The 57671-nt window shown below is 29.7% G+C and carries 59 protein-coding genes, 2 tRNA genes, 1 pseudogene and 1 CRISPR repeat array (1 of these 63 running past the window's edge); of the genes and pseudogenes, 23 read left to right on the top strand and 39 right to left on the bottom strand.

The window, feature by feature from the left end:
• The 3 genes in view from nadA to dxs are tightly spaced (at most 46 nt apart) and all read right to left on the bottom strand, a layout consistent with a single transcriptional unit that may run on beyond the window.
• Positions 1 to 607, bottom strand: the 5' portion of a protein-coding gene (gene nadA, locus QOR43_RS03120; protein WP_265133993.1) for a quinolinate synthase NadA. The gene continues 326 nt to the left of window position 1, outside the view; the window shows 607 of its 933 coding nt (coding positions 1–607); its start codon is at positions 605 to 607; its stop codon lies off the left edge, out of view.
• A gap of 46 nt (positions 608 to 653) precedes the next feature.
• Positions 654 to 947 carry a DUF4911 domain-containing protein gene (locus QOR43_RS03115; RefSeq protein WP_265133994.1) on the bottom strand — a complete coding sequence of 98 codons (294 nt, stop codon included), beginning with the start codon at positions 945 to 947 and terminating at the stop codon, positions 654 to 656.
• A gap of 1 nt (position 948) precedes the next feature.
• Entirely contained in the window at positions 949 to 2829 is a 1881-nt protein-coding gene (gene dxs, locus QOR43_RS03110) for a 1-deoxy-D-xylulose-5-phosphate synthase (protein ID WP_265133995.1), read from the bottom strand.
• 180 nt (positions 2830 to 3009) lie between these two features.
• Between dxs and fabG the strand changes: the two genes are divergently transcribed.
• The 4 genes from fabG to rnc are packed head-to-tail and all read left to right on the top strand — an operon-like array spanning position 3010 to position 5999.
• Positions 3010 to 3744 carry a 3-oxoacyl-[acyl-carrier-protein] reductase gene (gene fabG / locus QOR43_RS03105; RefSeq protein ID WP_265133996.1) on the top strand — a complete coding sequence of 245 codons (735 nt, stop codon included), beginning with the start codon at positions 3010 to 3012 and terminating at the stop codon, positions 3742 to 3744.
• 27 nt (positions 3745 to 3771) lie between these two features.
• The gene (acpP, locus tag QOR43_RS03100; protein WP_265133997.1) at positions 3772 to 4008 is read left to right on the top strand and encodes an acyl carrier protein; all 237 of its coding nucleotides are present in this window, start codon (positions 3772 to 3774) and stop codon (positions 4006 to 4008) included.
• A 6-nt stretch (positions 4009 to 4014) separates the two neighbouring features.
• Positions 4015 to 5256: a beta-ketoacyl-ACP synthase II gene (fabF, locus tag QOR43_RS03095; protein WP_265133998.1), complete on the top strand. Its 1242-nt coding sequence runs from the start codon at positions 4015 to 4017 to the stop codon at positions 5254 to 5256.
• A gap of 2 nt (positions 5257 to 5258) precedes the next feature.
• The gene (gene rnc, locus QOR43_RS03090) at positions 5259 to 5999 is read left to right on the top strand and encodes a ribonuclease III (RefSeq protein ID WP_265133999.1); all 741 of its coding nucleotides are present in this window, start codon (positions 5259 to 5261) and stop codon (positions 5997 to 5999) included.
• On the opposite strand, the gene QOR43_RS03085 is transcribed toward rnc, so the two are convergent.
• The gene (locus QOR43_RS03085; protein WP_283571421.1) at positions 5972 to 7459 is read right to left on the bottom strand and encodes an ArnT family glycosyltransferase; all 1488 of its coding nucleotides are present in this window, start codon (positions 7457 to 7459) and stop codon (positions 5972 to 5974) included. The two genes, rnc and QOR43_RS03085, sit on opposite strands and share 28 nt — an antisense overlap.
• A 96-nt stretch (positions 7460 to 7555) precedes the next feature.
• Here QOR43_RS03085 and aroC point away from each other — a divergent pair, with 96 nt between their 5' ends.
• From aroC to QOR43_RS03045, 8 genes are all read left to right on the top strand, one after another.
• Positions 7556 to 8731: a chorismate synthase gene (gene aroC, locus QOR43_RS03080; protein ID WP_265134000.1), complete on the top strand. Its 1176-nt coding sequence runs from the start codon at positions 7556 to 7558 to the stop codon at positions 8729 to 8731.
• 14 nt (positions 8732 to 8745) lie between these two features.
• On the top strand, positions 8746 to 9402 hold the full coding sequence (locus QOR43_RS03075) for a hypothetical protein (RefSeq protein WP_265134001.1): 657 nt from the start codon (positions 8746 to 8748) through the stop codon (positions 9400 to 9402).
• Positions 9395 to 10162: a tRNA (adenine-N1)-methyltransferase gene (locus QOR43_RS03070; RefSeq protein ID WP_265134002.1), complete on the top strand. Its 768-nt coding sequence runs from the start codon at positions 9395 to 9397 to the stop codon at positions 10160 to 10162. Before QOR43_RS03075 ends, QOR43_RS03070 begins: the two co-directional genes overlap by 8 nt.
• 51 nt (positions 10163 to 10213) lie before the next feature.
• Positions 10214 to 10286: transfer RNA gene (locus tag QOR43_RS03065), tRNA-His, on the top strand.
• Between the two features lie 25 nt (positions 10287 to 10311).
• Positions 10312 to 10722, top strand: coding sequence for a hypothetical protein (locus QOR43_RS03060; RefSeq protein ID WP_265134003.1), 411 nt, complete (start codon positions 10312 to 10314; stop codon positions 10720 to 10722).
• A 4-nt stretch (positions 10723 to 10726) separates the two neighbouring features.
• Positions 10727 to 10810 (top strand) — tRNA-Leu (locus tag QOR43_RS03055).
• Between the two features lie 142 nt (positions 10811 to 10952).
• On the top strand, positions 10953 to 11225 hold the full coding sequence (locus QOR43_RS03050; RefSeq protein WP_265134004.1) for a ribbon-helix-helix protein, CopG family: 273 nt from the start codon (positions 10953 to 10955) through the stop codon (positions 11223 to 11225).
• The gene (locus QOR43_RS03045) at positions 11215 to 11643 is read left to right on the top strand and encodes a type II toxin-antitoxin system VapC family toxin (RefSeq protein ID WP_265134005.1); all 429 of its coding nucleotides are present in this window, start codon (positions 11215 to 11217) and stop codon (positions 11641 to 11643) included. Before QOR43_RS03050 ends, QOR43_RS03045 begins: the two co-directional genes overlap by 11 nt.
• Before the next feature lie 123 nt (positions 11644 to 11766).
• On the opposite strand, the gene glnA is transcribed toward QOR43_RS03045, so the two are convergent.
• The 11 genes from glnA to QOR43_RS02990 form a co-directional block, all read right to left on the bottom strand.
• On the bottom strand, positions 11767 to 13191 hold the full coding sequence (glnA, locus tag QOR43_RS03040) for a type I glutamate--ammonia ligase (RefSeq protein ID WP_283571420.1): 1425 nt from the start codon (positions 13189 to 13191) through the stop codon (positions 11767 to 11769).
• Positions 13192 to 13215: 24 nt separating this feature from the next.
• Positions 13216 to 13554, bottom strand: a complete 339-nt coding sequence (locus QOR43_RS03035) for a P-II family nitrogen regulator (protein WP_265134006.1) — start codon at positions 13552 to 13554, stop codon at positions 13216 to 13218.
• A 145-nt stretch (positions 13555 to 13699) separates the two neighbouring features.
• The gene (locus QOR43_RS03030; protein ID WP_265134007.1) at positions 13700 to 15133 is read right to left on the bottom strand and encodes an aldehyde dehydrogenase family protein; all 1434 of its coding nucleotides are present in this window, start codon (positions 15131 to 15133) and stop codon (positions 13700 to 13702) included.
• Positions 15134 to 15259: 126 nt separating this feature from the next.
• Positions 15260 to 17110 carry a citrate/2-methylcitrate synthase gene (locus QOR43_RS03025; RefSeq protein ID WP_265134008.1) on the bottom strand — a complete coding sequence of 617 codons (1851 nt, stop codon included), beginning with the start codon at positions 17108 to 17110 and terminating at the stop codon, positions 15260 to 15262.
• Between the two features lie 16 nt (positions 17111 to 17126).
• Entirely contained in the window at positions 17127 to 18428 is a 1302-nt protein-coding gene (locus QOR43_RS03020) for an ATP citrate lyase citrate-binding domain-containing protein (protein WP_265134009.1), read from the bottom strand.
• Positions 18429 to 18483: 55 nt separating this feature from the next.
• Positions 18484 to 20709, bottom strand: coding sequence for an NADP-dependent isocitrate dehydrogenase (locus tag QOR43_RS03015; protein ID WP_265134010.1), 2226 nt, complete (start codon positions 20707 to 20709; stop codon positions 18484 to 18486).
• Positions 20710 to 20907: 198 nt separating this feature from the next.
• Positions 20908 to 21579, bottom strand: a complete 672-nt coding sequence (locus QOR43_RS03010; protein WP_265134011.1) for a Yip1 family protein — start codon at positions 21577 to 21579, stop codon at positions 20908 to 20910.
• Between the two features lie 7 nt (positions 21580 to 21586).
• Positions 21587 to 22660, bottom strand: coding sequence for a 3-isopropylmalate dehydrogenase (leuB, locus tag QOR43_RS03005; protein WP_265134012.1), 1074 nt, complete (start codon positions 22658 to 22660; stop codon positions 21587 to 21589).
• Positions 22661 to 22699: 39 nt separating this feature from the next.
• Positions 22700 to 23527 carry a carboxylating nicotinate-nucleotide diphosphorylase gene (nadC, locus tag QOR43_RS03000; RefSeq protein WP_265134013.1) on the bottom strand — a complete coding sequence of 276 codons (828 nt, stop codon included), beginning with the start codon at positions 23525 to 23527 and terminating at the stop codon, positions 22700 to 22702.
• 9 nt (positions 23528 to 23536) lie between these two features.
• Positions 23537 to 23968: a protoporphyrinogen oxidase HemJ gene (gene hemJ / locus QOR43_RS02995; protein WP_265134014.1), complete on the bottom strand. Its 432-nt coding sequence runs from the start codon at positions 23966 to 23968 to the stop codon at positions 23537 to 23539.
• 21 nt (positions 23969 to 23989) lie between these two features.
• Positions 23990 to 24523 carry a hypothetical protein gene (locus QOR43_RS02990; RefSeq protein WP_265134015.1) on the bottom strand — a complete coding sequence of 178 codons (534 nt, stop codon included), beginning with the start codon at positions 24521 to 24523 and terminating at the stop codon, positions 23990 to 23992.
• 258 nt (positions 24524 to 24781) lie between these two features.
• On the opposite strand from QOR43_RS02990, the gene QOR43_RS02985 reads away from it, so the two are divergent.
• Positions 24782 to 25429, top strand: a complete 648-nt coding sequence (locus tag QOR43_RS02985; protein ID WP_265134016.1) for a MarC family protein — start codon at positions 24782 to 24784, stop codon at positions 25427 to 25429.
• Positions 25430 to 25694: 265 nt separating this feature from the next.
• Here the strand turns inward: QOR43_RS02985 and QOR43_RS02980 are convergent, their stop codons facing one another.
• From QOR43_RS02980 to QOR43_RS02875, 22 genes and pseudogenes are all read right to left on the bottom strand, one after another.
• Positions 25695 to 25880, bottom strand: a complete 186-nt coding sequence (locus QOR43_RS02980) for a hypothetical protein (protein ID WP_265134017.1) — start codon at positions 25878 to 25880, stop codon at positions 25695 to 25697.
• Positions 25881 to 25894: 14 nt separating this feature from the next.
• A complete protein-coding gene (locus QOR43_RS02975; RefSeq protein ID WP_265134018.1) occupies positions 25895 to 26278 on the bottom strand; it encodes a carboxymuconolactone decarboxylase family protein in 384 nt (127 codons plus the stop codon).
• A gap of 1 nt (position 26279) precedes the next feature.
• On the bottom strand, positions 26280 to 27500 hold the full coding sequence (locus QOR43_RS02970) for an NAD(P)/FAD-dependent oxidoreductase (protein WP_265134019.1): 1221 nt from the start codon (positions 27498 to 27500) through the stop codon (positions 26280 to 26282).
• A gap of 2 nt (positions 27501 to 27502) precedes the next feature.
• Entirely contained in the window at positions 27503 to 30610 is a 3108-nt protein-coding gene (locus QOR43_RS02965; protein WP_265134020.1) for an efflux RND transporter permease subunit, read from the bottom strand.
• A complete protein-coding gene (locus QOR43_RS02960) occupies positions 30607 to 31803 on the bottom strand; it encodes an efflux RND transporter periplasmic adaptor subunit (RefSeq protein ID WP_265134021.1) in 1197 nt (398 codons plus the stop codon). Before QOR43_RS02960 ends, QOR43_RS02965 begins: the two co-directional genes overlap by 4 nt.
• A 13-nt stretch (positions 31804 to 31816) precedes the next feature.
• On the bottom strand, positions 31817 to 33079 hold the full coding sequence (locus tag QOR43_RS02955; protein WP_265134022.1) for a TolC family protein: 1263 nt from the start codon (positions 33077 to 33079) through the stop codon (positions 31817 to 31819).
• A gap of 346 nt (positions 33080 to 33425) precedes the next feature.
• Positions 33426 to 33878, bottom strand: a pseudogene (locus QOR43_RS02950) (EAL domain-containing protein); the annotation flags it as partial.
• A gap of 59 nt (positions 33879 to 33937) precedes the next feature.
• Positions 33938 to 35779, bottom strand: coding sequence for a sodium-extruding oxaloacetate decarboxylase subunit alpha (gene oadA / locus QOR43_RS02945; protein ID WP_265134024.1), 1842 nt, complete (start codon positions 35777 to 35779; stop codon positions 33938 to 33940).
• 72 nt (positions 35780 to 35851) lie between these two features.
• Positions 35852 to 37528: a DEAD/DEAH box helicase gene (locus tag QOR43_RS02940; protein ID WP_265134025.1), complete on the bottom strand. Its 1677-nt coding sequence runs from the start codon at positions 37526 to 37528 to the stop codon at positions 35852 to 35854.
• A complete protein-coding gene (locus QOR43_RS02935; RefSeq protein ID WP_265134026.1) occupies positions 37525 to 38037 on the bottom strand; it encodes a hypothetical protein in 513 nt (170 codons plus the stop codon). The genes QOR43_RS02940 and QOR43_RS02935 overlap by 4 nt, the downstream gene beginning before the upstream one ends.
• Positions 38038 to 38040: 3 nt before the next feature.
• Entirely contained in the window at positions 38041 to 39096 is a 1056-nt protein-coding gene (gene flhB, locus QOR43_RS02930) for a flagellar biosynthesis protein FlhB (RefSeq protein WP_265134027.1), read from the bottom strand.
• Between the two features lies 1 nt (position 39097).
• Positions 39098 to 39874, bottom strand: a complete 777-nt coding sequence (fliR, locus tag QOR43_RS02925) for a flagellar biosynthetic protein FliR (protein ID WP_265134028.1) — start codon at positions 39872 to 39874, stop codon at positions 39098 to 39100.
• Entirely contained in the window at positions 39871 to 40587 is a 717-nt protein-coding gene (mreC, locus tag QOR43_RS02920) for a rod shape-determining protein MreC (RefSeq protein WP_265134029.1), read from the bottom strand. Before mreC ends, fliR begins: the two co-directional genes overlap by 4 nt.
• Positions 40588 to 40666: 79 nt before the next feature.
• Positions 40667 to 41707 (bottom strand): rod shape-determining protein, encoded by a 1041-nt coding sequence (locus QOR43_RS02915; RefSeq protein WP_265134030.1) that lies wholly within the window; start codon positions 41705 to 41707, stop codon positions 40667 to 40669.
• Positions 41708 to 41880: 173 nt separating this feature from the next.
• Positions 41881 to 42228, bottom strand: coding sequence for a HesB/IscA family protein (locus QOR43_RS02910; protein ID WP_265134031.1), 348 nt, complete (start codon positions 42226 to 42228; stop codon positions 41881 to 41883).
• Positions 42229 to 42300: 72 nt separating this feature from the next.
• Positions 42301 to 43122, bottom strand: a complete 822-nt coding sequence (gene sppA, locus QOR43_RS02905) for a signal peptide peptidase SppA (protein WP_265134032.1) — start codon at positions 43120 to 43122, stop codon at positions 42301 to 42303.
• Entirely contained in the window at positions 43119 to 43412 is a 294-nt protein-coding gene (gene rbfA, locus QOR43_RS02900) for a 30S ribosome-binding factor RbfA (RefSeq protein ID WP_265134033.1), read from the bottom strand. The genes sppA and rbfA overlap by 4 nt, the downstream gene beginning before the upstream one ends.
• Before the next feature lie 18 nt (positions 43413 to 43430).
• Positions 43431 to 43712: a DUF503 domain-containing protein gene (locus QOR43_RS02895; RefSeq protein WP_265134034.1), complete on the bottom strand. Its 282-nt coding sequence runs from the start codon at positions 43710 to 43712 to the stop codon at positions 43431 to 43433.
• Between the two features lie 15 nt (positions 43713 to 43727).
• Positions 43728 to 44495 carry a 16S rRNA (adenine(1518)-N(6)/adenine(1519)-N(6))-dimethyltransferase RsmA gene (rsmA, locus tag QOR43_RS02890; RefSeq protein ID WP_345782848.1) on the bottom strand — a complete coding sequence of 256 codons (768 nt, stop codon included), beginning with the start codon at positions 44493 to 44495 and terminating at the stop codon, positions 43728 to 43730.
• Positions 44492 to 45358: a UTP--glucose-1-phosphate uridylyltransferase GalU gene (galU, locus tag QOR43_RS02885; protein WP_265134036.1), complete on the bottom strand. Its 867-nt coding sequence runs from the start codon at positions 45356 to 45358 to the stop codon at positions 44492 to 44494. Before galU ends, rsmA begins: the two co-directional genes overlap by 4 nt.
• 14 nt (positions 45359 to 45372) lie before the next feature.
• Complete coding sequence (gene purC / locus QOR43_RS02880; protein WP_265134037.1) at positions 45373 to 46080, bottom strand: phosphoribosylaminoimidazolesuccinocarboxamide synthase; 708 nt, start codon at positions 46078 to 46080, stop codon at positions 45373 to 45375.
• 13 nt (positions 46081 to 46093) lie between these two features.
• Entirely contained in the window at positions 46094 to 46726 is a 633-nt protein-coding gene (locus QOR43_RS02875; RefSeq protein ID WP_265134038.1) for a tetratricopeptide repeat protein, read from the bottom strand.
• A 151-nt stretch (positions 46727 to 46877) separates the two neighbouring features.
• A CRISPR array of direct repeats spans positions 46878 to 47311; the repeat unit is 30 nt; unit sequence GTTTCAACTCCTCATAGGCACGCTACAAAC.
• A gap of 421 nt (positions 47312 to 47732) precedes the next feature.
• On the opposite strand from QOR43_RS02875, the gene QOR43_RS02870 reads away from it, so the two are divergent.
• Entirely contained in the window at positions 47733 to 48026 is a 294-nt protein-coding gene (locus QOR43_RS02870; protein ID WP_265134039.1) for a nucleotidyltransferase family protein, read from the top strand.
• Positions 48019 to 48363 (top strand): HepT-like ribonuclease domain-containing protein, encoded by a 345-nt coding sequence (locus QOR43_RS02865; protein ID WP_265134040.1) that lies wholly within the window; start codon positions 48019 to 48021, stop codon positions 48361 to 48363. The genes QOR43_RS02870 and QOR43_RS02865 overlap by 8 nt, the downstream gene beginning before the upstream one ends.
• A gap of 57 nt (positions 48364 to 48420) precedes the next feature.
• On the opposite strand, the gene mtaB is transcribed toward QOR43_RS02865, so the two are convergent.
• Both mtaB and QOR43_RS02855 read right to left on the bottom strand, forming a co-directional pair.
• Positions 48421 to 49725, bottom strand: a complete 1305-nt coding sequence (gene mtaB, locus QOR43_RS02860; protein ID WP_265134041.1) for a tRNA (N(6)-L-threonylcarbamoyladenosine(37)-C(2))-methylthiotransferase MtaB — start codon at positions 49723 to 49725, stop codon at positions 48421 to 48423.
• Positions 49726 to 49741: 16 nt separating this feature from the next.
• Positions 49742 to 50758 carry an aldo/keto reductase gene (locus QOR43_RS02855; RefSeq protein ID WP_265134042.1) on the bottom strand — a complete coding sequence of 339 codons (1017 nt, stop codon included), beginning with the start codon at positions 50756 to 50758 and terminating at the stop codon, positions 49742 to 49744.
• A 107-nt stretch (positions 50759 to 50865) separates the two neighbouring features.
• Between QOR43_RS02855 and rfbA the strand changes: the two genes are divergently transcribed.
• From rfbA to QOR43_RS02815, 8 genes are all read left to right on the top strand, one after another.
• Positions 50866 to 51741 carry a glucose-1-phosphate thymidylyltransferase RfbA gene (gene rfbA / locus QOR43_RS02850; RefSeq protein WP_265134043.1) on the top strand — a complete coding sequence of 292 codons (876 nt, stop codon included), beginning with the start codon at positions 50866 to 50868 and terminating at the stop codon, positions 51739 to 51741.
• Between the two features lie 14 nt (positions 51742 to 51755).
• The gene (locus tag QOR43_RS02845; RefSeq protein ID WP_265134044.1) at positions 51756 to 51977 is read left to right on the top strand and encodes a DUF2281 domain-containing protein; all 222 of its coding nucleotides are present in this window, start codon (positions 51756 to 51758) and stop codon (positions 51975 to 51977) included.
• A complete protein-coding gene (locus tag QOR43_RS02840; RefSeq protein ID WP_265134045.1) occupies positions 51974 to 52378 on the top strand; it encodes a type II toxin-antitoxin system VapC family toxin in 405 nt (134 codons plus the stop codon). The genes QOR43_RS02845 and QOR43_RS02840 overlap by 4 nt, the downstream gene beginning before the upstream one ends.
• Positions 52378 to 52944, top strand: a complete 567-nt coding sequence (rfbC, locus tag QOR43_RS02835; protein WP_265134046.1) for a dTDP-4-dehydrorhamnose 3,5-epimerase — start codon at positions 52378 to 52380, stop codon at positions 52942 to 52944. The genes QOR43_RS02840 and rfbC overlap by 1 nt, the downstream gene beginning before the upstream one ends.
• A gap of 1 nt (position 52945) precedes the next feature.
• Positions 52946 to 53938 (top strand): dTDP-glucose 4,6-dehydratase, encoded by a 993-nt coding sequence (rfbB, locus tag QOR43_RS02830; protein WP_265134047.1) that lies wholly within the window; start codon positions 52946 to 52948, stop codon positions 53936 to 53938.
• Positions 53935 to 54780, top strand: a complete 846-nt coding sequence (gene rfbD / locus QOR43_RS02825; protein ID WP_265134048.1) for a dTDP-4-dehydrorhamnose reductase — start codon at positions 53935 to 53937, stop codon at positions 54778 to 54780. Before rfbB ends, rfbD begins: the two co-directional genes overlap by 4 nt.
• Before the next feature lie 100 nt (positions 54781 to 54880).
• Complete coding sequence (pyrG, locus tag QOR43_RS02820) at positions 54881 to 56485, top strand: CTP synthase (RefSeq protein ID WP_265134049.1); 1605 nt, start codon at positions 54881 to 54883, stop codon at positions 56483 to 56485.
• A 38-nt stretch (positions 56486 to 56523) separates the two neighbouring features.
• Positions 56524 to 57671 (top strand): AMP-binding protein (locus tag QOR43_RS02815; RefSeq protein ID WP_283571419.1); only part of this gene is annotated, 1148 nt, incomplete at its 3' end.

Raw genomic sequence — 57671 nt, 5'->3', positions numbered from 1 at the left:
ATTCCGGATGAACTGCTATTTTTGCATCCGGATATTTTTCTTTTAAAGCAAGAAGTTCTTTTGCAGATAGATTAAAATGAGGTGGGCAAAATCCTTTCCATAATATAAACTCTTTTTCCGGAATTTGTTTTGCTACAAAACTTCCCAGAAATTGGTCTGGAACAAATATTATCTTTTTGGCATGTAGGGATTTAACTACCTTAACTGCATTTCTTGAAGTTACTATAATATCTGATACTGCTTTAACATCTGCATTTGTATTTATATAAGATACTACCACTGCATCAGGATGTTCTTTTTTTAATCTTAATACTCCTTCTACGGTAGCCATATCTGCCATCGGACAACCGCTTTCCGGATTAGGATGTAAAACTTTTTTATCCGGATTTAATATTTTTGCAGTTTCTGCCATAAATCTAACACCGCAAAAAACTATAATATCAGCATCTGTTTGCTGGGCTTTTCTTGAAAGTTCTAAGGAATCTCCTATATAATCTGCAATATCCTGTATTTCAGGTCTTTGATAATAATGGGCAAGGATTACAGCATTTTTTTCTTTTTTTAATTTATTTATTTTTTCTGCTACCTGTTTTTCGGTTATTACCATATTACCTCCTTAAAATAAAACAGCGTTATAAAAATTTATTCTTTTTTCATTTAACTGCAACTATCCAGTTATCTCCAAGTTCTTCTATGATTTCAAGGGTAGGGTCATAATTTTTTTTCAAATCTTCCAATATAAGATATAAATCATCTATAAAATCCGGTGAAGCAATTAAATCCAAAATTCCTTCTTTTCCATTTCTTGTTCTTGGAAGAGCTATTCTATCGTAGCCGTTTATTACCATAGATACAAAATTCATTTTTTCCGGATTTAGTTTAATAACAAGGTTAATAGTTTTTCTTGGTGGATTGTTTAATTTTTGGATAAGTTCCGGTGATAGCATTTTACGCCTCTTTTTTAACTGTATTTATTAATCTATTTAATATCCTATCTGCCATTTGTTCCGGAAGTAATCCGAGGTCTTTTTCTAAGAGTTCTGTTTTTCCATGTTCTATAAATCTATCCGGTATTCCAAATCTGATTAAGATATTTGTATATCCATAATCAGCCATAAACTCGGCAACTGCAGAAGAAAAGCCACCATTTAAAACTCCATCTTCCATTGTAACTATATATTTATGATTATTTAAGGTAATTTTTAATAACTTTTCATCCATCGGCTTTATAAATCTTGCATTTATAATTGTTGGATTTATGCCTTTTAATTTTAATAATTTTCTTACTTCTAAGGCTCTTTGAACATATTTACCTACCGCTAAAATTGCTATCTCTTTTCCTTCTTCTAATAATTCCCAAGAGCCTATCTCTATCTTTTCAAAATCTTCAATATTTACTCCAACAGCATTCCCTCTTGGATATCTTATAGCAAATACTTTGTTGCTATTTATAGCAGTATAAAGCAGATTTCTTAATTCTTGCTCATCTTTTGGTGCTGATATTATTATATTCGGTATAGGTCTTAAATAAGCTATATCAAAAACACCATGATGGGTAGGTCCATCATCACCTACCAATCCTGCCCTATCTATTGCAAATATAACCGGTAATTCTTGAAGGGCTACATCGTGGATTACTTGGTCATAAGCCCTTTGCATAAATGTTGAGTAATACGCAACAACCGGCTTTAATCCTTCTTTTGCAAGTCCTGCTGCAAATGTTGATGCATGCTGTTCTGCTATTGCTACATCAAAAAATCTGTCAGGAAATCTTTTTGAAAACTCTACAAGTCCTGAGCCTTCTTTCATTGCCGGAGTAATTGCAACTATTTTTTCATCTTTTTCTGCAAGTTCTACAAGAGCATCTCCGAAAATTTTGCTATATGTTGGTAAAGATGATTTTTTTATAGATAAACCGGATATTTTATCAAAAGGAGAAACACCATGAAATGTTACCGGATTTTCCTCTGCAAATTTATATCCTTTTCCTTTTTGGGTAATAACATGCAAAAGAATTGGTCCCCTCATCTGTTTAATATTTTGTAGTGTTTTTTCAAGGTCAAATAGATTATGTCCGTCAATAGTTCCAACATAAGTAAATCCGAGTTCTTCAAAGATTATTCCCGGTGCAAATAATCCTTTTGTGTATTCTTCTATCTTTCTGAGCAATCTTACTGCTTTTTTTCCTAATAATTTTTCCGTGATTTCCTTTAATTTTTGTCTTGGCTTTTGAAAAACTTGATTTGTAATTATTTTATTAAAATATGTATATAAAGCTCCAACATTAGGAGATATAGACATCTGATTATCATTTAGTATTACTATGAATTTAGATGGGTCAAGCCATCCTGCATTATTTAATCCTTCAAAGGCTTCGCCTGCTGTCATTGCTCCATCGCCTATTACTGCTATGGTGTATCCTTCCTCTTTTTTCAAATCTTTTGCTACCCTCATACCAAGTGCAGCAGATATTGATGTGCTACTATGTCCTGTTCCAAAATGGTCGTATTTGCTTTCTTTTATTTTTGAAAATCCTGAAATACCTTTATACTGTCTTAATGTTTTAAATTGTTCTTTTCTACCGGTTAATATTTTATATGTATATGTTTGATGTCCAACATCCCATACTATTCTATCTATTTCAGGGTCAAAAGCCATAAGTAATGCAATGGTTAATTCTACTGTCCCAAGAGATGGTCCTATATGCCCGCCATTTTTTGAAGTAACATCTATTATATATTCTCTTATCTCTTCACAAAGCTGATTTATCTCTTCTTTTGTTAAATTTTTTAAATCTTTATAATCATTGATTTTATCAAGTATTTTCATAACTACACCTCTTGATTTTTTAAAATTAATAGTATATATCAAATTATTCCTAAAATTGTTTTTTTGTATTGTTATACATTAAGTTAATTTAGCATTTTTGGCGAATAAGGATAACTTCTTATGAAAATTTAACAATTTTATGATAAAATATAAAACAATTATCTGATTGAGAGGGTAATATTGATAGATTTTAAAGGAAAAACGGCTTTAATAACCGGTTCTACAAGAGGAATTGGTAAAGCAATAGCCGTAGAATTTGCAAAATATGGTGCAGATGTTATAATAACCGGTAGAGATAAAAACACAGCTCAGCTTGTAGCAGACAATATAAAAAATGAATTTAATGTAAATACATATGCAATAGCCCTTGATTTATCATCAGATATATCTTCAGCAATAGAAGAAATAAACAAAATCGGAAAAATAGATATATTAGTCAATAATGCCGGAATAACAAAAGATACCCTATTTATCAGAATGAAAGAAGAAGATTGGCTTGCTGTTATAAATACTAATTTAAATGGAACTTTCAAAATAACCCAAGCTATCGTAAAAAATATGATTAAACAAAGATACGGCAGAATAATAAATATAAGCTCAATAATAGGATTTATAGGAAATATAGGTCAGGTAAATTATGCTACTACAAAAGCAGGTTTAATCGGTTTTACAAAATCTCTTGCAAAAGAACTTGCATCAAGAAATATAACGGTAAATGCAGTAGCACCGGGATTTATTGAAACTGATATGACTGAAACACTTCCTGTTGATATAAAAGAGAATTATCTTAAACAGATACCTCTTGGCAGATTCGGAAAGCCGGAAGATGTTGCCAATGTAGTTTTATTTTTAGCTTCTGATTTAGCTTCTTATATTACCGGTGAAGTTATTCATGTAAATGGCGGAATGTATTAAAAAATTTTTATATAGGAGGTTTTGAAAATGTCTATTGAGCAAAGAGTAAAAGAAATTATAGCTGACCAGCTTGGTGTTGATATTGAGAGTATCAAGCCAGAATCTAAATTTGTAGAAGACCTTGGAGCAGATTCATTGGACGTAGTAGAGCTTATTATGGCTTTTGAAGAAGAATTTGGAATAGAAATTCCTGATGAAGATGCAGAAAAAATATCAACAGTAGGAGATGTTTTAAATTATATATCTTCTAAAAAAGGAGCTTAATATAAGATGAGAAGAGTCGTCATTACCGGTTTAGGAGCTGTAACACCGCTTGGAGAAAATGTAAAAGAATACTGGGAAGGTCTTATAAACGGCAAAAGTGGTATAGATATAATCAAAAGATTTGACCCTGTTGCTTATAACCTTCCTGTATTGATAGCCGGCGAAGTAAAAAATATAGATTATTCTAAATATCTTGACTCAAAAGAACTCAAAAGAATGAGTGATTTTGTTAAATTTGCAGTAATTGCTGCAAAAGAAGCTATCTTAGATAGCGGTTTAGATTTAGAAAAAATAGATAAAGAAAAAGCCGGTGTTATAGTCGGAACCGGTATTGGCGGACTCAGAGATATAGAAGAACAACAGATGGTTTTAATGGAGAAAGGAGCAAGAAGAGTATCTCCTTTCTTCATTCCATCTGGAATATCAAATATGGCTTCCGGATATATATCCATAGAGTTTGGATTTAAAGGACCAAATTCCTGTGTAGTTACAGCCTGTGCTACCGGAACCCATTCCATAGGAGATGCATTTAAAATAATACAAAGAGGCGATGCTGATATTATGATTGCCGGTGGAACAGAGTCAGCAATTACACCACTTGGAATAGCCGGTTTTGCCAATATGAAAGCCCTTTCTACAAGAAATGAAGAACCTACAAAAGCATCAAGACCATTTGATGCAGAAAGAGATGGCTTTGTAATGGGAGAAGGAGCAGGAATATTAGTACTTGAAGAGTTAGAACATGCTATAAAAAGAGGAGCAAAAATATATGCAGAAGTTGTTGGCTATGGAATGACAGGTGATGCATACCATATAACAGCTCCTTGTGCAGATGCAGATGGTGCAATCAGAGTTATGAAAATGGCTTTAAATGATGCAAGAATAAATCCAACAGAAGTAGATTATATTAATGCCCACGGAACATCTACACCTTTAAATGACAGAGTAGAAACTCATGCCATAAAAGAAGTATTTAAAGAACACGCATACAAATTAAAAATAAGCTCTGTAAAATCTATGATAGGACATTTACTTGGAGCAGCAGGAGCAGTAGAAGCAGTAGCAACTGCTTTAACTATAAAACATGGCATAATCCCACCAACAATTAATTATGAACATCCAGACCCTTATTGTGATTTAGATTATGTTCCTAATAAAGCAATAGAATATCCGGTAAAAGTTGCTATATCTAACTCATTTGGATTTGGCGGAACAAATGCTTGTCTTGTATTTAAAGCTTTTGAGTAAATATGGATGAAAAAGTTATAAAGCAGTTTGAAGACAGAATTAATAAAATAGAAGCTATACTTGGATATAATTTTAAAGATAAATCCAATATATTATCAGCAATAACCCATCGCTCATTTGTAGCCGAATACCCGGAAAAAATAAAAGATTATGAAGTTTTAGAATTTCTCGGAGATGCAGTTTTATCTTTAATAGTAAGTGAGATACTTATTAAACAATTTCCAAATGCAAGAGAAGGAGAGTTATCACAACTTCGCTCTTCAATTATTAGTGAAGCATATCTTTCAAGGCTCGGTAGAAAAATAAGCCTTACAGAGATAGCACTTGTCAGCAAAGGTGAATTAATGCAAAAAGGCACAGAAAGAGAATCCCTTCTTTGTGATGTATTTGAAGCTATTTTTGGAGCTATATATGTAGACTGCGGATATAATATCTCAAAACCAAGGGCAATATTCAAAAAATTATTTTACAAAGATTTAATAAATGATATAAAAACCGGAAATATACCAAGAGATTATAAATCCCTTCTTCAAATATACACACAAAAACATTTTGGCATAGCACCTAAATATAAATTAATTTCAGAAGAAGGTCCGGAGCATAGCAAAATATTTACAATAGAATGTAAAATAAGTGATAAATTAACAACAAGCGGAAAAGGAAAATCAAAAAAAGAAGCAGAAACAGAAGCAGCAAAAAAAGCATATATACAGCTTCATAAAACAAGCAATACAGAAACATGATTTTCAAATAAATCTTTCTTCTTTATAATTTTCTTAACAGTTATTCCTTTTTCTAAAATCTCTTGTAGATACTCTTCTCTTGTCAAGATATTTATATCTTTTAGATTATTAAAATCTTTTATCTCTTCTATCTTTTTCTTTAAATAAAAAGAAAATGCAGGATTAAATCTTTTATAATAAAAAACCGGTTTATCTTTTTCAATATACGGCAAAATATACAAAACAGAAGATTCTTTGTCAAATTTAGGAAAGATATAATAAAAGAATAAAAATATCATTAATACAGAAGAAAGAGATAAAGAAGCAAAAGAATATAAAAATCTATCTTTTAAATAAAAATAAAGCCCTATAATAGCTCCAATTGTTAAAATAATAAAATAAAAGGCATTGTAAGATAAATAGGATAGAGTTTTATCTTGGCTAATAAAATAGAATAATGCAAAAGTTAAAATTATTGTCAATAAAATATAAAAAATTATGGAAGCAGTGTTAAATCTATTTTTTTCAAAATTGGATAAATAATTTCCAATTATGATTGATAAAGCCGGATATATTGGTGTAGTGTAATTTGGAAGTTTTGTTCCGGAAAATGAAAAAAATATAATCCATAAAGCTACTGCTATAAAAAGATATATAAGGCTATCTTTTTTATCTTTAAATAAATGAAAGATAGATTGAATAGAAAAAATAGAGAAAGGAAGAATACCTATAAGAACAAATAAAACCGGTAAAAGAAAATTTCCACCATGTCCTTCAAAAGTTGTAGAATATCTTTCTATATTATGTTTAAATAAAAATTCCTTAATCCAAACGCCATCGGTTTTTATCCAAACAGCAATATACCAGGGAAGAGATATTGCTGATATTATTACAAATCCTTGAAATAATTTTAAATCTTTAATAAATTTAAGCTCTTTTTTATAAACCAAAAATAAAAATATAATTGTAGAAGGTAAAACAAAAGCAACTAATCCTTTTGTCAAAATGCCAAGTCCTATGGATATATAAAAGATATAAAGCCATATATCCTTTTTCTCTGCATAAAAAAGATAAAAACTAAATAAAGCAGAAGTTATAAAAAATATAAGATAAGGGTCAGGGACAGCTAAATGAAACTGAATGGCAGTATGCATAGAAGAAATTAAAATAATTGCCGATAAAAATCCTATCTTTTCATTAAAAACTTTTTTTCCAAATAAAAATGTTATTAATACTGTAAAAGCACCAAAAATTGAAGAAAAAAATCTTGCAGAAAACTCATTTACTCCAAAAATTTTGTATGCTATTATCATAAAGTAGTAATGCATTGGTGGTTTATCAGTTCTGAGTTCATAATTAAATGTAGGGACAATATAATCCCCTCTTTCCATCATCTCCCTTGCACAGGATGCATTTTTTGCTTCATCTAAGCTAATAATTGACAAACCACCTATATTTGCAGAAAATATAAAAAATGCTATGATAAATAAAAATATTGATTTGATTATTTTTAACTACCTCGCAGATTAAATTTAATGTAAAATATTATATCTTATCAAGATTTAAAAAGGAGAAATATGGGACATTTGAGATTTTTAAATGCGGGAGAATCCCACGGACCGGCATTGACAGCTATTATAGAAGGAATACCTTCTAATTTAAAAATATCTTCTGAATTTATAAATAATGAGCTTGTAAGAAGACAAAAAGGATATGGCCGTGGCGGTAGAATGAAAATAGAAAAAGATACCGCAGAAATATTATCCGGCGTAAGATTTGGATATACCCTTGGCTCACCTATAACATTGATGATAAAAAACAAAGATTGGGAAAACTGGACTGATATAATGTCAATAGAAGGCTCACCGGTAGAAAAAAAACAGATAATAGAGCCAAGACCTGGACATGCAGATTTAGTTGGTGGAATAAAATATGGTTTTTATGATTTAAGAAATGTTTTAGAGAGAGCAAGTGCAAGGGAAACAACAACAAGGGTTGCAGTAGGAGCTATTTGCAAACAATTTTTAAAAGAATTTGGAATAGAGATAGGAAGTTATGTTTTATCTATCGGTGAAAAATCAATAAAAGATAAGATAGAAGATATGCCTTTAAAAGAAAGATTTGAAAAGGCAGAGAGTTCAGAGATTAGAATACCTCTACCGGAGTTAGACCAAGAGTTTAAAGATTATATAGACAAAGCAAAAGAAGATGGTGAAAGTCTTGGTGGTATATTTGAGGTTTTTGCAATTGGAGTGCCTATCGGTTTAGGCTCTTATGTCCAGTGGGATAGAAAATTAGATGGAAAGATTGCCCAAGCATTTATGAGTATTCAAGCTATAAAATGTGTAGAAATAGGAGATGGATGTAGGCTATCTTATTTACCCGGCTCAATGGCTCATGATGAAATATTTTATGACAAAGAAAAAGGATTTTATCATAAAACAAACCATGCCGGCGGTATTGAAGGCGGTATCTCAAACGGAGAACCAATAATTGTAAGAGCGGCTATGAAACCTATCCCAACATTGATGAGACAAAAATCATTAAAATCTGTAAATGTGATAACAAAAGAGCCTTTTATGGCGGCAAAAGAACGCTCAGATATAACAGCAGTTCCGGCAGCAGCAGTTGTAGGAGAAGCAATGCTTGCAATAGTTTTAACAGATGCCATATTAGAACAATTTGGTAATGATAATATGAATAATATCAAAAAAAGATATCAAGATTATATTGAATATATAAAAATTTATTAAAAAGGAGGTCATTTATGACAAAAGTTGCATGGAGCATTACACACCAAGAATTTATAATATCAGACCATTACTATTTTTCTAAGCTTGAAAGATACACAAAAGAAAATAGCATTATAGTAGAAGAAGTTGATAAATTTGAAAAACTTGCAGATTATGATGTTATAGTTTTCAACTATCCGGAAATACCATTTACAAAAGAAGAAGCAGATTTCATAGAAGAACTTGTTAAAAAAGGGAAAAAAGTAGGTATATATGCATATTACAAAAATGAAGACTCCATAGCAGATAGATGTAATACTTTATCAGAAAGATTTGGGATAAAGTTTAACGGAGATATTGTAACAGACGATGTTAACAATTATGATAATGATAATCTATTAATAACCACAACAGATATATTTCCAAAGCTAAAAGAAAAAGGAATTCAAAAAGTTATGCTTGCATGCACAGATACATTAACAATAGCAGAAAATGTTAAACCTTTAATAAAAGCTGAAAATACAGCTATTTCAAAACTTGGAAAAGAAAAAATATTATTTGCAAAATATGATGACCCAAGTGGTGGCTGTTTTATAGCCGGTGGAACTTGTGTTTTCTGGGATAATTACTCAATAGATTTATATAATAATAAAGAATTTAGCCTTGCATTACTTATGAAAAAGAATGGATAAAATAAAAGAAAACGACACCGTAGAATTAACAAACGGAAAAGATAGATTCTTTATAAAGATAGAAAAAGGAAAGGTATATTCTACCCATCTTGGTAATATTAACCATGATGATATTATCGGAAAGGAATGGGGCGATACTATACAAACCCATTCCGGACATAATTTTATATTAATAAAGCCATCTTTATACGATATTATTATGTATGCCATAAAAAGACAAACACAGATAATATATCCAAAAGATTCCGGATATATAACTTTAAAGCTCGGATTAAGAAATGGTATGAAAGTTTTAGAATCCGGTATAGGAAGCGGAGCTTTGACAATAGTTATGGCAAATGCATTATATCCAGATGGCAGAATTTATGCTTACGAAAAAGAAGAAAAATTTTTAAATAATGCATTAAAAAATATACAACTTGCTGGATTTGAAAACACTGTAAATGCTTTTATTTTTGATTTGGCAAATCCACTTCCGGAAAAAAATTTTGATGCTGCTTTTATAGATGTAAGAGAACCTTGGCTTTATTTAGATAATATAAAAGAAGCATTAAAAAAAGGTGCCCCAATTGGTTTTTTACTCCCGACCACAAATCAAGTTATAGAATTATTAAAAGGATTAAAAAATCATGGATTTATAAATATAGAAGTGCAGGAATTATTTGTTAGGGACTATAAACCGATTTTTGACAGATTTAGACCGGAAGATAGAATGGTTGCCCATACCGGCTATTTAATATTTGCAAAAAAAGGATTTTAAAGCTATTGAAATAAAGGAAAAAAATATATATAATATATACCTGTTTACACGGAGGATGTAGCTCAGTTGGCAGAGCACATGGTTGTGGCCCATGTGGTCGCGGGTTCAAGTCCCGTCATCCTCCCTTTATTATTTTTGAGGATATGAAAATGAAAAAGATAATATTAGCAGGGATTTTAACATTTGCAACATTGGTTAGCTCCTGTTCTCAAGTATCATTTGCATCTAAAGAGCCGGTTGTATTAATGGCAAAAACGGAAAATAGAAAAGATTACCAATTTGTGATACCTGCAAATTTTGTATTAGATGAAGCCAATTCAATGATATATGATTCTTCTAAATATTATAGGGCATATCTCATATATAAAGGACAGGGGAATATCATTGATTTGGTAGATTTTTTTGATAAAAATATGGCAAAACTTGGTTGGCAGAAAGAATCTTCTTTGATTTCAAAAGAAGCTATCTTAGCTTACTCAAAAGAAGATAAATTAGTAGTTATTAGAATAGAGTATGGTTTAACAGAAACAGTTATAAGAATATTATTAACAGCTAAATAAATCTGCGAGTGTGGCGGAATTGGCAGACGCGCGGGACTTAGGATCCCGTGGCTGAAAAGCCGTGTGGGTTCAACTCCCACCACTCGCATTCATTAAACATATAAACACAATTTCCAAAATTAAAAAGCTATTTGTAAATGAAATATAGAAAGATTAGAGTTAAACTATATTGACATAATAAATTTTATGTATAAATTTATGCGTATAAACAAATTTAAAAGGTGATAAAAATGAAGCTAAAAAACCAAAAAACTAATAAAGTTAGAAAAAATATAACTCTTTCCAAAGAAGCAGAAGAAAAACTAAAAGAACTTGCAAGAATAGAAAATAAATCCCAAAGTGAGCTAATAGAAAAACTTATAGAAAATGTTTATAAAGAAATAGAAAAAAAGAAAAAGTTAGAAGCTTTAAAAAGAATAGTCGAAAATAGAAAGTATTTTAAAGAGATAGACCCAAATCTTACTATTCAAAAAATTAAGGAGCAAATGGAAAGTGAGTTGTAAAAAAGTATTTATAGATGCCAATGTCATTTTAGACCTATTTTTAGATAACAGACCTTATAGTGAATATTCCAAAGAAGCTTTTTTCCATTTACAAAAAAATAATGTAGAACTTTTAACAAGTTGTGATTTAATAACAACAGTTTACTATGTGTTAAGAAAATACGACAAAGAAAAAGCTTTAGAAAACCTTTCATATACTTTGGAATTATTATACTTAATACCATTTTCAAATTATGAAACTAAAAAAGCCATAGAATTAATGCAAAAAGATAAAAACTTTAAAGATTTAGAAGATACTTTACAATATGTTTTAGCAAAAGAAAACCAATGCGATTTAATTTTATCTAATGATGATGATTTTTACTCACCAGATATAAAAAAGATAAATACAAAAGATTTTTTAGAAAAACTGACATAAGCAACATAAAAGCACATTAGAAAAAATAGTTCAGCAGAGTATACAAATTCTAAAAATTAGATTTTAAATTGCTTAATTTCAAAATTATAGAAAAAAAAGGGCAGATTAACTGCCCCTTTGAGATTAGATATCAAAATAAAGTTCAAATTCTTTTGGATGAGGAATTAATCTTATAGCGTCATGTTCTGCTTGTTTTGTTTCTATCCACATATTAATGAAATCTAAATCCATTACTCCACCTTTTAATAAAAATTCATTATCAGCTTTAAGAGCATCTATTGCTTCTTGGAGAGAACCTGGTGTTTGTGGAACATTCGCAAGTTCTTCCGGTGGTAATGAATAGATATCTTTATCAAGAGGTTCTCCCGGATGGATTCTGTTTTCAATACCATCTATAGCTGCCATAAGTAATGCTGTAAACGTTAAATATGGGTTAGATGAAGCATCAGGGAATCTTACTTCTATTCTTTTAGCTTTTGGAGAATCTACTATCGGAATTCTTATAGCAGCACTTCTATTTCTTGCAGAATATGCAAGTCTAACAGGAGCTTCAAATCCAGGCACTAATCTGTGATAAGAGTTTGTTGTAGGATTTGAAAATGCTGCTATAGCCTTGGCATGTTTTATTATTCCGCCGATAGCATATAAAGCTATATCAGATAAACCGGCATAGCCATTTCCTGCAAATAAGTTTTGTCCTTTATTCCAGATAGACATATGAACGTGCATACCCGAGCCGTTATCACCTGCAAGTGGTTTTGGCATAAATGTAACAAATTTTCCATATCTATAACCAACATTTCTAAGAACATATTTGTATTTTAGAATATTATCTCCACTGCCTACTATGTCAGAAAATCTGAAATTTATCTCTCCCTGTCCTGCTGTAGCAACTTCATGATGCTCTCTTTCTACTGTTAAGCCAACTTCTTCAAGGGTTTTTACCATTTCCATTCTGATATGGTGAGTTTTATCTAAAGGAGATACAGGGAAATATCCTCTTTTAAAAGGAATTTTATATCCAAGGTTTGGATTTTCTTCTCTTCCTGTATTCCACCAACCTTCTTCAGAATCTACTTCATAATAAGAATGGTTTGCTCCATTGCTAAATCTTATTTCATCAAATATAAAGAATTCAGCTTCCGGTCCAAAATAAGCTATATCTCCTATTCCGGATGCTCTTAAATATTCAAGAGCTTTTTTTGCAATCTGTCTTGGGTCTCTATTGTAAGCCTCTTTTGTAATAGGGTCTACAACATCACAGATAAGAGATAATGTAGGTTCTTCTATAAATGGGTCTATAAATGCTGTTTTTGGATCAGGAATAAGAAGCATATCAGATTCTTGAATACCTTTCCAACCTCTTATTGATGAACCATCAAAAGGAATTCCTTCTTCAAAACTATCTAAGGAAAACTCATGGGAAGGAATAGTAATATGTTGCCACTGTCCAAATGGGTCAGAAAATTTTACATCAATAAAAGAAATACCTTTTTCTGAAATAACACGCATTACATCATCTGGTGTTTGACATTGAATCATAGTCATAAAAAACCTCCTATATAAAAATTTTTAAATTGCTTCCGGTCCTCTTTCGCCTGTTCTTATTCTTATTACATCTTCTATTGGGATAATAAATATTTTTCCATCACCTATTCTTCCTGTTCTTGCAGCTTGCATGATAGCTTCAACTACTTTCTCTACAATTTCATCATCAACTACAATTTCTATTTTTAATTTAGGTAAGAAATCAATAACATACTCTGCTCCTCTATATAACTCTGTATGTCCTTTTTGTCTTCCAAATCCTTTTGCTTCTGTAACGGTCATACCATAGACACCAATATTGGTTAAAGCATCTTTTACTTCATCAAGTTTAAAAGGTTTAATAATCGCTTCAATTTTTTTCATTTAACGCCTCCTTCTATAAAATATACAAATTTTATGCCAATTTAATTTTTTCAATAACTTATTTGTTTTATATCTAAATTTATACCAAAATTTTTATCAATTTTGCATATTTTTTATGCAACTAAATAATTATTTTGCACAAATTTTATGCATTTAAATCAAAAACAACAACTTTTATTTCTGTATAATCTTCAATTGCAAATTTAGGCCCTTCCCTTCCTATACCACTACCTTTAACACCACCATAAGGCATATTGTCAGCTCTAAATGTAGGAATATCATTTATTATAACACCACCAACATTCACATTTTGAATAACTTTCCATGCATTTTTTAAATCATTTGTAAATATTCCAACTTGCAAACCATAATTTGTTTTATTTACAAGCTCAATGGCTTCTTCTATGGTTTTGAATCTTTTAACAGCAACTACCGGAGCAAATGCTTCTTCATAAAATAATTTTGATTCTTCCGGTGTATCTGTTATAATTGTAGGTTGAAAAACGGTTTTATCTTCTGCACAAGACATGCCACCACTGATTAATTTTCCACCTTTTAAAACTGCTTCCTGTATCCAAGTATGTATTCTATCTACTTCATTTAATGATATAACAGGGCCTACATCTGTATCCTCTTCCATAGGGTCTCCGAATTTAAGCTTAGAAGCTTCTTCTTTAAGAAGCTTTTCAAATCTATCTGCAACTTTCTCATGAACTAATACTCTTTGGACAGAAATACAAACCTGTCCTGCCAATGCAAATCCACCTATAACAGATTTTTTAGCTGCTATTTCAAGATTTGCAGTTTCATCTACAATTACGGCAGAATTTGAGCCAAGCTCCATAACTATCTTCTTTAATCCCGCTTGTTTTGCTATTATTTCTCCTACCTTTAAACTTCCTGTAAAAGATACAACCCTAACATCCGGATGGGTAGTCATTGCCTGCCCTACATCTGCAAAACCCGGAATAACCGATACTGCTTCTTCTGGCACTCCTGCCTCTAAGAATAATTCACAGAGCATTATTGGTGATAGAGGTGTTTTTTCACTTGGTTTTAATATAAAAGGACAGCCGGCTGCAATAGATGGGGCTATTTTATGGGCTGTAAGATTTACAGGAAAATTAAAAGGTGTGATTGCAGATACAATTCCTGCTGGCTCTCTAAAATAAAATCCTTTTTTCCCTTTTCCATTTTCAGAAGCATCAATATGAATATATTCTCCATGTATTCTTTTTGCTTCTTCGGCAGAAAAAGTTATCGTGTTAATTGCTCTATTTACTTCTATTCTTGCTTCTCTTATTGTTTTTCCGGTTTCTAAAACTATTGCTTTAGCAAAATCTTCTTTTCTTTCTTCTAAAAGTTTTGCTACCTTTGATAATATCTTATATTTTTCATAAGATGATAACTCTTTTAATTTCTTTAATCCGATTTTTGCTTTTTCAATGGCTTTTTCTACATCTTCTGGAGAACCTTTTGGAACTTCCCCAATCTTTTGAAGATTATACGGATAAATCACATCTATTTTTTCTTCTTTATCTAAAAATTCTCCACCGATAATCATCAATTTTTTAATCATTTTTAAATCCTCTAAGGATTTTTATTAAGATATTATAGCATTTTTGAGATTAAAAAGGATTTTTTTTAAGCTGAGAAATTGAGGAAATTAGATGAAAGCCCTGCTTTTATGCAGGGCTATTTGGGATTATATACCTTCAGGTCTTTTTACATCATAAAGGATATCATCTGTTGGATGTCTGTATAATGGCATATCAAGGCGTTTTTCATCAAGATAATGTCCTATGAATCCTATTGACCTACCGAGAACAAAGAATGCATTAAATGCTCCGGCATTTATAAGTTCATCTATCTCTTCTTCTGTATAACCAAGGGCTCTAAACATATCAACAAGAAGAACTCCTATTGTACCATCAACATTAAGAATTAAGTTTTCTTTCTTAGAAGTTGTAACTTTTTCTACTTCAAGGGCATATTGTAATAAATCTGTTGATGGGAAATTTTTAAATGCATAAGATTTAAGAAGCTCTACCCTTTTATCCGGATTTTTTGTAGATTTTATTCTATGTCCTATTCCCGGTATAGGTATTTTTTCTACATTTTTCATATATTCAACAAATTCATTTGGAGACATATTTTTCTCTTTTGCCATTTTAAAATATTTAGCAGCTCCATCAATAGCTCCACCAAATCTTGGCCCTATCGCCAATATACCTGTTACAAGTGAAGACATTAAATCTTTACCGGCTCTTGCTGTAACTTTTACATTGTGAGCTCCTGCTACTGCCGGTCCGTGGTCTGCTACAACTCTTATAACCATATCTATGAAACCTGAAGCCCATTCAGGGAATTTCTTTTTAAACCACAATAAACCAATAACATCGGCTATAGATAAACCTTTTTCTATAACTTCACTTATAGGAACTCCACAATATGTAGCTTCTTCTCCTCTATCATCCGAAATTGTGCATATAAAGTTTGTTGGTTTTCTTACTTTTCCTTCTCTTATAGCTTTTGATAAATCTTCCGGTATTGGTGGAACTTCCGGCTCCTGTATAGGTTGAATTTTTCCTTCTCCGAGAAGCATTTCATATATTCCTTTTATTACATGAGGAAGTTCATTAAAGTTATTAGGAACATGAACTCCTGCTTCTTTTAATGCTCTATTTTTTGCATCTGCAGTTTCTCTGTCTGCTCCGGCTTTTGCTCCTGCGTGCCCAAACTGGACTTCTCCACCGAAGAATTTAGATATTGTTCCTATACACCAACCGATAACCGGTTTCTTTATTAAACCATTTTTAACAGCTTCTGCTACTTTATATTCAAGTTCTCCACCTACTTCTCCAAGTAATATCATAAATTTAACTTGTGGATTTTGCTCAAATCTAACTAAATGGTCTAAAAAGTCAGAACCTGGAAATCTATCACCACCGATTGCTATACCCTCTGCAAGTCCATCTGCATTCCTTGCTATTATGTTGGAAAGCTCATTGAATAATCCACCAGACCTTGTAACAAGACCAACTGAACCCGGTCTATGTAATTTAGATTGAATAATATTTTCTATTGTTCCACCGGTGTTTGCTATTCTGAATGCTCCTGGTGCTATGCCACCAACTGTTGCAGGCCCGATTATCCATTTACCAAGTTGTTTCGCTCTTATTCTCATTTCCCTTGCATATCTTTCCGGAATACCTTCTGCAGTTATAACTATTGTTCTTATTGTTGGTATATCAAAGGCTTCCAATGTAACATTATAAGCAGTTCTAAATGATGCAAAATTTAATAAAACATCAGCTTCAGGATGAAATTTAGCTGCTTCTTTTGTTGATTTATAAATTGGGATAATTATCTCTTTTGTTCCGTAGAAAAATTTTTCAAATGTTCTTTCTGCTGTAGGTGCTACAATTGCAGCAATACTTGGAGACCTTCCTACAACATAATCATAATCAAGCATTCTTTGAATTGCTGTTGTGTTTAAATTCCAGAAAATAGCTTTTGTGTTTCTGTCAAATAATAAATAATCTGGTCTGCTCATTTATAAAACCTCCTCATTATTGCTCTTCTTGAAGAGCTTTTCTAACTATATCTGTCATATGTAATTCTGGTCCATACACTTCTATTGGTAAACCAAGCTCTTCTGCTGCCTGTTTAATTCTTTTTAAGCCAACTTCATAATTTGGCCCACCACGTCTTACATAGATTTTAATGCCGACGGCTCTCATCTTATCTGCATATTCTTTAAATGCATCTATAATACCATCAAAAGTTTTTGCTACATCTGTAAAGTTAGCAATAGCACCGCCAATTAAAAGGATTTTTGGTTTTCCGGAAGGATGTTTATTTCTTGTCATTAAATCAAGCACTGTCTTTACATACTCTCTTGTTTCTGTTCTTGTTGGGTTTCCTGAATATTCACCATAATTAGCAAGTTCATTTACATATCCCATATCTGCTACTGTATCTGCATAAACAACAGAAGCTCCACCACCTGCAACAAGAGTCCAAATTCTACCTTCAGGATTTAATATAGTTAATTTTAAAGATGAACCGGATTTTTCATCAAGTTCTTTTATATATTTTTCTTCCGGTGTTAAATCTCTTCCAAAACCAGAAGGAAATTCAACTTCACCCCATTTTTTACCTGCTACAAAAGCAGCAGTATCATCAAGCTTTCCAACAAAATCAAGAGGATATACTTTATTACCAACAATAACAAGAGGGTTTATTTCAAAATATGCAAAATGTAAATCTTTAAAAAGTTTATAAGCTCTTTTTACAAATTCTGCATATTTTTCTTTATCTTTTATCTCTACCGGAACATTTTCTTTTATTAATTTTTCAACTTCTTCATCTGTTGCGAGAGGTGGAATTTTTACTTCTTTAACTTTATCCCAGTTTTCTTCAACATCTATACCACCAAAAGCAGACATATAAACAATATCTGCATCTTCTCCCATAGAAAATGCTACATAATATTCTTCTTCCTGTTTATGTGGAACAAAAGGCTCTATTAAGAAATGGGTTAGATGCCCTTTTACTCCATTTATTTCAACTTCTTCGCTCATTTTTTGTTTTATCCATTTTACTGCATCTTCGTAAATAACATCTCCCGGTTTGTTTATCTTAAACAAAACAAGCCCAAGCTTTCCTCTTTTTCCAAAAAGCATATCAGGTTTTGCAACAAGTGGAGTTTCTTTAAGCCATGGATATTCTTCAGGAAGTTTGTCAAAATCTGTTTCAGGAGTTACAAGTACAGATTTAAAATCATACTCAAATACATCATCAAAATAATCTTTCCAATTTTGAGCTAAAATTCTTTTTCCATCATACTCTCTAATTCCTCTCTGAGCCATTTAAATTCCTCCTTTCAAATTTAAAAACAGCAGGCTTAAAGCCTGCCATCTATGTTTAAATAGAATCTATAATTGCATTAAATGTTGCACTTGGTCTCATTGCTTTTTCTGCTTTTACATCATCCGGATGATACCACCCACCTATATCTGCAGGTTTACCTTCTGTTGCGGCTATTTCTTCAAGAATTTTTTGCTCATTTTCAGCTAATTTTTGATAAACCTCAGCAAATTTTTTAGCAATCTCTTCATCTTCTTTTTGGTTAGCAAGAGCTTCTGCCCAATACATTGCTAAATAGAAATGGCTTCCTCTTGTATCAAGCTGTCCTGCTTTTCTTCTTGGTGTTTTATCATTTTCTAAGTATTTTTCTATAGCTCTATCAAGAGTATCTGCCAATATTAATAATCTTTTATCTTTTTCTCCGTCCTGCTTGTATGCAAGTTTTAATGCTTCAACAAAAGCTAAGAACTCTCCAAGGCTATCCCATCTTAAATGGCTTTCTTTTAAGAATTGTTCAACATGCTTTGGTGCACTACCACCTGCTCCTGTTTCAAATACACCACCACCTGCAATAAGTGGAACTATTGATAAACTTCTTGCAGATGTTCCAACTTCTATTATTGGGAATAAATCTGTTAAATAATCTCTCAATACGTTTCCTGTTACAGATATTGTATCTTTACCTTCTCTAAATCTTTTTAATGTATATTTCATTGCATCTTCAGGAGATTTTATATACCATTCTACATCTGATAAATCATATTTTGGAAGTTCTTCTTTTATTTTTTTGATTAATTCTCTATCATGGGCTCTGTATCTATCAAGCCAGAAAACTATTGGCATTTTTGCTTCTTTTGCTCTATTTATTGCAAGTTTTATCCAGTCTCTTATAGCTATATCTTTTGTTATGCAACTTCTGTAAATATCTCCGGCATTTACTTGGTGCTCTATTAAAATATTTCCTTCTGCATCTACAATTCTCATTATTCCATCTGCTGGAGGGAAGAATGTTTTATCATGGCTACCATACTCTTCTGCTTTCATTGCCATAAGTCCAACATTTTGAACCGTTCCTATTCTTGTAGGGTCAAATTGTCCATTTACTTTTATATCTTCTACTATCTCTTTATACATTCTTGCATAGCTTCTGTCAGGTATTGTGATAACGCAATCATCTACTTCACCTTTTGGCCCCCATCCTTTTAATCCATTTTTTATAACAGCAGGAACAGATGCATCTACAATAACATCATTTGGCATATGTAAGTTTGTTATGCCATTATCAGAATCAACCATATACATTCTTGGTCTTTTTTCATAAATTTCTGCTATTGTTTGTTTTATTGCATTTTGTTTATCTTCTGGAAGTTTTTTCATTTTGTTTTCAAGGTCAGCAAGACCATTGTTTGGATTAAATCCTATCTCTTCAAGCTCCTTTCCGTGTTTTTCAAATAATTCTTTAAAATAAACTCTAATAGCATCTCCAAACATAACAGGGTCAGAAACTTTCATCATTGTAGCTTTAAGGTGTAAAGAGAACAATATATCATTATCTTTTGCATCTTCTATTACTTTTTCATAAAAATCTCTTAATTTTGCTCTATCTAAGAAAGTTCCATCTACTACATCACCTGCATTAACTTCAACTTCTTTTAAAACTTGAACATTTCCGTTTTTATCAACAAATTCATATCTTATTTTTGTATCTTTTTGAATTGTTACAGATTTTTCATTTTCATAAAAATCTCCTGCAACCATATGAGCAACATGAGATTTTGAGTTTTCTGAAACCGGTTCTAATTTGTGAGGATGTTTTTTAGCATACTCTTTTACAGACCTTGATAATCTTCTGTCAGAGTTTCCTTGTCTTAAAACAGGGTTAACTACAGAACCGATACATCTATCATATCTTGCTTTTATATCTTTTTCTTCTTCTGTTTGTGGATTTTCCGGATAATCAGGTAAATTGTATCCTTGAGACTGAAGTTCTGCAATTGCTTCTTTTAACTGAGGTAAAGATGCAGATATATTAGGAAGTTTCATTATGTTAGCTTCCGGTCTTAATACAAGTTCTCCAAGATATGCAAGTTCATCAGGAATTTTTTGGTCTTCTCTCAAATAATTAGTATCAGAAAACTGGGCAATAATTCTACCGGCTAAAGAAATATCTCTAAGTTCTATGTTTAGGTTTGCAACTTTTGTGTAAGCTCTCATAATTGGAAGTAAAGAATAAGTTGCAAGTGCCGGAGCTTCATCAATTTTCGTCCAAACTATCGTCGCCATTTTAAAACCTCCTAAAGTTTTTTAATTATCTGCTAAATATTATAGCATTGCATTTTTAAAAAATCAAACATTGTTTTATTTTTGTTTTTAAAATGGCGTTTAAATAATTTATTTTATGAAAAATTAAACTGCATAATTCTAATTCGGAAAGTTATAAGGAAAAAATTTAAGAATTTTAAATCTTAATTTGAGTCTAGATTAAATACCAAGAACTAAGGATTTAATCAATTTAGTTTCAAACATACCTATTAAACCACTTATGATGAGGTAAAAGATAATCAGAACGATAATAAATTGGAAATTTTTAGAGTTTTCTGTTGGAATGTTTAAAATTTTATCGGAAGATAAGAAGATGATATAAAAAGCATAAAATGTAGCTAAAAACATAACAATCATTGTTATAGGTGAATTTATCATATAAAAAATACCTGCTATCCACATAGGAATAAGAGAAAATACAGAAACTTTGAAGGCTTTATTTATATCTTTATCTCCTCCAAAGCTTCCTGCAAAGAAATAAACTATTGAATATAAAATTATTGGCCTGATTATCTCAAAAATCCAAGTTATTCCAAGCATAATAAATATTTTTGAGTAATTGTTTTCTACAAGGATATTTTTTAATGTTTGCATATATCGGACTGTATCTTGCAGCTCTTTATTTGTTGCATACTCTTTTAAAAAGTTATCTATGGAAGATATATATAGCCCTTTTAATATTGTAAAACCTATTAAATAACCAATTACCGGTATTAATGCAAATGGAATTACTACTTTTATAAATAAATCTTTTGAATATATATCTATCTGATTAATCTTATCCGGTAATTCTTTCGGTTTTAAATAAAAGGGCAAAATATCTTTAATCATATTATCCTCATAAATGTTTAATTATTGCTTCTGTCATTTCCTGAGTATTTACTCTTTTTGTCCCAACTGACCATATATCTGCTGTTCTATAACCTTCTTCAAGAACTTTTTCTACTGCATTTTCTATATCTCTTGCTGCCTCTGGCAATTTACATGTTAATTCAAGCATCATTGCGGCAGATAAGATTGTAGCTATTGGATTTGCTATTCCTTTTCCGGCTATATCCGGTGCAGAACCATGAATTGGTTCGTAAAATGCATATCTTTCTCCTATGCTTGCAGATGGGAGCATTCCAAGGCTTCCTGTTAAAGCTCCTGCTTCATCGGATATTATATCTCCGAAAATATTTCCTGTCACTATTACATCAAAATCTCTTGGTCTTCTTATAAGTTGCATAGCACAGTTATCTACATACATATGTTCAAGCTCAACATCAGCATAATCATTATGAACTTCATTTACTACTTCTCTCCATAATGCACTTACTTCAAGAACATTTGCTTTATCAACACTTGTAACTTTATTTCTTCTTCCTCTTGCTATCTCAAATGCAAGTCTTGCTATTCTTTTTATTTCGTGCTCATAATATATCATTGTGTTATATCCAACTCTTTCATTGTTTCTTTCTTCTATTCCTCTTGGTTCTCCAAAATATACATCTCCGGTTAATTCTCTTAAAACAACAAGATTTACACCTTTTATTATTTCCTGTTTAAGAGGTGAAGCATCTAAAAGTGCATCATAGGCTTTAGCAGGTCTTATATTAGCAAAAAGATTTAACTCTTTTCTAATTCTGAGTAATCCTTTTTCCGGTCTTTTATCTGTAGGTAAATTATCCCATTTTTCTCCACCAACAGCACCAAATAAGACAGCATCACTTTCTTTACAAAGTTTTAATGTTTCTTCAGGAAGTGGGTCTCCTACTGCATCTATAGCAGCACCACCTACCAATGCTTTTTCAAATTCAAATGTTATGCCGTATTTTTTAGAGATTACATCTAAAACTTTTAAAGCTGCATCAATTATTTCGGGACCTATTCCATCTCCCGGTAAAACTGCTATTTTAAAATGCTTTTTCATAGACTCCTCCAAGTAGGTTTTTATTTATTTTAACATTTTTCATAAAAACTTTAAACTAATATCAAGCCATTTTGCTGAATGGACTAATGCACCGGAAGATATAAAATCTACTCCTGTTTCTGCATAATCCCTTATATTTTGTAGGGTTATATTACCGGAAACTTCTAATTTTTTTCTTTTATTATTTATTTTTACTGCTTCTTTTACCTGCTCTATATCAAAATTATCAAGCATAATAATATCAACATCAAGCTCCATAGCTTCTTTTAATTCTTCTAAGGTATTTACTTCTACCTCTATTTTTGCCATCGGTGATATTTTTTCTTTTATCTGATTTACTGCTTCTTTTATTCCACCGGCAAGAACTTTATGATTATCTTTTATCATAACCATATCATATAAAGCAAATCTATGGTTGTATCCTCCACCTACTTTAACGGCATATTTTTCAAAAGCCCTAAATCCCGGTGTAGTTTTTCTTGTATCAAGTATTTTTACTCCCGTATCTTTTATAAGATTTATATATTTATTTGTATTTGTTGCTATTCCGGATAATCTCTGGATTATATTTAATGATAATCTTTCTCCTTTTAAGATTGATTTTCCACTTCCATAAAGATATCCGATTATATCACCTTTTTTTATAAATTCCCCATCTTTTTTCATTATTTTGAAATTAATATTTTCATCTATTACATTAAAAACTTCTTTAGCTATATCTATACCGGCTAAAATTCCATCTTCTTTTGCAAGTATATATGCTTTTATGAATTTATCTTTCAGATTATCCGTTGTAATATCAGAATATCCTATATCTTCCAATAAGAATTGTTTAATCTTTTCCCTAATAAACAATCTATCAAGCATTTTTATCTCTCAAAATGGTTTTACAATAACTAAAATTACAATTATAATCATAAGTATTGTTGGTATTTCATTATATATTCTGAAAAATTTACCGGATTTGTTGCATAAATCTTTTTCAAATCTTCTTCTAACTATCTCATTATGGATGAAAAATCCTATCAGTAAAGCAACTGCTGTTAATTTTGCATGTAACCAGCCACCTGATTTAAAAAGCTCCGGATTTAATATTATCATAGCTATGCCGGTTATCAATGTAATAACAAAAGCCGGTATGCCGATAACATAAAATAACTTTTTCTCCATTATTTTAACTACTTTTACAAAACCATCATTATCTTTATTTTCTGCATGATAAACAAATAATCTTGGAAGATAAAACAAAACTGCCATCCATGAAATAACAAATATAATATGTATAGCTTTTATCCATATATAAACCATATCTAACCTCAAAATATTTAATCAGCGTAGATAAATAAATTTACATTTTTCATTTTGTATATCTCTTTCAACCCATTTAATCCCTTTAACATCTTCTTCTAACTTTCTAACAAATCCTTCTATAAATCCCAAACCAAACCAGCATACACTATGTTTTATTGGTTCATATCCTTTTTCTTTTAATACCGGATAAAAAACACAGTTACAGATATAAGCTTCATCTTTGCTTCTTTCTATTTTATGAGCAAATCCAAATGTATTAAGAGATTTTTCTAATAACTCTTCCCACTCTTCCCTTGGATTATTTTCCTGTAGAACTTTTGTAACTTCTCTGGCAAGTTGTCTGATGATAGCATACCCCCCGTTATTACCAAATATTTCTTGAATTTTATCAGCAAAAGCGAAAACTATATCTTTTCCGGATAAATTTTCAGTACCTTCTTTGGATTTTAAATTGTTTAATAACTGATTTACCAGATTTTCACCAAGAATATTTTTGGAAAGATTTACAAGCGTAGATATAACTTCTTCATTTATTTCACCCTGAATAGCCATTTTTTACCTCTTATTTATAATGCTATCTATAATTATAGGCTATAAAGATGAATAAAACAAGATATATTTAACCCAAGGTATTCAACACAATAGATGATAAAATATAAATACAGGTAAAAGAGAAATAAACATTGGAGCTTCTTATAATTTTTCATCTATTAAATACGATACCATTCTTTTTTTTTTGAAAAAACTTAAAAAACCATTTATGTTAAAATATATTTATATTACCATTTTTAGAGGTTGGAGAATTAAATTATGGAAACAAATATTCTAAATGAAATGAAAATATTATTACATTTCATTATAAGCCTGCTTACAATTTTGAATCCAATAGAAGCAGCTGCTATAATGTTAAGTCTAATCCCTTTATCCACTCCAAGAAGAAAAATACATTCTATTAGTTTAAAAGCAAGTTTAACTGTATTAATAGCATCTTTATTAACTATTTTTGTAGGTAATTATATATTTAAACTTTTTGGTATTGATATTGACTCGATAAAAGTTATAGGTGGGATTGTTTTATTAAAAATTGCCTTAGATATGGCTTTGGGGAAAATTTCAGAAACAAATCATTCAGAAGAAAAAACAGAAGAGTCAAAAGAGATAGATGATATATCTATAATTCCTCTTGGAATACCTATATTATTTGGTCCAGGAGTTATTGCTACACTAATTGTATTTTATGAAGAAGTTTCAACATTATTAGATTTAGTATTGCTAATTATATCCATTTTTATTTCTTCATTAACAGTATTCTATACATTAAAAAATGCTGTAATTTTAAATAGATTTTTAGGGATAACTGGTATAAAAATTACTGCAAGGATTATGGGATTAATAGTTGGAGCAATCGCGTCTCAATTTATTATAAGTGGGGTAAAGGCTCTCTGGAATCTATATTAAAAATTTTTACCTCCCAAATAATCTCCTTAATCCTCTCGCTAAAAGGTTTCTACCGGTAGCTTTTTGAAGTTTGATAGCACATATATTTATTTGATATTTTTTATTTAATCTATCCATAAATTCATAGCTTTCCTGATTTGATGCATATTTTTAGAAGTTCCTTTTTTTGCTTTTTCCCCGAACTGTTAATAATTTTTTATTTTTATTCCTCCATTTTTGAAATTGTTTTAAATATAGGAGTAGCAACTCCAACTATTCTTAAAAATTATTCTTCTATTTCTAAAACTACTTCTGCAAAATACTTAGCTTTGTCATAAGGCAAACCTTTTAAATTTTTCTCATTAATGTAATCTATGATTTCCTGAGCGTGCTTTTTTGCAGTGTCAATTTTACCTAGTTTTAGAGCAAGTTTTGTTTCCATCATAAGTTCATTTAATTTTAAATCTAACATTTTCTTTCACCTCCTTATTTATTTTCAGCCAATGCTTTAAATATTGGTGTTGCTGCTCCGATTATTCCATTATTTGCAGCATGTCTTACAATTTTTACTACATATAAAAGCTCTTCTTTTGTAGTTCCAAATGTTAATGCTGCATTTAAAGTTGCTTTTATACATTCCTCATCTTTCATTGCAAGTGCAGCTGCTAAATATATTAAATTTGCAGTTTTTGGGTCAAATGGTGAATTTTCATCATTTACACTTTGTTTTGATGACATGGCTATTTGCTGAACAATATCAGGAGCAACATCTTTTGCATAAACTATCGCTTCCGGAATATTTTCTTTACCTCCTAATTTTTTAGCCATCATTTCTAAAATCTGTTCTACAGTTGGCATTTGATTTGACATTTTACTTACCTCCAAAAAGTTTTTTTATTAAATAATTACTTATTTCTATCATAAAATCAGGTGGTAATTTACCGTGAGCATAATAATATTCTTCATCAAAACTAATTTTCATCAATTTTGCTATCGGAGAATGCCATGCAATATCATACTCATTTTCATAAAGAGCATTTGATAAAATTAATGTTGCTTCAAAACCACCCATATTCATAATACAAAATACTTCCGGTTTAAATGGCTTTATTTCATCTGTTAATCCTTCTTGTTTTTCTATTGCAGAGGACGCAACATCTGCTTGCATAACTGCTATATGTCCAAGTTTTGGCTGTGCTAAAGCATTAACATCTCCAACTGCATATATATTGTCATATTTTATGTGTTTCATCGTTCTATCTGTAGGAACCCATCCCATATCATCTCCAAGACCGGATTCTTTTATAAAATCCGGTGCTTTATATGGTGCAATTATAATGGCTAAATCGCAAGGTAAACTACTTCCATCTTTAAATATTACTTCTTTATCTGTAATTTCTACAAGTTCTTTATTTAGATGGAGTTTTATGCCTCTTTCTTCCATGAATTTTCCTACCGTATTTCTGGGGTTATCTCCAACGTCTTCAAAAAATATTTCTCCGGGAGTAAAAACATTTATACTACTTTTTTCTCTCTTACCTTCTTTTCTTAATCTATGGTCTATCATAAACATAACTTCTCCAACAGGACCTTCACAGGGAGCTTTTAAATCAGGTGCTTCTACCACATGACCAAAATAACTTCTTGCAGCACCTACAACTACATTACCACCTTCAAAGGTTTTCAATCTTTCATAAAGTTTTGAAGCCTCTTTATCATCACAAACAGAGTATCCATATTCTCTGTATCCTTTTATTGAATCATAATCTTTTATTGAACCGGTAGCAATAATTAAATAGTCATAAGGTATAATTTCTTCATCTACTATAACCTCATTTCTTTCTGGCTTTATTTCTTTAACTTCTCCAAGTTTAAAGTTAATGCCTTTTTTTTCTAAATAATCTTTTATTTTTATCTGTGCTTTAGAAACAGGTTTTCCCTCAATAGCAACTTCAGGTAAAGCCGGACGCTCCAAAGAATAATCTGTTTTATTAATCACTGTAAAATCAAACTTGTCCTTATATTTTTCCAAATTATAAAGGACTCTTAATCCTCCAAATCCTGCACCGATGATAACTATTTTTTTCTTCATTTTTATCCTCCTGCAAAGCCGAATTTTGATTTTATTTTATAAAAGAAATAATAAAGAAGAGGAACATAAATAAGGGTTAAGAATGTTCCTATAATTAATCCTCCTATTGCAACCGCTCCAAGAGGTGCAAGCCTTTCAAGTCCGAGAGCCCATCCAAGGGCAATTGGTATCATTCCAACAGAAGTTCCAAATGCAGTCATTAAAACAGGTCTTGTTCTAATTTTTATACTATCCAATATGGCAGTTTCTATATCTTTTCCTTTTGATAATGCATCATTTATAAAATCAATTAAAAGAATTGAGTTTTTTGTTATTATACCGGCTAATAATACAATACCCATAAGTCCCGGCATTGATTGATGATATCCCATTATAAGTATAGCCCAGGATGCTCCGATAACAGAAAGCGGAACTGCAAATATAACTGCAATAGGAGCAGAGAAAGAACGAAATGGAGGAACAAGAGCAAAGAATAAAAGAATTATACCAATTCCTATGGCTTTTAACATTCTACCCATAGAATCCATCATCTCTTTAACATCGCCTTCTTGAGAAATTTCATATCCCGGTGGAAGTTTCACTTTTGATTTCTCCATAACTTCTTTAAAACTTTCCATTATATGAGATATAGCGGCTTTTTCTCTGTATCCTAAGATATCAACGGTATAATTTAATCCTTCCCTTGTGATTACCGTTGGCTCTATATTTTTTTCAATTTTAGCAACTGCAGATAAAGGAATATTTCCTTTTGGTGTGGTTATATAATATGAGTCTAAATCAAGTAAGGAATCTCTATTTTCTTTGTTATATACCACCCTCACATTAAGAGATTTTTCATTAGGTATATTATAAAAGGATATAACAGAACCTCTAATTTTTGTGCTTAACTGGCTTGCTACATCAAATGGTGTTATACCATAAAAAGAAGCAAGAGCATAATCTATTTTCAGATTATATGTAATTTTATCATAATCCCAACTTCTTGAAACAGATTTTATTCCTTTAACTTGATATGTTTTTTCCATAATGTTATTTGCTATTTTATCAAGAGTTTTTAAGTCATCACCGCTGACCATAACATCAAGATTTGCCCTTACAGTAGATAAAGGAGTAGCACCATAATCATAAATACTAACATATTTTATATTTGGAATTTCTCTTATTTTTTTTGATAGTTCTCTTTCTATGCTCCAAATATCTTCTTTTCTGTGGAATCTATCTACATAATGGATTGTAATGCTTATATTTTGTGTTGTTTTACCGGAGCCCATTGTAAATACACCCGGTTCTGAACCAACAGCTATTGATACCATCTCAACCCTTTTATCATTTTTAAGCATTTCAGAGATTTTTTTAACTATATCTTCCACCTGATATATAGAAAGATTACTATCTGCAACTATATCTCCTTTTACTATTCCTGTATCCATAGGAGGCATTATTTCTCTTCCAATTGTTGGTAAAATTATTTTTAAACTAACAATAAACATCATAATGATAAATACAAAATAAGGTCTTGCCAGAAATTTTCTTTTAAAAACAAAAGAAACGGCAGTTACATAAAGATTTTTTAAAGGTGTTATTATTGCTTCAGATATTCTATAAACAACACTTTCTAATTTATTTTTTGAGTTATCTTTTTTCAGTAAATAAGGAGCAATAAGTGGAATAAATGTTATAGAGACAAAGAAAGATATGATAACTGCAATTAAAAGTGTTCCTGCAAGAGGTCTAAATATATATTGAGGATAATCACCTACAAATAAAAGTGGTATTAAAACAACAGATGTGGCTATTGTACCGGATAAAACTGCAAACACAACTTCTTTTGTTCCATTTATAACTGCTTCTTTGGTAGGTTCTTTTAATTCATATAAATGTCTCTCAATATTTTCTAAAACAACAACAGCATCATCAACAAGCATACCCAAAGCTAAGATAATACCGGTAAGTGTTACAATATTAAATTCCATTCCAAGAAGCCACATTATTGCAATGGTTATACCATAAACAAAAGGAATTGATAAACCTGCAATAATCATCTGTCTTAAATTTGAAAGGAAGAAAAATATGACAATTGCTGTCATTATGATAGCATCTCTTAAAGCCTCTATCATATTTAGATTACTTAATCTGATTATCTTTTCCTGTGAATCTGTAATCTCAAATCCAAGCTCAGGAAATTCCTTTTGGAGCTTAGGTATTATAGATTTTACTTCATCAATTGTTCTAAGAGTATCTCCGGTAGGTTGTCTTTGGACTGCAAGGGCTATAGCCGGTTTACCATTACCATAATAAAGAGAATTATTTTCATAATAATCATATTTTATTTTTGCAATATCCGAAAGTTTTATATCTTTTGTTATCTGAATATTTTTTAGTTGTTCAAGGGTAGTTGCTTTATTAAGAGATTTTAGAAGGAATTCTCCATTTTGATTTATTATAAATCCAATTGGTAAATCTGCATTTGTTTCTTTAATTTTATATAACACAAAAGGTAAAGATAGATTATGTTCATTTAGTTTATCTTTATCTATCTCAATAAATACTTCTTTTTGATAGCCACCAAAAACATCAACATTTGCAACAGAGCTTAATTTTAAAATCTCATTTTTTATTTGATTTTCTGCTATCTGTCTAACATCTGCTAAATCTATAGATTTATCTTTAGGATAAACTGATAAAACAATAGCCGGTGGAGTTGCAGAAGATATTTTATATATTTGTGGGTCTTCTATATCCTTCGGAAGTTGAGATTTTATTTTAGATAATTCATTGGCAACATCGGTAGCCGCTTCCCCTAAATCTTTATCATAGTCAAACTCTGCTGTAATAACTGCCACTTCATCTTTTGATGTAGAAAAAACTCTTCTTACTCTATCTATTGTATATAATCTTCTTTCTATTGGATTTGCTACATTATCTGCCATATCTTTTGCAGAAGCACCATGTTCAATAACTACAACTGCAATTTGAGGTCTATCTGCATCCGGAAAAAGTTTTTGTTTGATATTAAAAAATCCTATTATTCCAAGAATAGTTAATGCAAATAATACAGAAAGGACAAAGTGAGGTCTTTTTAATACAAAAGTTATTAAATTTTGATTCATTTATTTCCACCTTCCAAAAGGATTTTTCCTTTTTTGCCCATTGTAAGTAATCTAAGTTTATTTTCCATACCTACTGCAACAGGAGTTCCTTCCGGTATATCACCTTCAATAACTGCATTTTCTTCATCAGAAGCTATTACTTTTACCGGAATTTTTGTAAATATACCATTTTTATTCACAACTACAAAAGTTCCATTTGTCATTTCTAAAACTGCATTTTTCGGAACTAATAGCCCTTCTACTTTTCCTGTAATAACCGATACATTTATAAATGAGTTTGAGATTGTATTTTCCGGTAATTTTCCAAGATATATCTCTGCAACAGCAAGATTATTCTCATCGGCAGAAGGGTAAATTTTTGATATCTTTAATTCTTGTTTGACACCATTAAAATCAACTATTGCAATATCATTTTCTTTAATTTTTCCAACATATTCTTTTGGAAATTTAACTAGAATCTTATTATCCAAGGATTGTATTTTTAGAATAGGTTTTCCGGTAAGTGCCATATTTCCTTCCCTTAAAAGAACTCTACTTACTATTCCATCTATATCACTATATATATTTAAATATTTCAGATTGTCAGTAGCTATCTCAATTTGCTTTTCTACTGATTTAACTTTATTTTTCAATGCTTCTATATTTGATTTAATTGCTTCTACATTTGCTTTTGCTGTTTCATACTGGGTTTTAGATTGCAGATATTGGATTTCTGATATTGCTTTACCTTCAAATAATCTTTTATCTCTTTCAAAATTTGTTTTTGCAAATTCATAATTTGCTTGAGCAGATTTTAAAGATTCTTGTAAGCTATTTAGCTGATTTATTGCTTCTTCCTGATTTATTTTTAGATTATCAATGGTAAGTTTAGCTTCCGTATCATCAACACTAACAACCAATTGTCCTTTTTTTACTAAATCTCCTTCATTTACATAAACTTTTTCAATATATCCGGGAATTTTTGTAGAGATTTCAACTTCATTTACAGGAACTATCTCTCCAAGATATTTCTTTTTGTCATAAATTTCTCCTTTTTTTACAATGGCACCGGAAACAACATATTCAGGCTCTTGTGGAGTTTGAAGATTACTGATTTCTTGTTTTCTTTTTTTCAGAACATATATTGCAGAAAAAGCTATCAAGAAAACCACCAATAAGATAATTAAAATTCTTAAAATCTTTGACTTTTCCATATCTTCTACTCCATTAAATTTTTTCTAATACATAATATAGATAATAGATTGCTCTTTGTTTTTCATAAATATCTTCATAGTAAGAGGCTTCCGTTATATATCTTTGGCTTTGGGCATAAAGGTAATCATAAAGAGATGAAACACCTTCATCATATTTTAATCTTTCTACTCTTTCAACTTCTATTGCATATTTTAGCTGTTTTTCTGTCGCTTTTACTTTAAAATCAGCAGTTTTTATCTGATTTAATGCATCTGTTAATTGTTTTTCTTTGTCTAAAAGAAGTTTTTGCTTTTGTATATCTACCTTTGATAATGATAATTTTTCTTCAAGAAGGTTAGCTTTTCTTTTTCCAAAATCAAAAATAGTTAAATTACCCATAACTCTTATTTGCCAATCTTCCCTATTGACACTACCTCCAATATCTCTTTGGTAAATTGTGCTTAAAGAAATAGTTGGAAAATAATCTGATTTAGCTATATTTATTTTACTTTCTTGGATTTTCTGTTGAAGATTTAAAACTTTATAGCTGTATAAATCTTGATAGTATTGTTTTAAAAGAGTATCTACATTTAGATTTGGGTCTATATCTTTTAAAGTTATATCTTCAACTTCTATATTTTCCTGTGTATTTAATAATGTTTGTAATGTTTTATTTAATGTATCTATATTATTTTTTATTTGCTGTATAGTGCTTTCTACTGCTTCTTTTTGGTATTGAACTTTTAATAAATCTGCTTCCGGTTTCTTTCCAACCTTATATGCTTGCTCTATATCATTATATAATTTATCCACAGCTTCTTTGTAATTTTCCATAGCTTGAAGCTGTTTTTTTAAGGTTAAAATTTTTAAATAAACTGAACGAACATTAAAAGCTATTTCATTTTTTGTTAGATTTGTTCTAACACTTTCTAATTTTTGATTTAGTTTGGATATTTCTATCTGATTTTCTATATTAAATCCGGTAAAAAGAGGGATAGTATAATTTATGCCGGGAATAAATATATCTCTTGAGCCTTTTAAATTTTGTGGATTTATCGGTGGAGATAAAGGAGCAACAACTCTTCTTGAGTTATAATCTATATAATTTGCAAATATATCTAATTTTCCAAATCTGGTGGCCTCTGATTTTTTAATTCCTTCTTCTGCTATTTTTTCATTTATAACTTGATTTTTTATATCAAGGTTATTTTCCAAAGCTTTTTTTACAGCTTCATCAATTGTTATCCCATAAGAAAGATAACACACAGATAAAAGAGGAATAAAAAATTTTTTCATCTCTCACCATTTAACTATATTAATATTATTACGATATAATTATATAAAAAATTTTTTATAATGTCAAGTAGTATTAAAGAGTGTTTAAAAATTCGCTAATGCTTGACAGACAATGAGTTGATTAATATATTATCTAATCATTATTTATCAAGGCTAAAAAACAGATAAAACTGAGGGAAAAAGTGAAAAAAAGAATCTCTAATTATAAGGTTTTAAAAATAGTATCTAAATATCTAAATGAATTAAGTAACTCATTAACTGAAAAAGAAAGAAAAAGAGGAAGACCTAAAAAATATGATGATAAAATTATTATATTCGCTCTAATTCTAAAAGTCCTTAGTAGTATTTATTTTAATTTTTTTATAAATTCTTCAAAAGGAACCGGTTTAGAAAAGTAATATCCTTGTGCATAATCGCAACCTAAAATCTGTAAAAATGTTAGATGTTCTTTGGTTTCTACTCCTTCTGCTACAACTTTTAAATTCATTATTTTTGCAATATTTATAATAATCTTAACAAGTTCTAAATCATTATTATCTGTAATCATATCATTTATAAATGTTCTATCAATTTTTATTTCCGAAGCAGGTATAAGTTTTAGATAATTTAATGATGAATAACCGGTTCCAAAATCATCTATGGAAATTTTAAATCCCATTTCTTTAATAGCTTTTAATCTTGCTATATTTTTTTCAGGATTTTTCATTGTTTCTGTTTCTGTTATTTCTATAATAACATTTTCGGCAGGTACCCCATATTTGGTAGCTAAATTTAATAGCTTTTGAGGACATTCTTCATACTTTAGCTGCTCAAAGGACTAAGGGCACTCAAAGTGCCCTCTTTGTAGAGCTAATTTCATTAATCCGGTGTTATTCTCATTAAACATTCTTCAGGGTCTATCTGGTCTCCTTCTTTTATAAATATCTCCGTAACTGTTCCATCTATAGGTGAATGTATCTCATTTTCCATTTTCATTGCTTCAACTGTAAATAAAATATCTCCTTTCTTTACTTTATCTCCTACGGATACTTTGATGGATACAACTTTACCCGGCATTGGAGAGCTAATATCTCCTATTCCTACTGCTTTAGGTCTTCCTGCCAATACTGCTTCCGAAGGCAAAGAAACAGATGTATTTGATACTTCTATCTCTTTAATTGGTTGAACCAATACTTCTTCCAATCTTCCATCTACTCTTATAAAGTAGGATTTTCTTCCTTCTATCGGACTACCTGTCCCTGCTATTCTTATATGATATTGCTCACCGTGAAGAGTTATATTAAATTCAATAGGTGCTTTTTCTATGCAAGGTGATTTTTCTGGCTGTATTTCTTCAACTTCCGGTGGAAGAGCCTCACCTTTTTCATAAGCTTCTCTCCATTCAAAAAATTCTTTTGCTACCTGTGGGAATAAACAGTATGATAAGCAATCTTCATCATTTCTTGCTCCATATTTTCTTGCTTCTTCACATTTTTTATCATATTCCGGTTCAAGTAAATCTGCCGGTCTTACTTGAATAGGTTGTTCATCTCCGATTATCTTTTTCATAATTTCCGGCTTAATAGGTGCCGGTGGTCTTCCGTATAATCCTTTTACATAATCTTTTGTTTCTTTAGTTACTACTTTATATCTTTCTCCTTGTAAAACATTTAGTAAAGCTTGGGTTCCTACTATCTGGCTTGTAGGAGTAACAAGCGGTGGATAACCAAGGTCTTCTCTCACTCTTGCAACTTCTTTTTTAACTTCATCAAGTTTATCCAATGCATTATTTTCTTTTAATTGATTTATAAAATTAGACATCATTCCACCCGGTATTTGGTGAATAAGAACTTGGGAGTCAGGCCATTTGTCTGCTGTGTCATATTTTGCATATTTTTTTCTAACTTCTTTTAGGTATTCTGCAACTTCTAATACAATATCCAAATCAATATTTATTTCATAACCAAACTCTTTTAATACATATACCATCGTTTCATTTGCAGGGTGGGCTGTTAGCCATGACCAAGTTGATACATCTGTATCAATAATATCTGCTCCGGCTTCAACTGCTTTAAGTAAAGTCATTTCTGCCATACCAGCTGTAGTTTGGGCATGGATATGAACAGGTAATTTAATCTCTTCTTTTAATCTTTTGACAAGTTCATAAGCTATTTTTGGAGATAAAATTCCTGCTTGGTCTTTAATAGATATAATATCAACACCTAAATCTCTAAGTTGTTTTGCAATATTTATATAATAATCAACCGTATGAACCGGACTTATTGCATAAGATAAAACACCTTTTACTATTTTATTTTCTTCTTTTGCTACAGATATTGCAACTTCCATATTTCTAACATCATTTAATGCATCAAATATTCTAAATACATCTATTCCATTTTCTGCTGCTTTTCTTACAAACATTTCAACAACATCATCAGGGTAATGTCTATATCCTACAATATTTTGTCCCCTAAGAAGCATCTCTAATTTTGTGTTTGGGGCTGCTGCTCTTATATCTCTTAATCTTTTCCATGGGTCTTCTTTTAAAAATCTCAAACATACATCAAAGGTAGCACCACCCCAAACTTCTAAAGACCAAAATCCGGCTTTATCTAATTTTTCAGCAGCAGGTATCAAATCATCTGTTCTAACTCTCGTAGCTAATAAACTTTGCTGTCCATCTCTTAATGATACATCTGTAAATTCTATTTTTCTCATAGTTAGAATACTCCCTTAAAAATTTTTGAATTTATATTATACTATAATAAGAGTTTATATAGATTAATTGAATTATCCGGTTAAATCTTTTATATCTAATAGTGTTAAAAGCTCTTCCAATTGAATATCTTCATCTTTATATTCAATATCATCAACTACTTGCGATATTAAATTTTTCTTTTCTTCTAACTTTTGAAATATTTTTTCTTCTACTGTTTGTTTTGTTATAAAGTTATAAATATTTACTTTATTTTTTTGTCCTATTCTATGGGCTCTATCTTCTGCTTGCCATATTTTTGCAGGATTCCAATGTAAATCAAAAAAGATTACATAACTTGCTTCTGTTAAAGTTAACCCTTCTCCAGCAGCATTTATAGTTGCCACAAAAAAGAAACATTTATTATCTTCCTTAAATCTAATTACAGATTTATTTTTTTCTTCTTTTGACATCTTTCCGGTATAAGAAACATATATATCTTTTCCAAATTTTTTTTCTAAATTTTTAGATATTTTTTCTACTCCATTATTTATAAAATTTGTAAATATAATAACTTTTTCTTGATTTTCCAATAACTCTTCTAATATTTCCAATAATCTATCACTTTTTGGACTTTTTATGCTATCGGAAGGAAAATTACATATCTGTCTTAATTTTTGTAATGCTGTAATCAGATTTTGTTTTAATATAAATTTATAATTTTTGCTTTCTTTATATTTTTTTGCTATCTGAGATATTCTATCTTTTTCTTTTGATAAAATGCTTTCATATTCTAATTTTTGTTTTAAAGATAAATCAAAATACTCAATTTCCGGTGGTAATTTTTCAGGAAGTTCCGATAAAACATCTTTTTTTAATCTTCTTAACATTATTTTTTGGATTGTTTCTTTTATGGTTTCTTTGTTAATACTTAATTTTTCATCAGGATTTAAAAATTCATATAAAGAGACAAACTCTTTTAAATTATTTTGTATAGGTGTTCCGGTCAATGCCCATTTGTAAGAGGCGTTTTTGGATATAAATTTTACTGCTTTTGATTTTAAAGTTTCTGAATTTTTTATATTATGTGCTTCATCAAGGATAATTATATCTAAATCTTCCGAAAATCTTTTTAAAATATTTCTTTTTGTAATGTAATCATTTTTTAATGTATCATAGCTTACTAAGAATATATGAGATTTTATATTATAAAGGATTTCTCTTATGTTTTTGGTTTCATTTATCACAATATATTGAAGTTCCGGTGCCCATTTTTTAATATGTTCTTCCCACACATATAAAAGATTTGAAGGCACTACGATTAAGGCTTTCTTTACCTGTCCTTTTATAAATAATATTCGCAGTGCAGTGGTAGCCATTACGGTTTTACCGGTTCCCATCTGGTCTGCAAGTAAAGCAGATTTATTTGTTATCAAAAATTTTATACCGGTTATCTGATAATTAAATAATCTACAAGGAAAAGATAAATCTGTTTCTAAATCAAAATCTATTGAAGGCATTAAAATCGGTCTTACTAAATCAAATAAAGAAAGATTTTTATATTTGACTAATTTATTTTCTCTTTTTATCTTTCCTTTCGGATTTTCTTCTAAAATTATATCTTTTTCTGTATATATTTTACCGGCTTCTTTAATTGATGGAATATTTTTCAGTAAATTTTCAGAGATATTTAAGAATTCTTGCTTAATCTCTATCTGTTTTATTTCTATCTCTAAATTTTTTACGAAATTTTGCTCTAATATATATTTCATAGCTTTTCTTGAAGAGATATAAATTCTATTGCTTTCTCTATTCTATCAAAAGGCTCTAAAAGATTAAAATATTTATAAATATCTTGAAAAGCCTTTGCTATGGATATTAACTTATTTTCATCTTCTTTGGATACTGTGATATAAAGCGGTTCAAATTTTTCCTGCAAATTTATTATTTTATAACTTAATCTACTTTTTGGTAAAAATTCATCATATTTTTGAATAAAAACTACCGGTTTATCTATCTTTTCTCTTAAAATAAGTAAAGATTTATCTTTTATCAAAACTAAATCATAACTTTCTTTTAAGGCATTTAGTAGTTCTATCCCAAATCTTTCTTTAAAAAGTATCTCTTTTAAAGATTCTCCATATAATATTTTTTGAAGTTGGTCAATATTTAAACTTGTAGTTATTCTAAATTCTAAGGGTTTTGTTTTTTCATCTGTAACCAATACACCGGCTCTATAATTATCTTCTTCTATTTTATAATGCAAATAGGCTAAATTCATTTTTCACACCTTAATATTTTTCTTTTTATAAAGCATAGCAAATATTTTAGCAATAGCTTTATAAAATTTCTCCGGAATATAATCTCCTATCTCTGCTGATTCATAAAGACCTCTTGCAAGTGGTGGGTCTTCTATAATAGGAATATTATTTTCTTTGGCTACTTCCTTTATTTTCTGTGCTATATTGTCTATACCTTTTCCTACTACTTTCGGAGCTTCATCTTTTCCCCTTTCATACTTTAAAGCTACTGCAAAATGCTCAGGGTTTGTTATAACAACATCTGCTTTTGCTACATCTGCCATCATTCTTCTAAGGGCAAGTTCCCTTTGTTTTCTTTTGATGGCAGATTTTATAATAGGATTTCCTTCATAAGATTTTATCTCTTCTTTTACTTCTTGTTTTGTCATTTTTATACTTTCTTCATACTCCCATTTTCTATAAGCAAAATCAATAATGGCAATTGGTATTGAAAATATAGCAAAAGTAAAAATTATAATAAGAATATATTTAATCATTAAAAGCATCTGTCCTTCTACCGGAATAAAACCTGTTCTAAAAATACCTTCTAAAAGAAAATTTATTAAAAAATAGCTAATAACAAAAGCAACCGATAATTTAAGTAAATTTCTTACTGTTTCAAAAGCTGTATGCAAAGAAAAAATTCTTTTTAATCCGGAAATAATATTAAATCTGTCAAATTTTGGAGTAAGTGGTTTTGTTGTAAATAAAAATCCAAATTGGGCAACATTTGATATAATGCCGGTCAAAAATAAAACAATAAGTATTGGGGCAAGTAATATAGCCATAACCTTTAAAGAAAAAAGTAAAAAATTAGAAAACATTTCTGTGCTTATAACAAAAGAATTTGCAAAAGAGTATTTCAAATAGCCGATTATATATTTATAGGCAAATGGCAGATAAAATAAAAATGCTATAAATAGTATAAATAAAGTTGTAGCGATAGGAATATCTTGACTTCTTGCTACCTGTCCTTCTTCTCTTGCTTTCTGTCTTCGCCGTGGCGTTGCCTTTTCTGTCTTACTTGGGTCTTTTGCCATTTTATCTTCCCATTATTTTTATAATATTTAAATAAATATCCGTTAATCTTTCTAAAAGATGGACTGATATATACACCAAAAACCAACTTCCAAACATTAATGCTAAAAATCCAACAAAAATCTGTAAAGGCAATCCTACTATAAAAACATTTATTTGAGGTATAAGCCTATTTATCATTGCCAAAACTATATTTATTATCATTAATATAATAACAAAAGGAAAAGCAATTTGGAATGCAAGTATAAATATATTAGAGCTTTGCTGAATTATAAATTCAAATATCCCTTCATTTATTTTAAATTCTGTAATAGGCATTATTTCAAAGCTTCTCATTAATCCACCGATAAAAACTGCATAACTACCGGTTATAAAAAATAAAAGGTAAAATAATAAAATAAATAGCCTATCTAAGACCGAAATTTGTCCGAAAGATGGGTCAAACATATTAACAACTGTAAATCCCATTAGATAACTGATAATCTCAGATGCAAAAGAGAATGCTGCTATAAATATATTTGTAATTATGCCAAGAGAAAATCCTATAAAAAGCTCTTTTATCACAAGTAAAAATAAAACTAACATATCTATCTCTTTTATTGAAATTTGGATATTGAATATAGACATTGTATAAAAAGATAAAGCCACTATAAGTAAAATTCTTATATTTAATGGAATTAATGTAGAATTAAGAAATGGAAAAGATAAAAAAAATGCAATAATTCTGGTAAAAATAAGTGCTACTGCAATAGCCTGCTCCGGTGTAATAAGAGGATTCATCTTATTTCCTTATTTTTCAGCACTATTAAATAATCTAATTTATAAGGATTAAAAAAATGTCTAATTTTTATCTCTTTAAAAAATCTTCCTTCTTCTAAAGAAATATCTCTTATAATACCAATAGGTATGCCATTTAAAGATGTTTCATTCATTCCGGCAGTTTCTATAATATCAGATATTCTTATATCCTGTTCTGGTCTTGCATATTTTAGTATGCCGTAATATTGATTATATCCTTGATAATAAACAATTTCTCCTGTTTTTCTTGTTCTTGCTGTAATTTTAAAATCTTTATCTGCTACTGTTAATATAAAAGAGCTATATTTTCCTACTTTCCATAAAATACCTATTAAATATCCATCTTGAATAACCAAATCTCCTTCTTTTACACCATCTTTTTCTCCAACATTTAATATTATAGAATTTATCCAATTATCCGGAGAAAAAGCTATCACCTTTGCAATAACAAAATCTTTTAACTGCTTTTCTCCGACAAAATTTAAAGCTTTTTTTAAAGCCTCATTTTCAACTTCAAGCTGTCTTGCTTTTATCTTTTCCAAATTTAAAATTTGAACTTGCTTTTTTAATAATTTATTTTCTTCTTCTAAATCTTTCTTTGATTTTAAATAAGATAAATTATCGGTTATAAATTCAAAAGTAGAACTGCTGATTTTAAAAAATGGAGAAAATATATCTAAAAAAGGTGTCTTCAAATATGTAGTTAAATATAAAATTCCTACAACACCCAATATAATAAAGACTAAATAAAAAAATTTTTTTAGATACAACCTATCACTTCATAGATACTCTTTTTATTAGCTCAATATTATTTAAAGCTTTACCAATACCTCTTGCAACAGCAGTTAGAGGCTCATCACAGTAAACAACCGGTAAATTTGTTTCATCTCTCAATCTTTGGTCTAATTTATAAATTAAAGAGCCACCACCTGCCAGAACAATACCTCTTTCAACAATATCTGCTGCAAGCTCAGGAGGTGTTCTTTCCAATGTGGTTTTAACAGCATTTATTATAGAAGAAATTACATCTTCTAAAGCTTCTCTTATTTCTCTTCCTGTTATTGTTATACTTCTTGGCATTCCGGTCATATCCCTTCCTCTAATTTCCATTGTTTTTTCATCTCTTTCAGAAGGATATGCAGAACCAAGAGTTATCTTTATATTTTCTGCTGTTTGCTCTCCTATTAAAATATGATTATTTCTTTTTAGGTAGTTTATAATAGCTTCTGTCATTTCATCACCGGCTATTCTTATTGAGTTAGAAACAACAATACCTGATAGAGATATAACAGCTATTTCAGATGTGCCACCACCAATATCTACTATCATATTTCCACCGGGAACATCTATCGGCAATCCTGCACCTATTGCTGCTGCCATTGGCTCTGCTATTAAATATACTTCCCTTGCTCCTGCCTGTCTTGCTGCATCTATTACTGCCCTTTTTTCTACTGTAGTTATACCGGAAGGAACCCCTACAACTACCCTTGGTCTTGGTTTTAATATTTTTGTTAAAAACATATTAGAATGAACTTTTTTAATAAAATATTGAAGCATAGCCTGCGTCGTATCAAAATCAGCAATAACCCCATCTTTTAATGGTCTTATAACCTCTATTGTATCAGGGGTTTTACCTATCATATCTTTTGCTTCTTTACCAACGGCTATAATTTTTTTATTTAATTTATCTATTGCTATGATAGATGGCTCGGCTAAAACAATTCCTCTTCCTCTTAAAAATACAAGTGTATTTGCTGTTCCAAGGTCTATACCAATATCATTAGAAAAAAAACCTATAATATGCTCTAAAAACATAAAAATTTATCCTCCTTGGGAATTGATGTAAAATTATTATATAACAAATTTTGATGTTGATTTTAAGGAAATTTTAAAGATAAATTTTATAGATATGTTTAGAGTAAAATGATTTTTGAAGAAATTGATACTTAAAGAATAAAAATTAAAAGGGGCAAAAGCCCCTCTTTATATTAACCACAAGAGAATGAGTTTCCGCAACCGCAAGAGCTTACTGCATTAGGATTTTTAATTGTAAATCCACCACCCATAAAATCTGTTACGTAATCAAGAACAGCACCTCTTATATATGGTGCACTAAATTCATCAATAACTACTTTTACACCATTTTCAGCTTCTACTACTTTGTCTGTTTCAGAAATCTCATCATCAAATCCCATAGCATATTGGAATCCGGAACATCCACCAGGAACCACTCTAACTCTTAAAATTATATCTGTGATTCCATTTTCATCTGCTATTCTTTTAATTTCTTTTGCAGCAGATGGTGTAACTGTAAATTCTAATGTTGCTTGTTGCATGGCAAAACCTCCTAAATTAATTTTATAAAAATATATCTTTTATTCATATTCATTGTTATGAGATATATCACATCAAAAAGAAAAAAGATAATATATTCCACTTTTTACTTCTGATAAACTGAGCTTAGAGTTAAAAAGCTCATCTAACAAAGGTTTTTTTGGTTTTAACTCAATTATGGTTATCTCTTTTTCATTTGACAATTTTTTTGCTTCTTCTATTGCATCTTGAAGATTTCCAAGTTTATCAACCAATCCTAATTTTTGGGCTTCTTTTCCGCTAAATATTCTACCATCTGCATATTTTATTAAAATATTTCTGTCTATCTTTCTATATTTTACAATAGCATCTAAAAATTGATTATATACATCTAAAACGGTTTGTTGTAGTAAAGCTTTTTGCTCTGGTGTTAGAGGTTTATTAGGATAGAGTATATCTTTGTTCTCTCCGCTTTTGATATTGTTTATTTTTATCCCTATTTTGTTTAAAATTTCAGATGCATCTACTTGTTGAATTATTACTCCTATGCTACCGGTTATTGTTCCCGGATTTGCATATATAATATTTGCCGGTGCAGATATATAATAACCACCGGAAGCAGCCACATTACCCATAGAGACTATAACCGGTTTCTTTTCTCTTAATTTTTCTATTGCTCTGTAAATCTCCTGAGAAGCACCTACTGCTCCACCTGGACTATCTACTTTAATAACTACTGCTTTTATTGAATTATCTTTTTTTGCCTCTTCAATAAGATTTAATATATCTACATATTCACTGATAACTCCATCTATACTAATTAAAGCAATCTTAGGAGATTTTGAGTAAATATATCCGGAAATTAGATAGAATATAAATAAAATTAATCCAAGTCCTATCAGAATTTTCTTTTTCATACTGCATATCCTTTTTTGAAGATTAGCTTAGGTATTTTTTTAATTCTAACTTTCTTACCAAGAATATATCTGATATGTCCGCTTATTTTATTTAAATCATCTATAACCGATTCTTCATTTTTTAAAACAGATATATAAATCTCTGCTGAACTTAAATCTGCTTTTGTATCAACATTTAAAACCGTAATTAAATTATCTTTTGGAGTTTGATATTCTTCAAATATAATATCACTTATCTCTTTTCTTAACATCATATTAACTTTTTCCATTCTATGGGTTTTTTCTCTCATTTTTCACCATCACCTTTTTTAATAAATTTCTTTATGTATATTTATATGTAAATCCGGAAAATTTTCATCTAAAAAATTAGTAATAAATTGAAATGTTTTATCTGCTTCTTTTCTATCATTTGTTACAAATACAACTGCTATCTGACTACTTTGCCACAAATCGTGGCTACCTACTTCTGCTACCGAAACATTAAATCTATTTCTTAATTTTTCTTTAAGAGATTTTATAACCATTCTTTTTTCTTTTAATGAGCCTGCATCTGAAATAAAAATATCAAGCAAAATATTCCCTATTACCATCTTTACCTATAAAATTTAAAAATTTTGCTTATATATTTTAAACAGATTTTTTATATCTTCAATAGATAATTCTTCAACCCTTGCTGTTTCTTTTATATTTGCCTTTTGTAAGATTTCTGTATCTATCTTTGTTCTGAGCATTCTTCTTCTGTTTGCAAATATTTCTGAAACAAACCTTTTATATGCCTTTATATCCTGTATATCTTTATTTTCAATTGGAGTTAATTTTATTACTGCTGATGTTACTTTCGGTGGTGGAGAAAAAAATCTTGCAGGGACACTCATAAGATATTCTACTTTGAAAAATGATTGAATAAATACAGATAAAAATGTGTAATCTTTGGATTTTGGTTTTGCAATTAATTTTTCTGCAACTTCTTTTTGAACCATAAAAACTGCATTTTTTATTATATCTTTATAAAAAACAATATTTACTAATATTAATGATGCAACATTATAAGGAAGATTTCCTATTAGTTTTATCTTTTTATCTTTAGCAATTTCAAAAAGATTTACATCAAAAAAATCAGATTTTATCAAGATAAAGTTTTGATAATCTTTAAATCTTTCTTCTATAATCTTATAAGCTGTTTCATCTATCTCTATTCCATACAATATAGCCGGTTTTTTTTGTAGTAATTTTTCTGTTAGATTTCCGGTTCCTACTCCAATTTCTACAACTATATCATCTTGTGTAATATTTGCAAATTCTACAATTTTTTCTAATATACCTTCTGCAATCAGAAGATGTTGTCCAAGATGTTTTTTTGTTTTAAAACTCAACAATATTCCTCTAATATCTTTCTTACTTCATCTTTAATATCTTCTCTTTCAAGGGCAAAATCTATTAAAGCTTTGATATATCCTATCTTATTTCCTGTATCATGTCTTTTCCCTTCAATATCTTTTGCATATATCACTTCTGATTGGCGTAATAACATTAATGCATCTGTAAGCTGTATTTCTCCACCTTTTCCCGGTTTTGTTTCTTTTAATGCATCCATTATCTGCGGAGTTAATACATATCTTCCTACTATTGCTGATGTAGAAGGAGCCTCTTCAATAGATGGTTTTTCTATTAATGTATCCACCAATTTAAGTCCTTTTTCTATCTCTTTTCCACTTATTATTCCATATTTAGAAACTTCTTCTTTTGGCACTTCTATTGTGCCAATTACAGATTTTCCAAATTTATAATATATATCTATTAGTTGTTTTATTGCTGGATTTTGAGGATTTTTTATAATCTCATCTCCGAGTAAAACTGCAAACGGTTCATCTCCTATAAGTGCATGAGCAGTATATACTGCATCTCCAAGACCTTTTTGTTCTTTTTGTCTTATATAAACAAAATCTGCCATATTACTAATTTGTCTAAGCATTTCTATATATTCTTTCTTACCTGATTTTAAAAGAACATTTTCAAGTTCCGGTGTGTAATCAAAATAATCTTCTATTGACCTTTTATGTCTTCCTGTCACAAAGATTATAGTATCTATGCCGGAATTTACCGCTTCTTCAACTATATAATGAATAATAGGTCTATCAACAAGAGGCATCATCTCTTTTGGGGAAGATTTTGTAGCCGGTAAAAATCTTGTTCCAAAACCGGCTACCGGAATAACTGCTTTCCTAACTTTTTTCACAGGCATCCTCCCATTTATTTTTCAATTCTTTTTAATACTTCCTCGTAATATTTTGTTAAATCTCCAAGGTTTAATCTAAATCTATCTTTATCCATTCTTTCACCGGTTTCTTTATCCCAAAATCTGCATGTATCCGGTGATATTTCATCTGCTACTACTATCGTTCCATCTTCTTTTTTACCAAATTCCAATTTAAAATCAACAAGTATAATATTAGCTTTTTCTACAAACTCCCTTAAAACTTTATTTACCCTTAAAGCTAAATCTTTTATTATTTTTATATCTTCATCTGTTGTAAGATTTAATGCTATTATATGCTCATAACATATAATAGGGTCGCCCAATGCATCATTTTTTAGATAAAATTCTATAAGTGGTGGATTAAATTCTGTTTTTTCCGATATGCCAAGCCTTTTTACTATGCTACCGGTGGCTATATTTCTTACAACTACTTCAATTGGTATTATCTTTACATGATAAGTAAGCATTTCCCTATCAGATAACTGTTTTATGAAATGGGTTGGAATATTATTTTTTTCTAACAATTGAAAAAATAAAGAAGATATTTTGTTATTTAATATTCCTTTTCCTTCTATTACATCTTTTTTTTGGGCATTAAATGCTGTTGCTTCATCTTTAAAATATACAATAACTTTATCTTTTTCATCTGTAGCATAAACGATTTTAGCTTTTCCTTCATACAATTTTTCTTTTTTTTCCATTATCTTACCTCTCTTATAAATTTTCTCTTGCTATAACTGAGAAATAATTGTATTTTTTGTTATCTTTAATTTGTGTAAATATATTTTTTGCTTCTGCTTCTTTTCCTTCTTTTTGTAATATAAAAGCTTTCAAAAGACCGGCTGACAGATAATTATTGTTTTCTTGTTTTATGGTGTCAAGTAGAGAAATTGCTTCATTGATTTTTCCTTCTTTATAATAGCTGTAAGCTAAATATTCTGTAATATTAGATTTTAAATCTGTTTTTAATAAATTTTTAAGTTTTTCTGCATCTGTTTTATCTATCTTTCCTTCTTCGTTGTTAATAATTATTTTGTAAGCAAGAACTACTTTATAAATATCTGTATCTGCATATTTTTTCTCAAAATCTGAAATTAATTTTTTTGCATTTTCATAATCTTTTGAGAATAATTTATCTGATATTTGAGAAAGTAAGACTGTTGCTTTTTGATATTTTTCTTCTTTCTGTTCTTTGAGATAATAAAAGATTGCTGTTATAACAAAAAGCGTTATGACTAATCCTAAGAAAATTTTCCAATGCTTTTTTATTTTATCGTAAATAGAGTAAAGCTTATATTCAAGCTCTATATCAACATCTTTTTCCAAAGGGAGTTTTTCTTTTTCCATAAAAATTACCTCAAAAAATTAAACTTAAAAAATTATATCATACAGAAAGCAAAGTTTGGCAGATATTTTTTAGAATTTAAAAAGATAATAAGGAAAAAGTAGATTTTTTGAGAAACATTGAAATATCCTTCCACATAAAAACATTTGACAGACTTCAACTCCTCATAGGCACGCTACAAACGTGTTTTATCAAGTATTTTTCAAAATATTAGAAGGTAGTTTCAACTCCTCATAGGCACGCTACAAACTCTGTGCAAATTCTTCCTGTGTAAGCCCAAGTTTGTTTCTGTTTCAACTCCTCATAGGCACGCTACAAACAAAGAGAAAAAGAAAGAGAAATGTATGAAAAACAATGTTTCAACTCCTCATAGGCACGCTACAAACTCTTGATGTATCTGATTTTTTGGTTATGTGTCAGGCGTTTCAACTCCTCATAGGCACGCTACAAACAAAAAATGGTAAAAGGAAGCTTCATAAAAGAAAAATAGTTTCAACTCCTCATAGGCACGCTACAAACGAAAAATATTATTTCTACCGAAAATGAGAAGAAGTATAGTTTCAACTCCTCATAGGCACGCTACAAACCCCGAAATTTTATATCCTATTTTATTGCCAAGTAATGCTTGTAATTACTTATCTATATTATATCATAATACACAAATTTATTTCTGTCAAATTGAGTTTATTTTCAGTCGACCTCCAATCTTGCAAAAAATACCGGACATCGACAAATCCTTGATACTCTAAGCTAAACTCCCAATTTTTACCGTTTTTTCCTATGAGATTTTGTCTCAATTAGCCCTGAAAAATCTACATCGACGGACTCAAATTTTTTTTCTAAAAAATCCGTTTGCAGATTTTCAAAGAATTTTTTATAATTTTTATAATCATAAAAAATTGGAGAAATTTAATATTAAGCAAAGATTTAAGCCCTAATAAGATTAAATTTGAATAAATAAGTTTTTAGAATTATTTTTATATAAATACTCTTAAAAATGGAATAAAGATGAATTTACAGGAAATAAAGCAAACTTTGAAAGAAAGAATGCCGGAGATAAAAGAAAAATACGGTGTGAAAAATCTATATATTTTTGGTTCTTATGTTAGAGGAGAGCAAACTCCAAAAAGTGATATTGATATTCTTGTAGAGTTTGAGAAAGGAAAAAAGAGTTTTAGAAATTATATGGGATTAAAATTTTATTTGGAAGATTTATTTGGTTTGAAAGTTGACCTTGTTATAAAAGAAGCAGTAAGGAAAGAACTAAAAAGACATATATACTCAGAAGCTGTAAATGTCTAAACGAGAATATAAACTTTTTTTAAAAGATATTCTTGAAAATATTGAATTAATCAAGGAATTTACTTCTAACATTAATAGTTTAGAAGATTTGGAGAACAGTAAGCTCATACTCTTTGCAGTTTTAAAGGCTCTTGAAAATATAGGAGAGGCGGCAAAAAATATTCCATCTGAGATAAAGGAAAAATATCCTTATTTTTGTAAAGAAATATCCGGTTTGAGAGATATTATAGTTCATCATTACTGGGGAGTAGATATAGAGATAATCTGGGACGTTATAGAAAATGAACTTGATGAATTAGAAAATTTAACTAAAAAAGTTTTGGAAAACGAACAATAAGAACTTTACAATAATCTACAAACTCAGATTTTTACCATTAATTTTAAATATAATTAACTAACATTCAACTGCTATATTATCTTCTCTTTCTTTACCAAGGATGCTTAATTTTGCATTTACAAATTGATTTATATCTTTTTCTGTTTCTATATAAGCATGAATATAATTTGAAGTAAGTCCTATTTTCTTTCCATCTTTTTCAGAAATTATTAAAAATTCCATCTCTTTTTGTAGAAATTTTCTTCTAAATTCTAAATTTTTTTGATAACTTATATCTCTTAATATTTGGGTTCTTTCTTTCTTTTCTTGTGGTGATACTACTGATTTTAATTTTGTTGCTATTGTTCCTTCTCTTTCTGAATATGTAAAAACATGAATATATGCAAAAGGTATTTTTTCTATATTTTTTAATGAATTTTCAAAAGCTGTTTTATCCTCTGTGGGAAATCCGGTTATTATATCTGTTCCTATGGCAGTTTCCGGTGCTTTTTTCAGTATTTTCTCAACTACTTTTATATAATCTTTTACAGTATAATCTCTCCTCATATCTTTTAAAACTTTATCATCTGCTGATTGGATAGAAAGATGGAAATGCTTAGCAATTTTGGGATTTTCTGTTATAAAATCTATAAGCTCATCATTTAGCTCATTTATTCCCATTGAAGATAATCTTATTCTTTTTAAATTTTCTATCTCTGATAGTTTTTTTAATAAATCTAATAAATATCCTTCTTTATGGTCGTATCCGTATTGGGATAGCTGGGTTCCGGTAAGGACTATTTCTTTATATCCTCTTTCTGCTAATATTTTTGCTTGATTTACAATATCTTCTATTTTTGCACTTCTTACTTTTCCTCTTGCAAATGGTATTATACAAAAGCTACAAAAGCTATTACATCCTTCTTGGACTTTTAAGATAGGTCTTGCTCCTTCAAAAAATGTGCTTATCTGGAATGTTTTAAAATCATTTTCTCTGAAAATATTATTTACAAGGATTTTTTCTTGAAATTTTTCATTTATATAATTTTCTACTATATCAAGTATATCTGTTTTATGGGAATTGCCTACTACAATATCTATCTCTTCCATTTTAGCAAGTTCTTCCGGCTTTACCTGAGCATAACATCCGGTTGCTACTACTACTGCCCTTGGGTTTTGTTTTTTTGCTTTTCTGATAATTTTTCTTGATGTTCTGTCTGCATCATTTGTAACGGTGCATGTGTTTATTATATAAATATCTGCAATATCTTCAAAATCAGTTATCTGATATCCTTTTTCAAAAAATTTCTCTTCTATTGCAGAAGATTCAAACTGGTTCATTCTACATCCTATGGTATTGACTGCTACTTTTAGATTTTTCATAATATACAACCTATTCCTATTTTTTTGCTTTTTCAAATAAAGCTTCAAATTCTTCCGGTGTAAGTTTTGGATATTTTTCTATCTCTAAATTTTCAATTACATGTTCTTTTTTACTCATTCCTATTAAAGCTGTTCCTATGTTAGGTGTGCTTCTTACAAATTGGATTGGAACGTGTATATCTTTTTCAACTTTAAAAATCTGTTTTGTTATATCCGGTAGTTGTCTTATTACCCTTCCTTGAAATAATGTAGCACTTGTATAAACATAAATATTTAATTTTTTAGATAACTCCAGCACTGATAAATTTCCTTCTTGATTTTTTAATGAGTAAGCTTCGGTCATTGCAACATTATAAGGAAGTTGGATAAATCTAAAATGATGATTTTCTCCACCTACTTCTACAGCTATATCGTATATCTCTTTTAAATTAAGATATTGTTTATCTGTTGGTTTTGCCCTTAAACCGTTCCATGTAGCAATTCCGTAATATCTTAATTTATTTTCTTTTATCTTACCTTCTAATAATCTGAATGTAGCCCATAATTTTCTATAAAACTTTTCCTTATCTATTATCTGAAGCTGGTCTTCCGGATTATGTAAAAAATAAATATCTATATAATCAGTATTAAGATTTTCTAAGCTTTTCTCAAATGACCAATCTATATATTTAGGAGAAATTATATTTCCGTAAGGTGTTATATCTTCTTTTGAGATTATTCCGGTATCTATAAAATTTTCTTTTAAATATTTCGTAATATCTGTAATATTTAAATCTGCATCAATAGGGAAATAGCCACCTTTTGTTGATATAACTAAATTTTTCCTATCATAATTTTTTATAACTTTACCTATAACCCTTTCACTTCTCATATTTCTGTAATTTATTGCAGTATCAATAACATTTACACCAAGTTCTATAGCAGTTTTTATAGCTTCTTCGTAATTTTTATCTGTCTGAATATCCGGATTTCCAAGATATGTTCCTATTCCTATCTCTGATAGTTCTAAATCTAAAAATTTTTTATATATCATAATCTTATCTCCTTTATCTTATTAAGCTTTAAGCTTTGATGATTATATCAAAAAAATGTATAATTTTTAATGACAAAATTAATAAAAGTTGAGGAGAAAAATTATTTATGAAAGCAGTTATACTTGCGGGTGGAAGCGGGACAAGACTTTATCCGGTTACTCAATCTATAAATAAGCATCTATTACCAATTTATAACAAGCCTATGATTTATTATCCACTTTCATTGGTTATGCTTTTAAAAATAAAAGATGTTTTATTTGTAGTTAATCCGGAAGATAAACCAAGTTTTGAAAAATTATTTAAAGATGGCTCCCATCTTGGAATGAATGTAAAATATGTTTTGCAACAAAAACCAAATGGACTTGCAGAAGGACTTATTCTTGCAGAAGATTTTATAAAAAATGATAATATCTGTTATATGCTTGGAGATAACATATTTTTCGGTCATGATATTGTAAAGATTATGGAAGAAGCAAAAAAAGATGTTGAAAAAAATGGTGGAGCTTATGTTTTTGGATATTCGGTAAAAGACCCGGAAAGATTTGGAGTAGTAGAATTTGATGAAAATGGAAATGTTTTGTCTATTGAAGAAAAACCCAAAAAACCAAAATCTAATTATGCAGTTGTCGGTATGTATTTTTATGATAAAGAAGCAATAAATATAGCAAAAAATATAAAACCTTCCGATAGAGGAGAGCTTGAAATTACATCTGTAAATGAAGAATATTTGAAAAAAGGAAAATTAAAGGTAAAACTTCTTGGAAGAGGATTTGCTTGGTTTGATGCAGGAACCCATGATAGCTTTCTTGAAGCCGGTGAATTTGTCGCTACAATAGAAAAAAGAACAGGTCTTATGGTAGGTTGTATTGAAGAGATAGCTTATAGAAATGGTTGGATAGATAAAGAGCAACTTTTAGAACTTGCTAAGCCTTTGAAAAAAACAGAATATGGAAAATATTTAATAGAAATAGCTCAATCTTAAAATTAGAGGTAATTATGGAAACAGTAAAAAATGAAGAAATCATAAAATTAATAGAAAATTTGCCAGAAGATTTAAAAAGAGAAGTTAAAGACTTTGCTGAGTATTTATTAACAAAATCAAAAACAAAAAAAAGATTGTCATTAAAATGGAAAGGAAATTTAAGCAAATATAAAAAAGATTTTACTTCTTTAGAACTTCAAAAAAAAGCTTTAGAGTGGAGAATAAATTTTAGATGAAATACTTAATAGATACCAATATATGGCTTGAAATTTTATTAGAGCAAGAGAAAAGTGAAGAAGCTTTTGATTTTTTAAGTAAAGTTGATAGTATTTATTTAGCAATGTCGGATTTTTCTTTACATTCAATTATATTGATACTTACAAAACTAAAAGAATTTGAAACAGCTAATATGTTTTTGGATGATATTACTACTTCAGGAGTTAATATTTTAGCTATAGAACCTAATGATTTATATAAAGTTATTGATATAATCAAAAATTTTAATATAGACCTTGATGATGCCTATCAATATTATCTTTCTAAAAAATATAATCTTATATTAGTAAGTTTTGATAAAGATTTTGATAAAACAGATATAAAAAGAAAAACACCAAAAGAAATAATAGGAGAGCCTTAATGCCTTTTGAGTTTATAAAGACAGAAATACCGGAAGTAATAATTATAAAACCAAAAATATTTGGTGATAACCGTGGCTTTTTTATGGAAACATATAAAAAATCCGATTTTGAAAAAGCCGGTATAGATACAGATTTTATACAGGATAATCACTCAAAATCAATTAAAGGAGTATTAAGAGGTCTTCATTATCAAAAAGAGCCATTTGCTCAGGGAAAGTTAGTTAGATGTATAAAAGGGAAAATTTTTGATGTGGCAGTTGATATTAGAAAGAATAGCCCAACATTTGGAAAATGGGTAGCTTTTGAATTATCAGAAGAAAATAGATTAATGCTCTGGATACCAAAAGGATTTGCTCACGGATTTTTAACCCTTTCAGAAGAAGCAGAAATTATATACAAAGTAAGTGGTGGAGAATATTCTCCTCAGCACGATGCAGGTATAATATGGAATGACCCCGATATAAATATAAAATGGCCTCAAATTGATAATATAATTCTATCAGAAAAAGATAAAAATCTACCTTTATTAAAAGATGCAGATATAAATTTTGTATATGGAGGATAAATTGAAATTACTTATAACAGGTGGAGCCGGATTTATAGGAAGTGAATTTGTAAGACAGGCAGTTAAAAAAGGATTTGATACAGTTGTTATTGATAAACTTACTTATGCAGGAGATTTAGAAAGATTAAAAGAAGTTGAAGATAAGATAAAATTTTATAAAGCAGATATAACAAATAAAGAGTTTATAGAATTTATATTTAAAAAAGAAAAACCGGATATTGTAGTCCATTGGGCGGCAGAAAGCCATGTAGATAGAAGTATATTAGACCCAACACCTTTTATTGAAACAAATATAAAAGGAACACAAATCTTATTAGATGTAGCAAGAGATACAGGAATACAAAAATTTATAAATATTGCAACAGATGAAGTGTATGGAGAGCTTGAAACAGAAGAAGGGCAGTTTTATGAAGATACACCTTTAAATCCAAATTCACCTTATTCTGTATCAAAGGCTTCAGCAGATATGCTTGGAAGGGCATATTATAGAACTTATGGAGTTCCGGTTATAACAGTTAGACCATCTAACAATTATGGATATTGGCAATATCCGGAAAAACTTATTCCGGTTGTAATCCTAAAAGCATTAAATAACGAACCTATACCAGTTTATGGTAGAGGAGAAAATATAAGGGAATGGCTTTTTGTATCTGACTGTGCAGATGCTGTTTTTGAAATAATACAAAAAGGAAAAATCGGAGAGATATATAATGTAGGTAGTGGAGAAGAAAGAAAAAATATAGATGTAGTTAAATCAATTTTAAATATTCTAAAAAAACCAGAAAGCTTAATAACCTTTGTAAAAGATAGACCGGGGCATGATTTTAGATATTCATTAAATACAGATAAAATTGAAAAAGAGATAGGATGGAAAGCAAAAATAAAATTTGAAGAAGGTATAGAAAAAACCGTTAAATGGTATCTTGAAAATATAAGCTGGGTAGAAAGAAAATTAAAATATTTAAAAGATTATTGGGAAAAGGTTTATAGATGAAAATATTTTTAACAGGGTCAAAAGGTCAGCTTGCAAACGAGTTTATAAAAAGATTTAATGAAAAAAATATAGATTTTTTAGCTTTATCAAAAGAAGAGCTTGATATATCTAATTTTGAAAATGTTATTAAAACCATAAAAGAGTATAAACCGGATATTATTATAAATTGTGCTGCATATAATCTTGTTGATAAAGCAGAAGAAGAGTTTGAAAAAGCTTATGCTGTTAATGGAGCCGGTGTATATAATCTTGCAGTAGCTTCCTTAGAAACAAAATCTTTATTAATCCATTATTCCACAGATTATGTTTTTGATGGAAAAAAAGAAGGATTATATACAGAAGAAGATATTCCAAATCCATTAAGTAGATATGCAATATCAAAATATATTGGAGAAAAGAATATTCAAAATATTTTAGAAAGATATATAATTTTTCGGGTAAGCTGGGTTTATGGAGAAGGAAAACAAAACTTTTTATATAAACTTAACTATTGGGCAGAGTCTCAGGAATATTTAAAAATAGCCTGTGATGAATTTTCAGTTCCTACATCTACAAGAACCATAGTAGATATAACTTTAAAATCAATACAAAAAGGATTAACCGGTTTATATCATTTAACAAATTCCGGATATACATCCCGTTTTGAATGGGCAAGAGAATATTTAAAACTTAAAAAAATAGATAAATTTATCTATCCTGCTTATCAACAAGATTTTAACTTACCTGCTAAAAGACCAAGATTTTCAGCTATGAGTAATGATAAAATATGCAAAGAGCTTGGTATTCAGATAAAAGAATGGAATGAAGAGTTAAAGGAATTAATAGATACCGGAGAAATCTAAATTAAATTACTAATATAATCATAGTAAAAAGTATTAAATCTCAATTCTCAATTTTTGATAAAATATATCAGTTCAAAATTTTTTAAAGAAGGAGCAAAAAGTGAAATATATCTTTATAACTGGTGGTGTTCTTTCTTCACTTGGAAAAGGAGTAACATCTGCAAGTATTGGTTCTATTCTTGAAGCAATGGGTTATAAAATAACATTTTTAAAATTAGACCCATACTTAAATATTGACCCAGGAACAATGAACCCTTATCAACATGGAGAAGTATATGTAACTGAAGATGGAGCAGAAACAGATTTAGATTTAGGTCATTATGAAAGATTTACAAATGCAGTTTTAACAAAATATAACAATACAACATCAGGAAAGCTTTATCATAACTTACTTGAAAAAGAAAGAAGAGGAGCATTCTTAGGGGCAACTGTTCAAGTTATTCCACATTTTACTAATGAGATAAAAAAAGCCATAGAAAAAGCATCTGAAGGTTATGATATATCTATTGTAGAAATTGGTGGAACAGTAGGAGATATAGAAAGTTTACCATTTTTAGAAGCAATTAGACAGATTGGGCTTGAAAAAGGTAAATCTAATGTTGTTTATATTCATTTAACTTATGTTCCTTATATATCGGTAGCAGGAGAGTTAAAAACAAAACCAACCCAGCATTCTGTAAAAGAGCTAAGAGCTATCGGAATACAGCCAGATATTTTAATAGGAAGAGCTGAAATTCCCCTTCCAAAAAGCATAAAGAAAAAAATAGCATTATTTACAAATGTAGATGAAGATGCTGTATTTTCTGCACCGGATTTAAATATTATTTATGAAATTCCTTTATATCTGAAAAAAGAAGGATTAGATAAAGTAATTGCAAAAAATCTAAATATTGAATATAGAGAGCCTGATTTATCAAAATGGAAAAAAATAGTAAATACTTTATCTAAGCTTGAAAAAGAGGTGAATATTGCAATTGTAGGTAAATATGTTCAGCTTAAAGATGCTTATAAAAGTATATATGAAGCATTAATCCATGCCCAAATCCCTACCAAAACAAAAGTAAATATTAGTTGGATTAATGCAGACGAGATAAATGAAGAAAATGTTGAGCAGCTAAATAAATTTGATGGTATCCTTGTTCCGGGAGGTTTTGGAGAAAGGGGAGTAGAAGGAAAGATATTAACTGCAAAATTTGCAAGGGAAAATAAAATCCCGTATTTTGGTATATGTCTTGGAATGCAGATAGCAGTTATAGAATTTGCAAGAAATGTGGCCGGCTTAAAAGATGCAAACTCAACAGAATTTAGAATAGATACACCTCATCCGGTTATAGATATAATGCCTGAACAAAAAGAAGTAGATAAAAAAGGCGGAACAATGAGGCTTGGAGCTTATAAATGTCATATAAAACCAGGAACAAAAGCATACTCAATTTATAAACAAGAAGAGATTTCAGAAAGACATAGACATAGATTTGAATTAAATCCGAAATATAGACCTATATTGGAAGAAAAAGGATTAATAGTATCCGGTGTTTATAAAGCAAAAAATCTTGCAGAAATTATAGAACTTCCTGATAATATGCATCCGTGGTTTATAGGTTGCCAGTTTCATCCGGAATTTAAAAGTAAACCTTTTGCACCAAATCCTTTATTTGTTGCATTTATTCAGGCTTCACTTGATAAAAAAATGAAAAATCTATAAATTTAAGGGGAATAAAAATTTTGTAGGAGGGATAAAAAATGGATGAATTACATTTAAGAATTGAAGAAAAGTATTACCCACCGGAAGAGATAGTAAAAACAGCAAATTTTCCGGATTATGAATCTGTTTATAAAAAATCCATAGAAAATCCGGATGAGTTTTGGAGCGAAATAGCAAATCAGCTTGAATGGTTTTCTAAATGGGAAAAAGTTCTTGAATGGAATTATCCTTATGCAAAATGGTTTGTAGGTGGAAAAACAAATATCACCTATAACTGCCTTGATAGACATGTTAAAAACGGAAAGAGAAACAAAGTAGCATACATATATGTAGATGAAGAAGGAAATGAAAAAAAGATAACTTACGGAGAACTATTAGAACAAGTAAATAGATTGGCTAATGGGCTAAAATCCCTCGGTGCTCAAAAAGGAGATAGAGTATCTATATATATGCCAAATACAATAGAAGCTATAATCTCTATGCTTGCCTGTGCAAGAGTAGGAGCAATCCATAGCGTTGTATTTGCCGGATTTAGTGAAGGTGCTTTAAGAACAAGGATACAAGATGCAAAAGCAAAAGTAGTTATAACAGCTACTTATACAAAAAGAAGGGGAAAAAGAATACCTCTTTATCCGGTTGTAAGAGAAGCTATTAGAGATTTAGATTTTGTTGAAAAAGTTATCCTTTGGGATAGAGATAAAGATGAGATGGAAGAAAAAGAAAGTTATATAATTGATTTTGAAAATCTTATAAAAAATAGTAGTATCTATTGCGAACCGGAAATAATGGATTCAGAAGACCCATTATTCATACTCTATACATCAGGGACAACAGGGAAACCAAAAGGAGTATTACATACAACCGGCGGATATATGGTAAATACATATATAACAACAAAAGCAGTTTTTGATGTAAAAGAAGATACTATCTATTGGTGCACTGCCGATATTGGCTGGATTACAGGACATAGTTATATAGTATATGGGCCACTTGCAAATGGTATAACATCTGTAATAATGGAAGGAGTTCCTGTATATCCTCACCCCGGAATATGGTGGGAATATGTTGAAAAATACAGAGTAAATGTATTCTACACAGCACCAACAGCAATAAGAATGTTAATGAGATTTGGAGAAGAAATACCAGCAAAATATGATTTATCAACTTTAAGAGTGCTTGGTTCTGT

It is taken from the genome of Venenivibrio stagnispumantis, from assembly GCF_900182795.1.
GTDB classification, from domain to species: domain Bacteria; phylum Aquificota; class Aquificia; order Aquificales; family Hydrogenothermaceae; genus Venenivibrio; species Venenivibrio stagnispumantis.
The sequence above is the reverse complement of the archived record's forward strand: the minus strand, read 5'-3'. Positions and strand labels throughout refer to the sequence as shown.

What these genes read in the sequence shown, in the direction of transcription:
- rfbC (WP_265134046.1), top strand. Translation starts at nt 52,378, where the DNA reads ATGCCTTTTGAGTTTATAAAGACAGAAATACCGGAAGTAATAATTATA.
- fliR (WP_265134028.1), bottom strand. Translation starts at nt 39,874, where the DNA reads ATGAATCCTCTTATTACACCGGAGCAGGCTATTGCAGTAGCACTTATT.
- fabF (WP_265133998.1), top strand. Translation starts at nt 4,015, where the DNA reads ATGAGAAGAGTCGTCATTACCGGTTTAGGAGCTGTAACACCGCTTGGA.
- QOR43_RS02975 (WP_265134018.1), bottom strand. Translation starts at nt 26,278, where the DNA reads ATGTCAAATCAAATGCCAACTGTAGAACAGATTTTAGAAATGATGGCT.
- QOR43_RS02895 (WP_265134034.1), bottom strand. Translation starts at nt 43,712, where the DNA reads ATGGTAATAGGGAATATTTTGCTTGATATTTTTATTTCAGATGCAGGC.
- aroC (WP_265134000.1), top strand. Translation starts at nt 7,556, where the DNA reads ATGGGACATTTGAGATTTTTAAATGCGGGAGAATCCCACGGACCGGCA.
- QOR43_RS02875 (WP_265134038.1), bottom strand. Translation starts at nt 46,726, where the DNA reads ATGGAAAAAGAAAAACTCCCTTTGGAAAAAGATGTTGATATAGAGCTT.
- QOR43_RS02870 (WP_265134039.1), top strand. Translation starts at nt 47,733, where the DNA reads ATGAATTTACAGGAAATAAAGCAAACTTTGAAAGAAAGAATGCCGGAG.
- QOR43_RS02910 (WP_265134031.1), bottom strand. Translation starts at nt 42,228, where the DNA reads ATGCAACAAGCAACATTAGAATTTACAGTTACACCATCTGCTGCAAAA.
- QOR43_RS02965 (WP_265134020.1), bottom strand. Translation starts at nt 30,610, where the DNA reads ATGAATCAAAATTTAATAACTTTTGTATTAAAAAGACCTCACTTTGTC.
- QOR43_RS03075 (WP_265134001.1), top strand. Translation starts at nt 8,746, where the DNA reads ATGACAAAAGTTGCATGGAGCATTACACACCAAGAATTTATAATATCA.
- QOR43_RS03030 (WP_265134007.1), bottom strand. Translation starts at nt 15,133, where the DNA reads ATGATTAAAAAATTGATGATTATCGGTGGAGAATTTTTAGATAAAGAA.
- QOR43_RS02935 (WP_265134026.1), bottom strand. Translation starts at nt 38,037, where the DNA reads ATGAATTTAGCCTATTTGCATTATAAAATAGAAGAAGATAATTATAGA.
- QOR43_RS02855 (WP_265134042.1), bottom strand. Translation starts at nt 50,758, where the DNA reads ATGATATATAAAAAATTTTTAGATTTAGAACTATCAGAGATAGGAATA.
- oadA (WP_265134024.1), bottom strand. Translation starts at nt 35,779, where the DNA reads ATGAGAAAAATAGAATTTACAGATGTATCATTAAGAGATGGACAGCAA.
- QOR43_RS02915 (WP_265134030.1), bottom strand. Translation starts at nt 41,707, where the DNA reads ATGTTTTTAGAGCATATTATAGGTTTTTTTTCTAATGATATTGGTATA.
- QOR43_RS03070 (WP_265134002.1), top strand. Translation starts at nt 9,395, where the DNA reads ATGGATAAAATAAAAGAAAACGACACCGTAGAATTAACAAACGGAAAA.
- acpP (WP_265133997.1), top strand. Translation starts at nt 3,772, where the DNA reads ATGTCTATTGAGCAAAGAGTAAAAGAAATTATAGCTGACCAGCTTGGT.
- hemJ (WP_265134014.1), bottom strand. Translation starts at nt 23,968, where the DNA reads ATGGTTTATATATGGATAAAAGCTATACATATTATATTTGTTATTTCA.
- QOR43_RS03035 (WP_265134006.1), bottom strand. Translation starts at nt 13,554, where the DNA reads ATGAAAAAAATTGAAGCGATTATTAAACCTTTTAAACTTGATGAAGTA.
- QOR43_RS03115 (WP_265133994.1), bottom strand. Translation starts at nt 947, where the DNA reads ATGCTATCACCGGAACTTATCCAAAAATTAAACAATCCACCAAGAAAA.
- rbfA (WP_265134033.1), bottom strand. Translation starts at nt 43,412, where the DNA reads ATGAGAGAAAAAACCCATAGAATGGAAAAAGTTAATATGATGTTAAGA.
- QOR43_RS02985 (WP_265134016.1), top strand. Translation starts at nt 24,782, where the DNA reads ATGGAAACAAATATTCTAAATGAAATGAAAATATTATTACATTTCATT.
- QOR43_RS03020 (WP_265134009.1), bottom strand. Translation starts at nt 18,428, where the DNA reads ATGGCTCAGAGAGGAATTAGAGAGTATGATGGAAAAAGAATTTTAGCT.
- QOR43_RS02840 (WP_265134045.1), top strand. Translation starts at nt 51,974, where the DNA reads ATGAAATACTTAATAGATACCAATATATGGCTTGAAATTTTATTAGAG.
- rfbD (WP_265134048.1), top strand. Translation starts at nt 53,935, where the DNA reads ATGAAAATATTTTTAACAGGGTCAAAAGGTCAGCTTGCAAACGAGTTT.
- glnA (WP_283571420.1), bottom strand. Translation starts at nt 13,191, where the DNA reads ATGACTATGATTCAATGTCAAACACCAGATGATGTAATGCGTGTTATT.
- purC (WP_265134037.1), bottom strand. Translation starts at nt 46,080, where the DNA reads ATGGAAAAAAAAGAAAAATTGTATGAAGGAAAAGCTAAAATCGTTTAT.
- QOR43_RS02990 (WP_265134015.1), bottom strand. Translation starts at nt 24,523, where the DNA reads ATGGCTATTCAGGGTGAAATAAATGAAGAAGTTATATCTACGCTTGTA.
- QOR43_RS02845 (WP_265134044.1), top strand. Translation starts at nt 51,756, where the DNA reads ATGGAAACAGTAAAAAATGAAGAAATCATAAAATTAATAGAAAATTTG.
- QOR43_RS03060 (WP_265134003.1), top strand. Translation starts at nt 10,312, where the DNA reads ATGAAAAAGATAATATTAGCAGGGATTTTAACATTTGCAACATTGGTT.
- QOR43_RS02955 (WP_265134022.1), bottom strand. Translation starts at nt 33,079, where the DNA reads ATGAAAAAATTTTTTATTCCTCTTTTATCTGTGTGTTATCTTTCTTAT.
- dxs (WP_265133995.1), bottom strand. Translation starts at nt 2,829, where the DNA reads ATGAAAATACTTGATAAAATCAATGATTATAAAGATTTAAAAAATTTA.
- rfbA (WP_265134043.1), top strand. Translation starts at nt 50,866, where the DNA reads ATGAAAGCAGTTATACTTGCGGGTGGAAGCGGGACAAGACTTTATCCG.
- flhB (WP_265134027.1), bottom strand. Translation starts at nt 39,096, where the DNA reads ATGGCAAAAGACCCAAGTAAGACAGAAAAGGCAACGCCACGGCGAAGA.
- QOR43_RS02865 (WP_265134040.1), top strand. Translation starts at nt 48,019, where the DNA reads ATGTCTAAACGAGAATATAAACTTTTTTTAAAAGATATTCTTGAAAAT.
- QOR43_RS03025 (WP_265134008.1), bottom strand. Translation starts at nt 17,110, where the DNA reads ATGAGCAGACCAGATTATTTATTATTTGACAGAAACACAAAAGCTATT.
- QOR43_RS03050 (WP_265134004.1), top strand. Translation starts at nt 10,953, where the DNA reads ATGAAGCTAAAAAACCAAAAAACTAATAAAGTTAGAAAAAATATAACT.
- leuB (WP_265134012.1), bottom strand. Translation starts at nt 22,660, where the DNA reads ATGAAAAAGCATTTTAAAATAGCAGTTTTACCGGGAGATGGAATAGGT.
- sppA (WP_265134032.1), bottom strand. Translation starts at nt 43,122, where the DNA reads ATGAAAAAGAAAATTCTGATAGGACTTGGATTAATTTTATTTATATTC.
- QOR43_RS02940 (WP_265134025.1), bottom strand. Translation starts at nt 37,528, where the DNA reads ATGAAATATATATTAGAGCAAAATTTCGTAAAAAATTTAGAGATAGAA.
- QOR43_RS02960 (WP_265134021.1), bottom strand. Translation starts at nt 31,803, where the DNA reads ATGGAAAAGTCAAAGATTTTAAGAATTTTAATTATCTTATTGGTGGTT.
- QOR43_RS03010 (WP_265134011.1), bottom strand. Translation starts at nt 21,579, where the DNA reads ATGATTAAAGATATTTTGCCCTTTTATTTAAAACCGAAAGAATTACCG.
- QOR43_RS02980 (WP_265134017.1), bottom strand. Translation starts at nt 25,880, where the DNA reads ATGTTAGATTTAAAATTAAATGAACTTATGATGGAAACAAAACTTGCT.
- rnc (WP_265133999.1), top strand. Translation starts at nt 5,259, where the DNA reads ATGGATGAAAAAGTTATAAAGCAGTTTGAAGACAGAATTAATAAAATA.
- QOR43_RS03015 (WP_265134010.1), bottom strand. Translation starts at nt 20,709, where the DNA reads ATGGCGACGATAGTTTGGACGAAAATTGATGAAGCTCCGGCACTTGCA.
- mtaB (WP_265134041.1), bottom strand. Translation starts at nt 49,725, where the DNA reads ATGAAAAATCTAAAAGTAGCAGTCAATACCATAGGATGTAGAATGAAC.
- nadC (WP_265134013.1), bottom strand. Translation starts at nt 23,527, where the DNA reads ATGCTTGATAGATTGTTTATTAGGGAAAAGATTAAACAATTCTTATTG.
- QOR43_RS02970 (WP_265134019.1), bottom strand. Translation starts at nt 27,500, where the DNA reads ATGAAGAAAAAAATAGTTATCATCGGTGCAGGATTTGGAGGATTAAGA.